At 36.3% G+C, this 57,671-nt stretch carries 49 protein-coding genes and 3 tRNA genes (1 of these 52 running past the window's edge); 29 read left to right on the top strand and 23 right to left on the bottom strand.

What is annotated here, in order from left to right:
* Nucleotides 1–861 precede the first annotated feature (861 nt).
* The 3 genes from JO950_RS08840 to JO950_RS08850 are packed head-to-tail and all read right to left on the bottom strand — an operon-like array spanning nt 862 to nt 4,887.
* The gene (locus JO950_RS08840) at nt 862–3,357 is read right to left on the bottom strand and encodes a TonB-dependent receptor (protein ID WP_202702312.1); all 2,496 of its coding nucleotides are present in this window, start codon (nt 3,355–3,357) and stop codon (nt 862–864) included.
* Nucleotides 3,347–4,303: a FecR family protein gene (locus tag JO950_RS08845; protein WP_202702313.1), complete on the bottom strand. Its 957-nt coding sequence runs from the start codon at nt 4,301–4,303 to the stop codon at nt 3,347–3,349. The genes JO950_RS08840 and JO950_RS08845 overlap by 11 nt, the downstream gene beginning before the upstream one ends.
* A gap of 2 nt (nt 4,304–4,305) precedes the next feature.
* Nucleotides 4,306–4,887, bottom strand: a complete 582-nt coding sequence (locus JO950_RS08850) for an RNA polymerase sigma-70 factor (protein ID WP_202702314.1) — start codon at nt 4,885–4,887, stop codon at nt 4,306–4,308.
* Nucleotides 4,888–5,026: 139 nt separating this feature from the next.
* On the opposite strand from JO950_RS08850, the gene JO950_RS08855 reads away from it, so the two are divergent.
* Nucleotides 5,027–5,617, top strand: coding sequence for an outer membrane beta-barrel protein (locus JO950_RS08855; RefSeq protein WP_202702315.1), 591 nt, complete (start codon nt 5,027–5,029; stop codon nt 5,615–5,617).
* Nucleotides 5,618–5,890: 273 nt separating this feature from the next.
* Here the strand turns inward: JO950_RS08855 and JO950_RS08860 are convergent, their stop codons facing one another.
* The 3 genes from JO950_RS08860 to JO950_RS08870 form a co-directional block, all read right to left on the bottom strand.
* Nucleotides 5,891–8,074, bottom strand: coding sequence for a TonB-dependent siderophore receptor (locus tag JO950_RS08860; RefSeq protein WP_202702316.1), 2,184 nt, complete (start codon nt 8,072–8,074; stop codon nt 5,891–5,893).
* A 143-nt stretch (nt 8,075–8,217) separates the two neighbouring features.
* A complete protein-coding gene (locus JO950_RS08865) occupies nt 8,218–14,532 on the bottom strand; it encodes an Ig-like domain-containing protein (protein WP_202702317.1) in 6,315 nt (2,104 codons plus the stop codon).
* A gap of 26 nt (nt 14,533–14,558) precedes the next feature.
* Entirely contained in the window at nt 14,559–15,008 is a 450-nt protein-coding gene (locus JO950_RS08870; RefSeq protein ID WP_202702318.1) for a hypothetical protein, read from the bottom strand.
* 684 nt (nt 15,009–15,692) lie between these two features.
* On the opposite strand from JO950_RS08870, the gene JO950_RS08875 reads away from it, so the two are divergent.
* Nucleotides 15,693–15,923 carry a hypothetical protein gene (locus JO950_RS08875; protein ID WP_202702319.1) on the top strand — a complete coding sequence of 77 codons (231 nt, stop codon included), beginning with the start codon at nt 15,693–15,695 and terminating at the stop codon, nt 15,921–15,923.
* A 33-nt stretch (nt 15,924–15,956) separates the two neighbouring features.
* On the opposite strand, the gene JO950_RS08880 is transcribed toward JO950_RS08875, so the two are convergent.
* On the bottom strand, nt 15,957–16,547 hold the full coding sequence (locus JO950_RS08880) for a riboflavin synthase (protein ID WP_202702320.1): 591 nt from the start codon (nt 16,545–16,547) through the stop codon (nt 15,957–15,959).
* A 57-nt stretch (nt 16,548–16,604) separates the two neighbouring features.
* Between JO950_RS08880 and pdxA the strand changes: the two genes are divergently transcribed.
* The 13 genes from pdxA to JO950_RS08945 all read left to right on the top strand — a co-directional run bounded on the left by pdxA (nt 16,605) and on the right by JO950_RS08945 (nt 25,396).
* On the top strand, nt 16,605–17,654 hold the full coding sequence (gene pdxA / locus JO950_RS08885) for a 4-hydroxythreonine-4-phosphate dehydrogenase PdxA (RefSeq protein ID WP_202702321.1): 1,050 nt from the start codon (nt 16,605–16,607) through the stop codon (nt 17,652–17,654).
* Nucleotides 17,655–17,760: 106 nt separating this feature from the next.
* Entirely contained in the window at nt 17,761–18,303 is a 543-nt protein-coding gene (locus tag JO950_RS08890; protein WP_017496279.1) for a DUF177 domain-containing protein, read from the top strand.
* A gap of 9 nt (nt 18,304–18,312) precedes the next feature.
* A complete protein-coding gene (gene rpmF / locus JO950_RS08895; protein WP_007137315.1) occupies nt 18,313–18,507 on the top strand; it encodes a 50S ribosomal protein L32 in 195 nt (64 codons plus the stop codon).
* A gap of 173 nt (nt 18,508–18,680) precedes the next feature.
* Nucleotides 18,681–19,679, top strand: coding sequence for a beta-ketoacyl-ACP synthase III (locus JO950_RS08900; protein ID WP_017496278.1), 999 nt, complete (start codon nt 18,681–18,683; stop codon nt 19,677–19,679).
* Nucleotides 19,680–19,702: 23 nt separating this feature from the next.
* Entirely contained in the window at nt 19,703–20,191 is a 489-nt protein-coding gene (gene accB, locus JO950_RS08905; protein WP_202702322.1) for an acetyl-CoA carboxylase biotin carboxyl carrier protein, read from the top strand.
* Between the two features lie 107 nt (nt 20,192–20,298).
* Complete coding sequence (accC, locus tag JO950_RS08910; protein ID WP_017496276.1) at nt 20,299–21,648, top strand: acetyl-CoA carboxylase biotin carboxylase subunit; 1,350 nt, start codon at nt 20,299–20,301, stop codon at nt 21,646–21,648.
* 297 nt (nt 21,649–21,945) lie between these two features.
* The gene (locus JO950_RS08915; RefSeq protein ID WP_089077200.1) at nt 21,946–22,242 is read left to right on the top strand and encodes a hypothetical protein; all 297 of its coding nucleotides are present in this window, start codon (nt 21,946–21,948) and stop codon (nt 22,240–22,242) included.
* 73 nt (nt 22,243–22,315) lie between these two features.
* Entirely contained in the window at nt 22,316–22,612 is a 297-nt protein-coding gene (locus JO950_RS08920; RefSeq protein ID WP_202702323.1) for a hypothetical protein, read from the top strand.
* A 28-nt stretch (nt 22,613–22,640) separates the two neighbouring features.
* Complete coding sequence (locus JO950_RS08925) at nt 22,641–22,931, top strand: hypothetical protein (protein WP_026109966.1); 291 nt, start codon at nt 22,641–22,643, stop codon at nt 22,929–22,931.
* 29 nt (nt 22,932–22,960) lie between these two features.
* Nucleotides 22,961–23,257 (top strand): PepSY-like domain-containing protein, encoded by a 297-nt coding sequence (locus tag JO950_RS08930; protein WP_202702324.1) that lies wholly within the window; start codon nt 22,961–22,963, stop codon nt 23,255–23,257.
* A 46-nt stretch (nt 23,258–23,303) separates the two neighbouring features.
* The gene (locus JO950_RS08935; protein WP_202702325.1) at nt 23,304–23,609 is read left to right on the top strand and encodes a hypothetical protein; all 306 of its coding nucleotides are present in this window, start codon (nt 23,304–23,306) and stop codon (nt 23,607–23,609) included.
* 11 nt (nt 23,610–23,620) lie between these two features.
* Nucleotides 23,621–23,917 (top strand): hypothetical protein, encoded by a 297-nt coding sequence (locus tag JO950_RS08940; protein ID WP_202702326.1) that lies wholly within the window; start codon nt 23,621–23,623, stop codon nt 23,915–23,917.
* 129 nt (nt 23,918–24,046) lie between these two features.
* Nucleotides 24,047–25,396: a sigma-54 dependent transcriptional regulator gene (locus tag JO950_RS08945; protein ID WP_202702327.1), complete on the top strand. Its 1,350-nt coding sequence runs from the start codon at nt 24,047–24,049 to the stop codon at nt 25,394–25,396.
* On the opposite strand, the gene JO950_RS08950 is transcribed toward JO950_RS08945, so the two are convergent.
* Nucleotides 25,393–27,834, bottom strand: a complete 2,442-nt coding sequence (locus tag JO950_RS08950) for an ATP-binding protein (RefSeq protein WP_202702328.1) — start codon at nt 27,832–27,834, stop codon at nt 25,393–25,395. The two genes, JO950_RS08945 and JO950_RS08950, sit on opposite strands and share 4 nt — an antisense overlap.
* A 177-nt stretch (nt 27,835–28,011) precedes the next feature.
* Nucleotides 28,012–29,913: a S9 family peptidase gene (locus tag JO950_RS08955; protein ID WP_202702329.1), complete on the bottom strand. Its 1,902-nt coding sequence runs from the start codon at nt 29,911–29,913 to the stop codon at nt 28,012–28,014.
* 278 nt (nt 29,914–30,191) lie between these two features.
* Between JO950_RS08955 and JO950_RS08960 the strand changes: the two genes are divergently transcribed.
* The 4 genes from JO950_RS08960 to JO950_RS08975 are packed head-to-tail and all read left to right on the top strand — an operon-like array spanning nt 30,192 to nt 38,008.
* Nucleotides 30,192–31,304, top strand: coding sequence for an FAD-binding oxidoreductase (locus tag JO950_RS08960; protein WP_202702351.1), 1,113 nt, complete (start codon nt 30,192–30,194; stop codon nt 31,302–31,304).
* Between the two features lie 51 nt (nt 31,305–31,355).
* Nucleotides 31,356–36,236, top strand: a complete 4,881-nt coding sequence (locus JO950_RS08965) for a T9SS-dependent choice-of-anchor J family protein (RefSeq protein ID WP_202702330.1) — start codon at nt 31,356–31,358, stop codon at nt 36,234–36,236.
* A 55-nt stretch (nt 36,237–36,291) separates the two neighbouring features.
* Nucleotides 36,292–37,062, top strand: a complete 771-nt coding sequence (gene mtgA / locus JO950_RS08970) for a monofunctional biosynthetic peptidoglycan transglycosylase (RefSeq protein ID WP_202702331.1) — start codon at nt 36,292–36,294, stop codon at nt 37,060–37,062.
* Complete coding sequence (locus JO950_RS08975; protein WP_202702332.1) at nt 37,052–38,008, top strand: lipid A deacylase LpxR family protein; 957 nt, start codon at nt 37,052–37,054, stop codon at nt 38,006–38,008. Before mtgA ends, JO950_RS08975 begins: the two co-directional genes overlap by 11 nt.
* A 155-nt stretch (nt 38,009–38,163) precedes the next feature.
* Here JO950_RS08975 and JO950_RS08980 read toward each other — a convergent pair whose 3' ends face one another.
* Nucleotides 38,164–38,544 (bottom strand): hypothetical protein, encoded by a 381-nt coding sequence (locus JO950_RS08980; protein WP_202702333.1) that lies wholly within the window; start codon nt 38,542–38,544, stop codon nt 38,164–38,166.
* Nucleotides 38,545–38,815: 271 nt separating this feature from the next.
* Here JO950_RS08980 and JO950_RS08985 point away from each other — a divergent pair, with 271 nt between their 5' ends.
* Nucleotides 38,816–38,992 (top strand): hypothetical protein, encoded by a 177-nt coding sequence (locus JO950_RS08985; RefSeq protein WP_202702334.1) that lies wholly within the window; start codon nt 38,816–38,818, stop codon nt 38,990–38,992.
* Nucleotides 38,993–39,049: 57 nt separating this feature from the next.
* Here JO950_RS08985 and JO950_RS08990 read toward each other — a convergent pair.
* From JO950_RS08990 to JO950_RS09000, 3 genes are all read right to left on the bottom strand, one after another.
* A tRNA-Ala gene (locus tag JO950_RS08990) sits at nt 39,050–39,123 on the bottom strand.
* Nucleotides 39,124–39,135: 12 nt separating this feature from the next.
* Nucleotides 39,136–39,213 (bottom strand) — tRNA-Phe (locus JO950_RS08995).
* Nucleotides 39,214–39,225: 12 nt separating this feature from the next.
* A tRNA-Phe gene (locus tag JO950_RS09000) sits at nt 39,226–39,303 on the bottom strand.
* Between the two features lie 196 nt (nt 39,304–39,499).
* Between JO950_RS09000 and JO950_RS09005 the strand changes: the two genes are divergently transcribed.
* The 4 genes from JO950_RS09005 to JO950_RS09020 all read left to right on the top strand — a co-directional run bounded on the left by JO950_RS09005 (nt 39,500) and on the right by JO950_RS09020 (nt 41,910).
* The gene (locus tag JO950_RS09005; protein ID WP_202702335.1) at nt 39,500–40,264 is read left to right on the top strand and encodes an enoyl-CoA hydratase/isomerase family protein; all 765 of its coding nucleotides are present in this window, start codon (nt 39,500–39,502) and stop codon (nt 40,262–40,264) included.
* A gap of 126 nt (nt 40,265–40,390) precedes the next feature.
* Nucleotides 40,391–40,567: a hypothetical protein gene (locus JO950_RS09010; protein WP_202702336.1), complete on the top strand. Its 177-nt coding sequence runs from the start codon at nt 40,391–40,393 to the stop codon at nt 40,565–40,567.
* 31 nt (nt 40,568–40,598) lie between these two features.
* Nucleotides 40,599–41,048, top strand: a complete 450-nt coding sequence (locus JO950_RS09015; RefSeq protein ID WP_202702337.1) for a 6-carboxytetrahydropterin synthase — start codon at nt 40,599–40,601, stop codon at nt 41,046–41,048.
* A gap of 118 nt (nt 41,049–41,166) precedes the next feature.
* Nucleotides 41,167–41,910 carry a UDP-2,3-diacylglucosamine diphosphatase gene (locus JO950_RS09020; RefSeq protein ID WP_202702338.1) on the top strand — a complete coding sequence of 248 codons (744 nt, stop codon included), beginning with the start codon at nt 41,167–41,169 and terminating at the stop codon, nt 41,908–41,910.
* A 42-nt stretch (nt 41,911–41,952) separates the two neighbouring features.
* Here the strand turns inward: JO950_RS09020 and JO950_RS09025 are convergent, their stop codons facing one another.
* The 6 genes from JO950_RS09025 to JO950_RS09050 all read right to left on the bottom strand — a co-directional run bounded on the left by JO950_RS09025 (nt 41,953) and on the right by JO950_RS09050 (nt 48,107).
* A complete protein-coding gene (locus JO950_RS09025; protein ID WP_017496256.1) occupies nt 41,953–42,309 on the bottom strand; it encodes a hypothetical protein in 357 nt (118 codons plus the stop codon).
* Between the two features lie 203 nt (nt 42,310–42,512).
* The gene (locus JO950_RS09030; RefSeq protein ID WP_202702339.1) at nt 42,513–43,796 is read right to left on the bottom strand and encodes an MFS transporter; all 1,284 of its coding nucleotides are present in this window, start codon (nt 43,794–43,796) and stop codon (nt 42,513–42,515) included.
* Nucleotides 43,783–45,486 carry a single-stranded-DNA-specific exonuclease RecJ gene (gene recJ / locus JO950_RS09035; protein WP_202702340.1) on the bottom strand — a complete coding sequence of 568 codons (1,704 nt, stop codon included), beginning with the start codon at nt 45,484–45,486 and terminating at the stop codon, nt 43,783–43,785. Before recJ ends, JO950_RS09030 begins: the two co-directional genes overlap by 14 nt.
* 136 nt (nt 45,487–45,622) lie before the next feature.
* Nucleotides 45,623–45,967: a HopJ type III effector protein gene (locus JO950_RS09040; RefSeq protein ID WP_202702341.1), complete on the bottom strand. Its 345-nt coding sequence runs from the start codon at nt 45,965–45,967 to the stop codon at nt 45,623–45,625.
* 148 nt (nt 45,968–46,115) lie between these two features.
* On the bottom strand, nt 46,116–46,835 hold the full coding sequence (rsmI, locus tag JO950_RS09045; RefSeq protein WP_202702342.1) for a 16S rRNA (cytidine(1402)-2'-O)-methyltransferase: 720 nt from the start codon (nt 46,833–46,835) through the stop codon (nt 46,116–46,118).
* A 126-nt stretch (nt 46,836–46,961) separates the two neighbouring features.
* Nucleotides 46,962–48,107, bottom strand: coding sequence for a hypothetical protein (locus JO950_RS09050; protein ID WP_202702343.1), 1,146 nt, complete (start codon nt 48,105–48,107; stop codon nt 46,962–46,964).
* Between the two features lie 236 nt (nt 48,108–48,343).
* Between JO950_RS09050 and JO950_RS09055 the strand changes: the two genes are divergently transcribed.
* Together JO950_RS09055 and JO950_RS09060 are read left to right on the top strand one after the other, a co-directional pair.
* Nucleotides 48,344–48,934 carry a thymidine kinase gene (locus tag JO950_RS09055; protein ID WP_017496250.1) on the top strand — a complete coding sequence of 197 codons (591 nt, stop codon included), beginning with the start codon at nt 48,344–48,346 and terminating at the stop codon, nt 48,932–48,934.
* 34 nt (nt 48,935–48,968) lie between these two features.
* Nucleotides 48,969–49,397 carry a hypothetical protein gene (locus JO950_RS09060; RefSeq protein ID WP_202702344.1) on the top strand — a complete coding sequence of 143 codons (429 nt, stop codon included), beginning with the start codon at nt 48,969–48,971 and terminating at the stop codon, nt 49,395–49,397.
* 148 nt (nt 49,398–49,545) lie between these two features.
* On the opposite strand, the gene rpoN is transcribed toward JO950_RS09060, so the two are convergent.
* From rpoN to JO950_RS09080, 4 genes are all read right to left on the bottom strand, one after another.
* A complete protein-coding gene (gene rpoN, locus JO950_RS09065; RefSeq protein ID WP_202702345.1) occupies nt 49,546–51,006 on the bottom strand; it encodes an RNA polymerase factor sigma-54 in 1,461 nt (486 codons plus the stop codon).
* A gap of 139 nt (nt 51,007–51,145) precedes the next feature.
* On the bottom strand, nt 51,146–52,594 hold the full coding sequence (asnS, locus tag JO950_RS09070) for an asparagine--tRNA ligase (RefSeq protein ID WP_202702346.1): 1,449 nt from the start codon (nt 52,592–52,594) through the stop codon (nt 51,146–51,148).
* 303 nt (nt 52,595–52,897) lie between these two features.
* Nucleotides 52,898–53,248 carry an STM3941 family protein gene (locus JO950_RS09075; RefSeq protein ID WP_237732323.1) on the bottom strand — a complete coding sequence of 117 codons (351 nt, stop codon included), beginning with the start codon at nt 53,246–53,248 and terminating at the stop codon, nt 52,898–52,900.
* A gap of 237 nt (nt 53,249–53,485) precedes the next feature.
* Complete coding sequence (locus JO950_RS09080; RefSeq protein WP_202702347.1) at nt 53,486–55,852, bottom strand: RND family transporter; 2,367 nt, start codon at nt 55,850–55,852, stop codon at nt 53,486–53,488.
* A 178-nt stretch (nt 55,853–56,030) separates the two neighbouring features.
* Here JO950_RS09080 and JO950_RS09085 point away from each other — a divergent pair, with 178 nt between their 5' ends.
* The 3 genes from JO950_RS09085 to JO950_RS09095 all read left to right on the top strand — a co-directional run.
* Nucleotides 56,031–56,360: a multidrug efflux SMR transporter gene (locus JO950_RS09085; protein ID WP_202702348.1), complete on the top strand. Its 330-nt coding sequence runs from the start codon at nt 56,031–56,033 to the stop codon at nt 56,358–56,360.
* Between the two features lie 211 nt (nt 56,361–56,571).
* Entirely contained in the window at nt 56,572–57,333 is a 762-nt protein-coding gene (locus tag JO950_RS09090; RefSeq protein WP_202702349.1) for a histidine kinase, read from the top strand.
* On the top strand, nt 57,296–57,671 hold the 5' portion of the coding sequence (locus tag JO950_RS09095; RefSeq protein ID WP_202702350.1) for a LytTR family DNA-binding domain-containing protein. It continues 344 nt past the right edge of the window; only the first 376 of its 720 coding nucleotides appear in the window; its start codon is at nt 57,296–57,298; its stop codon lies beyond the right edge, outside the window. The genes JO950_RS09090 and JO950_RS09095 overlap by 38 nt, the downstream gene beginning before the upstream one ends.

A 57,671-nucleotide genomic window follows, 5' to 3' on the forward strand; every position in this document is an offset into this window, starting at 1 on the left:
GACATTCCTCCCCAGGTTTTGCTCTTGATCCCTTTTCTGGCTTTCAGCCTTTTCTCCCCAGGTTTTGTTCTTGATCCGTAAAATAGGTAAAAAAAGTAAATCTTATGAAGTGCTAAGGTTTGCAATTGCCCTGGTTTTATTTTGGATTTACATTGTAACTGAAGAGAAAACAATAGGGTATCCGAACTATTTGTTTAATTCGCTTTTCTGGATAATATTGGTTGTTATTGTTGTAAGAAATTTACAGATAACCATCAATGATTTTAAAGATTTACGAGATAAGATTGATAAAGCAATTTTTACTTTTTTATATATATTCAAAATTTTAATTATTTCTTTCTTTTTAAGTGGAATCGTTTTAATTCCTTTTAATTTGTATAATAGGTATTATTCGAAAAGAAATGCAATAGAACTTATTAAATGTGAAATAACAGGATTGTCTGATTATTCGAAAAATAGTTGTTTTTATTATAGCTATAAAGGCGAAGTGTCTATTATTTATGCTCATCGAAAAATAATGTCCGATATTTATATTAATAAAAGTTATCAGGATTATTTATTCGTGGCTAAAGCTAGAAAAGGATTATTAGATACTTATTTAATAGAGAGCTGGGACATTGTTCATAAGTAATCTCCTGCCGACGGGATGTAGCGCTCATGAACATGACTTGAATGATGTTCAATAATGTCAGATAAGGAAGGAAATTGTCTCCGAATAACAATATACAAAATCCGACAGGTTTTTAGAACCTGTCGGATTTATTTATGAATAAGTAGAGAAAATGTATTGGTTCATTTCGGGGTCAACTACCAAAAAGAGATTGTTTATTTTTTTTTGCCTTTTTTTAGAAATTCCGATAATTAATTTAATTTCTCTTTACCTGTCCCAAAAGTATAAGTATATCCAGCGTAAGGAAAATATTTAAACATTCTGACCTGTTCTAAATTAAAGGTGCCATTACTTAAACTTGTTTCAATGATAAACGGTGGAGATTGTCCTATGAGATTGTTAACTCCAAAGTACAATCTGGATTGGTTGCCGGATTTCGTTTTTTTTGTTTTTGAAACGCCAACATCTACATTGTAATTTCTCGGTAAGCGATAGTTATTAGGCTTTGATATTTCATTGCTTTGGTTGGGATCTACTAAGTACGAATCTTTTTTGTCATTATAGGAAAAAGAATCTGGTGCCGAGATTAAAACGCCGGAACTATAATTGAACAAGGTGGATAGGACCCAGGATTGATTAATATTCCAAATAACAGCTCCTTTTATTTGATGGGTTATATCGTTTGGAGAATTAAAGGTCTGACCATTATTTATTGTGGGGAATCGCAATGTCGATTTGCTCAGGGTATACGATGCCTGTACATCAAACTTTTTGAACTGCTTAGAAAATTCAAGTTCCAAGCCTCTTGAATTGCCAAAACCGATTAGAGGGGATTGTGTTTTGTCTTGATCTGAAACATCATAAAGGGGTGGATACATTAAAATATTGGATACTTTTTTTTCGTAAAACTGTAATCTGATATATCCTTTGTTTAAAGTTTTTTCATAGCCGGCCTCATAGATAAAAGCCTTTTCCGGAGGTAACTGATCTGTACTCGGCATGCGTAAATCTGTGGGTAAAGCATAGGTGTTCTGGGCAATTTGATGATAAAATTGTTCCATTATGGCATAGGAGGCAAAGAGACTATTAGAAGTGTTGTATTTATAAACCAAACTGGTACGGGGCTGAAAAGAATTATAAACCTTGTTTTTAGTTAAAAAAGTGGCATAATGAAGACCCGCTTTTATTCGAACTTTATCGGACAGCGTTATATCGTTGTCCCAATAGGTTTTGAAATGTAATGACTTTATCAATTGATCACGCTCAACAGTGTTATTAGAAAAATTAGTCATATTTATTCGTAAGCCTATCGCGCTATTTAGGAAGGACGACCAGTGATAATTCAGGTTGTTTTCGATACCTATATCTGTAATGCGAAACTTTCTGGTTCCATCCTCATCTGCATTGGCAAACTGATTATTATAGTTGCTTAGCAGTAGAACCGAATTCTGAAACAGTCTGGGGTTGTACACCCTGTTCCAGCGCAAAGAAAGTGTTCTGTTGGTCCAGGTAAGTTGAGGTGCTTCGGAAGAAAAGAAATTTACACGAATAAGATCTCCACCGGTATAGGCGCCAAGGTACAACCGGTTGGACGAATTAATAAAATAGTTAATTTTAAAATAGGCGTCATACATCCGGTATTTAAAATTAATATCCTGATCAAAAATCGCTTTGGTCAAAGCATCAATCCAGCTTCTTCTTGCGCTGATCATAAAGGACATCTTGTCTTTTATGATAGGTCCTTCAATCATCGCAGAACCCGTTAGCAAACCAATATTAGCAGCCCCGTGGTAGGACTGCATGTCGCCATCTTTTGTTTTAACATCTATGACTGACGAAAGTCTTCCTTCGTAACGAGCCGGAAAGCCGCCTTTGAAAAAACTTATTTGTTTGATGGCCTGCGAATCGAAAATAGATAATAAACTCGTAAAATGATTGTAATTGTAAATAGGAACACCATCTAATAAAACCAAATTCTGATCGCTTGAGCCTCCTCTGACATTTAAAGAAGTGCCGTAGGTGCCCGGTTTTAAGGTAAGAAGTTTTAACGGATCTGATTGCCCCATTAGAAGGGGAAGAGCGTTAATGTGCTGCGTATCGATTATGCTGGAAATCTCATTTAAAGGTTTTTTGGATGACTTAACCTCAACCGGAGCAAGGGATAGTCCCATGGTAAGATTGAAGTTTTTTTTAATGGTTTTGTTTACCAATATCGTATCTGTTTGTGAAGTAAAACCGGTATAACTCGCATTTATGATATACTTGTTTTTGGGTAATGTTAGCGTATAATAGCCATAATCATTACAATTAACAGCAATGTTTGTGTTTAAAACCCGTACAGTAGCGTAGGGTAGCGCTTCTTTACTGCCGCCTGCATAAACAAACCCGCTAATAGTAAATGGGGCAGGAGCCCGCAAAACGGTGTAAATAATTATTTTATCATCTCTCTCCAGAAATTTTACTGATTCTGAAGCAAAAAGAAGATTTAGCAGTGTCCCTAATTCATAAGTTCCTTTGTCGATCTTTATCTTTTTGCCAAGATTGAGTTTATTATTGCTTAGGGATAAATTTGCGCCTTGTGTTATAATGGTGGAAATATAAGCTCCGATACTATCATTCTCTATTTGGATAGTGATCTTTTTTTTCAGCAAGCTTGTTTTTTGTGCTTGTACAGATCCGGCACAAAAGAAAAGTACAGAACAGCATGTAATGATTAACCAGTGATTTATGAAAGAATTACTTTTCACAGGATATGTTTTTCACCCAAACAGTATTGCCCTTTTGGGTATAACTAAGCCCAAACAATAAACGGAATTCTTCCAATATTTCTTTTATGGATTCGTTCTTGAAATTTGTAGTGACGGTGCAGGAATCAGAGATTTTGCCTTCCACCTGTATTTTAATATGATAACAATTTTCAATATCCTCAAAGGCTTTTTGAAGTGGAGTATTTTCGAAAGAAAGAGACTTTGTTTTCCAGGAGAGTAAGTTTTTGTCGGCTGTGTCACTTTTAATTAATCTGTTGGAGGTATAATGAGCTGCCTGTTTTTTCTCCAAAACGACTGTTTGGTTAGTAGGAGTGGCGGTAACCTTAACTTTTCCTGTAATCACTGCTACCGATTTCTCTTTTTCTGTTGTTGTTACAACAAAAGAGGTTCCTAAAACTTTTACGGCGAGTGTGCCTGTATTTACAGAAAAAGGCCTACTCTCGTCGTGTTTTACTTCAAAGAAAGCTTCCCCATTTAAGCTGACAGTACGGTTGTTCCATAGAAATCTTCTATAAGTAATACTTGAGTTGTCATTCAGCGTAACTAAAGAACCATCACTCAATTCGATATTTTTCACCTGTCGGTTAGCGGTTTGAACGGTTATCTCGGCATTCGCATACAAGAAAGCGAACGTGCTTATTAAAATAAAAACGGCTGCAACGGCTGTTGCATAGATGTATTTTTTGTGCAACTGAAATACGGTTGGTTTCGTGGAGGATAAATTTGGAGCTATACGGTTCCAGGCATTAGCGGTTTCAAATAACTGAGGAGAATCTAATGGCTGACTTTCTGCAAAAAAAATCTTAAGCGAGAGGTATTCATCAGGATTGTTTTTTATCCAATTCAGTAATACAGCTTCTTCCTCAGGTGTAGTTTCTCCTGAAAAATGCTTTGCTAATAATACATTAATATCTTGGTTGTCCATGGTTATACCTCTTTTAAATAAAACACAAATTCTTTTAAAACCCCCACTATATAATAACTAAAATACCATATTTTAAAGAAAAGAATTAAGTTGGGATGCTGTTTGACAAATTCTCGTATATGTCGGATGGCTTTGCCCATCTGATTTTCTACTGTTTTTATGGATATTTCTAATTTCTCTGCAATTTGTTTATAGCTTAATTTTTCAATACGACTCAGTTTGAAAATTTCAAGACATTTTGGTGAAATTCCATTAAATGCATCTTCTATAAGCTGGTTCGCATCTGGTAAGGGTTTCGTTTCGGGAATTTCTTCGGCAATATCGGTAGACATTTCGTCAATGTCAAGCATATAGATTTTTTTTCTCAAAATGGATATACACCGGTTCTTAACAGCTATATACAGGTAATATTTGAGGCTCTTTTCAGAAAGTAAATCCTTGCGGGTTTCCCATATTTTAATCATCAGTTCCTGTACTACATCTTCGCTTTCGTCCCTGTCCTGAAGATACTTATAAGCATGATTGCATAAGGGCTGATAAAGCTCGCTGAACAATTGTTTAAAATGCTTTAGGTCCTCATTCATATCATAAAAAAGTAGTGGTATTTTAAAATTTTACTGCAGCGTATAGGGGTATTTTAATTTTTAGCGTATTAGTAATAAGGCAGTATAAGATATTCTTGCCACAAATTTAAATTTATTAACTATAAAGTAATTAAAACAGATGAAAAAGTCGATTATTGTATGCGCAATTTTTTTAACATTCGGTACAACTGTAGTAAAAGCACAAGAAATCAGTAAGCATGAAATAAATCTAACCTATAGCGATGGTATACCGGTGTCCTTTGCAGATGGTTTTTCAAATGCATTATCTTCTGCAATTTTGGGGCAAAAATTAAATTCTGAGACGACCTCTTCCGGAAATTTTGGTTTGGGATATCGATATCAGATCACTGAACGAATAAGAGTAGGTGGTGATGTCGCTTTTCAACAGGAACAAACCAAACAAAGCGACAAAAATTACAAACCTATTGCTACGAGAACCAATCGCTATTTTATGGCAATGCCAACAATATCGTTTAGTTACATAAAAACAGAGTGGTTGGATTTTTACGGTTCCGCTGCTGCAGGTGTTATTGTGGACAACTATACCAATGCAGAAACGGGCAAAGCAGCCGTTAAAGATAATACTACTGATTTTGCTTTTCAGGTTAATCCTGCAGGCCTTCGCGTAGGTAAAAAATTTGGGGGATTTGTGGAAGCAGGATTTGGATATAGAGGAATTATTAGTGCCGGTCTCAATTATAAATTTTAAACAGTAGTTTATTAGAAAAAAGCAAATGGCATAAGCTGTTCATAGATGGCTAAGTATTAAAAGTACTTAGCCATTTACTTTTACAAAAAGATCAGTTGTCTAAAAAAACAACTACCCGTGTTTTATTTATAGGAATAGATGTCTTTTTATTCAAGGAAATAACAAATTGCTTTTTTGTGTTTTTACATCACATCGCTTTTTTTAAAATTATGCAATCCTTTTATTGCGATGAAAGGAGTTTAGATTTGTAAAAACAGAAATGGGAATTTTATATTAGAAGTGGTATTTTGCTGCTACAGATAGATTTCTACCCGATGCATTGATGCCCGATGCAAAAACGCGGTACTGTAGGTCTAAAATATTTTCAATTCCGGCATAAACCGATAAATTCTTATTGACATTAAAGGTCGTTTTGACATTAATGGTTTGCCATGCCGGCGTACCTCCTTTAGGAGCATATTTTTGGTTGTCCTCACCATTTGAAGAATAATCACTAATATCTTTCTTGCCATTAAACAATGTATAGAAATCCAGAAGCATTATTTTATTTTCATATTTCAATCCTGCTTTTCCGTAGATTGGAGCGATATGATCTAATGGAGTATTCCCCGCACGATCCATTATTTCTCCTTTGGTAAACGTTACCATACCATAAATTCTCAGTGGTTTTGTGATAACCATTTTCAGGGTGGAAGAAAAACCGCCTACATAAGCATTTCCTTTGTTTTGCATGGCAAACACCTCGCTTTGCACTCCTTCGTAAAGGACAGAACTTTGCCCATTATACAAAAAATGATCGGTAACAATGGCATCAAAAAGGCGGGTATAATAAACCGTATTGTCAAACTGAATTCTCTTTCCCTGCCCAAATGCTACAGTAAAATCGGTTGTTACTGATTTTTCAGGAGCAATATTCGGATTGGGTACAATCAAGGTTCCAGGCACTGATTCGAAAAGTTTTCCTAAATCATCCACATTTGGAACTCTGTAACCCGAAGCCAAATTGAAAACCAATTTAGTACTCTTAATATTCTTTGCAATTCCGACAGTACCGCTATAAGTGAAGTTATGCTGCTCGATCATGTCATAAGGAAGTTTGAAAAATGAATTATCGGCAATAGTGCTTTTTAAGGAAGAGTAACCTGTACGAATGCCCAAATTATAGAAAGTAGTTTCGTTTATTTTTTTATTATAAGTTGCAAAAACATCTGCTCTAAAGGTATGATTTATGCCGTTTGGGTAACGAGTGTCTGTTGGAGACACCATGCCGGTGATGCGGTTTGAACTGTTAGCAGTCGAATTGAGATTATCATAAAAAAATTCGATTCCGTAAAGAAAATCACCCTTGTTTAGTTTCTTTCTGAAATCTGCGTTAAAAGCAAATACATTTACTTTTTCGACCTGACTTTTAGTTTTGTTATCGTTAAATTTTCTGGAGATTCTGCTTTCTTCAATGTTTTGATAACTCACTCCAAGATTCATATCACTTTCGAACAAGGCCTTTTGTTTCGAAAATTTATAAGCCGAAAGAAATCTTTTTTGTGGGCCATAATTCCAAACAGCATATTTCAGCCCCGAACCTGATGGATCGGTAAGACGGTCATATCTTGGCACATCTGAAGAAGACGAATATTGTAGATTTAAGCTGTGCTGCGTATATTCATCTTGTTGAAAAAATATCTTTTGCATGGCATTGTATTGCTTATATCCGGAAAACTTCTGTATAAGCGGATTCTTGTTCTGTACCAAATAGTCTACATTGTTTGAAGTTTCAACATATTGAGGACGCTCGCCAAAAGATTCATTCTTTCCTTTAGGATTACTTCCCATTCTCAAATCGCCGTAATCATTATACGAGAAAGAGGATAGAGAGCTCCATCTTTTACCTGCAAAATTAAGATCAAAATACTGTGTTGATCCCTTATTAGCACTGTTGTATCTTACCATTGCATTTCCTGAAAACACTTTGTTATCCGTTTGGGACAGAAACATGGGGTTTTTGGTTCTCATATTGATGGCACCACCCAACGCATCGCTCCCAAAAATAGTTGATGAAGGTCCAAAAAGAACATCAATCTGTTCCAACGAGTTTTCATCAACCGTAATTATATTCTGTAAATGTCCGGCTCTGTAAATAAGGTTGTTCATTCTAATTCCATCTATCAGAAGCAGGATCTTATTGGCTTCAAAACCTCTTAATACGGGACTTCCTCCTCCTTGTTGCGATTTCTGAACAGCTACTGTACCAGTGTTGGTTAGTAAATCGGCAGTGTTTTGGTTTTTTTGAAACTCTATCTCCTTTTGCGAAATGTGTTTAATATCCTGCGTCGACTTGGAATAACGTTCTGTAATGATATGTATTTCTTTTAATTTTTTTGGCTCTGTAGTGTCGGCAATTTGTTGTGAGTAAGCTGTAATAACACCAAAGAATGCTATTAAAAAGGGGGCTTTTTTCATGTAATAATAAATTAGTTTAAAATTTTCTCTCGAATAGAAAAGTTGTTGATATTCTATTATAAAGCGTTAGGATTACACAACTCCTAAAATCTATGAATGGTAATTATTGTTTTCTGTGTAACATAAAAGGATAGTAAAAAACATTATTTCTTTTTCTTATACATAGAAGGCTTTTCTATGATAATTATTTTTTCACTATATATTCTTTCATCTAAGTGAATGCGTACAATGTATGTTCCCGAAGGTAGTCCCTGAATGTTTACCGCTTTCTCAAACATAGCATTGTCGATACTCTCACTTTTTTGTTCTCTCACGAGCCTGCCGTTTACATCCATTATGCTATAGTAAAAACTCTTTCCGGTACAATCCATAAATTTGATATTGAAATGTGTGGTGCATGGATTTGGATATAAGATGTATTTAGGTTTAACAACAGGAGGATTCTCAATTGCCAGATTTTCACAAATCCCCATCTTAGACCAAGTGGATTGATTTTGATCAGGTCGTTTGTTTTTGTTAATTGCCAAAGCCCTGTAGATAATGTTTTGATAGATTACCTGATCTCCAATTAAATAATCTGTTGAAGTATTCCATGCCATACTTCTGCAATTTTTGCTCACTATATTTAAATTTGCAAAGGTGTATTCGGTACCGTTTTTGAGAACGGCGGTTGCTGTGAAATAGTGGTCTCCCGGACTGATGTTAGTTAGAACAGCTAAATAAGGATATTTGTTTATTGTAGAAATTATTTCCCCATTGTCTTTAATGATAATGTATGATAATACAGCATCAGGATCAGTAACATTGAAAGTGAATAAAAGGTCCTTTCCATTATCTGCCGCCTGATTATTTTCAGAAGAAGAAATCATACTAATAATTGGGTTGGTTTTTACAACAATAATTACAGGAGCCGAGCTGGTCACGTTTCCGGTATTGTCTGTAGCTTTTGCTACTATCTGATAAGTTCCTGCAGGCACTTTTTCCCAATTGTATGTATAGGGACTGCTTGTTGAAGTCGATAGTAAGGTTGTTCCGTTATAGAATTCTACTTTAGAAATTGTTCCGTCAGAATCGGCTGCTGCGGCATTGATTGTAATACTTGCAGGAGCAATGAATATAGTAGTATTTACGGGAGCTGTAATGCTTACTGTCGGAGCCTGATTATTAGCAACAACTATGTTGACGACAGAAGATGTTGCTGTTGCATTTCTATTATCATATGATTTTGCTGTTATCTGATAAGTTCCCGCTGGTACCTTTTCCCAATTGTATCTATACGGACTGGTTGTTGAAGTCGATAGTAAGGTTGCTCCGTTATAGAATTCTACTTTAGAAATTGTTCCGTCAGAATCGGTTGCTACAGCATCGATTGTAATACTTGCAGGAGTAATGAATGTAGTATTGTTAAAGGGAGCAATAATATTTACTGTCGGAGCTTGATTATTATTAACGACTAGGTTTACCACGGCTGATGTTGCTGTTGCATTTGTATTGTCATATGATTTTACTGTTATGGCATAAGCTCCTGCAGGCACATTTTTCCAATTGTATGTATAGGGACTGGTTGTTGAAGTCGATAATAAAGTTGTTTCGTTATAGAATTCTACTTTAGAAATTGTACCATCAGAATCGGCTGCTACAGCGTCGATTGTAATACTTGCAGGGGCAGTAAATACAGTATTATTAGCGGGAGCAGTAATGGCTGCCGAAGGTGATTGATTGACTGGTGTATTTACTGTAATTGCAATTGCAGAAGAAATGGTAACATCGCCGTCATTATCGTAAGCTTTGGCCGTTAACGTGTACGTTCCGGCAGCTACGTTTTTCCAATTGAAAGTATACGGACTTGTATTAACTGTTCCTAATAGTGTAGTACCGTTAAAGAATTCTATTTTGTTTATGCTTCCGTCGGTATCTTTAGCTGTGGCGGATATGTCGAAAGTGGCAAGAGCAACATAAATGGCATTGTCAGCCGGAGTGGTAATGCGTACTGTAGGGGGGTGGTTCACTCTGACTGAAACTATTGAAGAGGTAGTAACAGCTCCATGATTATCGTAAGCTTTGGCAGTTAAGGAGTACGTTCCGGTAGTTAAGTTTTTGCAATTGAAAGTATACGGACTTGCATTAACGATTCCTAACAGTGTAGAGCCATTGTAGAATTCTACTTTGTCTATGCTTCCATCGGTATCGTTAGCTGTGGCTGATATATCGAAAGTGGCTGGAGCAGTATAAATAGTATTGTCGGTCGGAGTGGTAATGTTTACTGTTGGTAGTTGGTTCACTTTGACTGAAACTTCGGAAGAAGAGGTAGCAATTCCATTATTATCGTAAGCTTTGGCAGTTAAGGTGTACTTTCCTGCAGCTACAGTGTTCCACTTGAAAGTATACGGACTTGCATTAACGGTTCCTAACAGGGTATTTCCATTGTAGAATTCGACTTTGTCTATTTTCCCGTCGGTATCGTTAGCTGTGGCTGAAATATCGAAAGAGGCTGGAGCATTATAAATGGCATTGTCGGCCGGACTGGTAATGCTTACTGTTGGAGCAATATTATTGATGACAGTAAAATTCACAGGAGCAGAAGAAATAACCATTCCGCTATAGTCGTAAGCCTTTGCTATCAGATTGTAAGTTCCGCCACTTACTCCTGCCCAGTTATAATTGTACGGACTGTTAGTGGATGTACCGATTAAAGAGACCCCGATATAAAATTCCACTTTACTTACAGAACCATCTACATTGGCAGCAATATTAATGGTGGCCGGAGCAACATAAATAGCAGCATTAGCCGGAGCAGTAATGCTTATTTTTGGTGCATTGTCTAAGCTGCAAAATTCAATTTCCGCTACATCACAATAACCATTGGCCGGAGATAAATATCTCACATATCTGAAAGCAGTACCATTGGAAATCGCAACCTCATTCCATGTCAGAATTGGAGTAGAGGGAATGGTGTACAGATCCACTACTCCACTACTAAAATCAGCGACATTGCTCCCCTGGAATTTTCCTCCTCTCATTCTGTTTTCATAAGATTTCCTTGGATAGAAACGTATTGTTTTAACCACTTTTGCTGTTCCGAAATCTAATCCAGTATATCCTGAACTGGCTGAACTAGCACTAAAATTTGTATTTGTATCTCCGTCAAATGCTTTATCATATTCATAACCTGCTACCCAGGGAGAAGTCCCAAAAGAGCTGCTTGAAAAAGAAGAACAGGCGAAAGTAACGGTAGCGGTTATAGGTGAAGAGTCAGTAATCCCGCCATGATTATCATACGCCTTAGCGGTGAGCGTGTAAGTTCCTGTAGGTGCATCTGTCCAACTGTAACGGTAGGGACTGGTTGTTGAAATTCCTAACAAAGTGATGCCGTTATAAAACTCAACTTTACTGATGGTGCCATCAGAGTCAGAGGCTGTTGCATAAATGTTAATGTTCGCAGGATTTGTAAAGACCGCATAATCGTCAGGTGAAATAATGGAAACTGTTGGGTTTTGATTTCCTACTGTGACGGTAATATCAGAGGAAACGGATGTAGTATTTGTATTATCATAAGCTTTTGCATAAAGTTGATAAGTACCGGCGGGAACTCCCGTCCAGTTAAACGAATAAGGACTTGATGTAGCAGTACCCAGCAAAGTGGCACCCTGATAAAATTCGACTTTACTAATTGATCCATCTGTATCAGAGGTAGCTGCCGTGAGCGTTATATTCGCAGGACTAGCAGCATAAAGTTCATTATTGAGTGGTGCTGTAAGGTTTACTGTTGGATGCTCATTAAAAGCACAGAACTCAATCTCCGCAACATCACAATAACCATTGGCCGGAGATAAATACCTGTAATACCTGTAGGCAGTGCTGTTGGGTATACTAACGTCCTGCCAGGCATAATTTGGCTGGATTGGGATGGTGTACAGATCCACGAAACCAGCGGAAGTAGAGGTATTGGAACCCTGAAATTTTCCACCTTTCATCCTTATTGCTTGTGACGTTCTTGGATAATATCTAACATTGGTAACCACTTTTGCTGTTCCAAGATCTAATCCGGTATAACCTGAACTGGCTGATGAAGCATCAAAAACGGTATTTATATCTCCGTCAAATGCTTTATCATATGTAGAATAGGTGTAATAGGGAGCAGTGCCAAAGGGAGTTCCTGTGACTTTATTGCAAACAAAAGTTACCATAACCGTTACTAAGGCAGAGCTTTTCTTGTTTCCCAGATTATCATAAGCTACAGCAGTCAGATCATATTTTCCGGACAATACTCCATTCCACGAATAAGTATATGGGGAGGACGTGCTTGTACCTAGTAACGTAGTTTCATTATAGAATTCTACTTTACTAATGTTTCCTGAACTTACAGAAGCGGTTGCAGTGAGATTGATAGTAGCGGGACTGCTAAATGTTGTATTGTAGACTGGCGAAGTCATAGCTACCATAATGTTACTTGGGGGAGGGACCAAATCACTTTGCCACACCCCTCTTCCATAATAATAAACATTCAAAGTGCCTTTAGAAATACCGTCATTATAGATATCCATATCTCTTATATTGCAAATTATAGGAAGGCCTGAAGAGTAATTTACCCAGGAGGGTTTAGTATTGTCCTTATAATAAACGCCCATAGCATAAGAAGCATATATAGCTTCATTCGCACTTTGATGATCAGCAACCACCTTTAGCACGCTTGCTGCAGGAAATCCTTTTGTAATTGTCCATGTTGTTCCTTTATCTGCAGAGCGATAAATAGTATTTCCAAGCCCTAAGTATAGAATATCTGAATTAGGTATGGGAGCGACGGAGCCTTTAGTTGATGTAGCAGGAAGTGTTGTCTGAACAAATGCAGCATCAGTCCTCGCATTGTCTGATCTGTATAATGCAGGAGAATCTGTAAATGCATATAAACGATCTGCATTACCAGGATCTACCTGGAGGTCTTTTATGTTACCGGACGGTACGGTGTAAATAAGTGTCCAGGAAGGAGAAGCTGAAGTTAGATTAGTGCAACGATAAATTTTTCCGGCATTAGCATGGTAAGCAATATCTGCATTTTCAGGAGTGAAGACAAATTTCCCGCCCGATGGAGTTTCTGGCAGATTCAAACTTGAACCAGAACCCGAAGGATAAGGACGTCTCCCTCCGTCTGATTCAGAGTAAAAATTACCGGAATAATCAAACCACATATACGGACCATAGTCACCACCTCTGTCATTATAAAAGACACCATTATTGTAGTAAAATCCGCCATTATCCTGTGTTCCTATGTATTGTAGATTTCTATTCGCTTTGCCAATGGCACCATGATAAATTTCGGTGGCTGCTATACCGTCAGACTTTGGAGTCCATGGGCCTGTTCCGTTAGCTGTATTGCTCCAAACTCCACCATCGTTGGCATTCCAAAGCTGACCGCTAACATAAGGATCAAATAAAATGTGATGCTGGTCGGTATGAAGATCGTATGCCCAGGATGGTTGTTGCTTCACCCATGTAACGCCCGCATCTGTAGAACGCCATATCGCATGAGCACATACATAAAGCTCATTTGAATTAGCAGGATTGACTTCAATATCAAAATTATAATCTCCCTGGCCACCCGCGGATGCCGAATATCCGGCAAGATACTCTGTAGTTGAACGCATGCTCGTAAAGGTATTTCCCCCATCTGTTGATCTGTAAATTTCTACTATAGTATTAGCGCCAATATTAGCAACATAAACAATATTCGGATCGACTTGAGAAACGGATACTCTTGTTCCGCTAGCTCCGAATACAAAGGCTGGAGAAGTGATTTCGGTCCAGCTGTCTCCGGCATCAAGAGAACGATAGAGATGTTTAGGATCCGTTGCATAAATTATCTGACCATTTGTGCCTGGTTTGAAACAGATATCCTCAACTTCAATATTAGGAACAGATTTTAAGGTCCAATTGGCACCTGCGTCTGTCGATTTATAGATGCCGTTATTGGTAGCTGCAATGATCGTATTGTTATCCGTAGGAAGAAAAAGCATGTGTATAACCAATCGATTACCCATGCCGGTATTTGATACCGCCCAGGTGGCTCCTCCATTGATCGTTTTATACACGCCTAAACCATTATAGGAATAATTTGCATCACCTGTCCCCCAATACATCACCTGATCGTTGGTAGGATCTACGGCGATGGAAGCAGATTGTGCTTTAACAACCTGATCGGTTCCTATTGATTTCCAGTTAAGACCTTTGTCATTACTCTGATACAATCCTCCTGAAGCACTGACAGCATACATTTTGTTAGGATCTGTGGCGTGAAATTTAATCTGACTACAACGTCCAATACCGTGTACCTGACCAATGGTTTTCTGTGGAAAGGGTATAGGTCCAATATTTTTCCAATTAGGAGTGGGAGTTTGAGCATTGGTAAGGTTAAAGAAAAGAAAGCATACAAGTAATACTGGAATAGGTAGATTTGTTCGCATAGATTATTTTTAAGATTATCGGGGATTTATTGCTTCGTTTCTTGTCTCCTTTGCAATTCTTGTCGGGCCATTTCCTGAATTTCATCCTCAGACATTATTCTTCCGTCAGATTTAACCAAACCTTCACTTTGGATTCTCCAAAATTTAAATCTCTTAAAATCTTCAGCATACTGAAGCGATTCTTTTTTTAGTGCTTTGTTGCTTTTAAAGAGTCTGGAAATGAAGGATCTTTCTTTTAATTCTTCCAGTGCTTCTTCTTCTCCTTCCATCAATTCTAACGGATTGGGTTTCCCTTTCCAGAATTCCTCAAAAGCAACACTAGTTTCATTGAAGTTCGCATTAGGGTTCTTCATCATTTCTTTCCATTTTGGACTTTTACGAAATTCTTTCCGTTTTTCCTTTCCAATTTGTGATTGTGCAATCGACAGTTGCAGAAAGAACAACAATGGAAGCAGTATAATGGTAGTTTTCCTCATTTTATAATAGAATTAAGGTTAATTGTTTGTTTTTAAAAGAGATATGCAGGTAAAAATGTAAATGAACTTTTTTTTCTTTTTTCTTTGTGTATGAATCTTTTCAAATAAAAGAAAGCTCGCTATAAAAAGACATAAGTTCAGTTGTCGGACTTGAGTTACTTTTCTTTAAATCAGGTGTTTTTGTTTTCTGACAACAACTGATTTGTTCCCTGATTTAGAAATCAAAGAAAACTTGGTTTAAAACTTACTTTGATTAGAAGTAGACTCCATTTTTTGTTTGATATTAGGACAAAAGTATAGCTATAGTCTTGCTTTTAACAGGCTATTGTAACAACTGTAATTTGTGTGTAATGATTGGTTATTTGTGATTAATATCTGGTTTTTTTGAACGCAAGACAGTTGGGAGTGTTTTAGATGGGGTGGTTTTGCGAAATAACAATCTAATGAGCTAACAGATAGAAATATACGTAAATAGCAGTGTACGGTTAATAGTTTAAGGTTTATTCTTACGGTAAAATGGGGAGATTATTTTTGTTTTGCTTTTTTTGTTTTAAACCTTGTGTTTTTGTAAAAATCTTATACATTTGTCGCACAATTTGCTGTAAGCCCCCTTCTTTATGAGAATTGTAGTAGATAAAAATATGCTTAACAACCTACCTTGCTGTTTTTCAGCGTGTTAAAATTATGAAGACAATAAAGACCGTTTTTTTCACAGTTTGCCTGACTTTACTATCTGGGTTTAGTGCTTTGGCACAAGTGACACCACCAGCACCAGGCCCCGTAGTACCACCAGATGATCCATATGATCCGGACATAGTGCCCATAGATAATCATTTAGTGTTTTTGGCAATAGTGGCAGTTGTTCTAGGAATTGCAATTATATATCGAAATAAAATTAAAAAAGCTTCAGTGTAAACTGAAGCTTTTTTAATGAGTCGATTTTACGAATTATTTGTTTATCGCATAAAGTCTTGAGATGTATTTTCCAACAACATCAAATTCAAGGTTTATTTTAGTTCCAACTTTGAAGTTTTTGAAATTAGTATTTTCAAAAGTGTAAGGAATAATCGAAACGCTAAATTCGTTTGTTTTTGAGTTTACAACCGTCAGGCTTACTCCGTTTACCGTAATAGAACCTTTTTCAATGGTAATATTGCTGAGGTTTTTGTCGTATTCAAAAGTATAATTCCAGCTTCCGTGTGCTTCTTCGATTTTAATACAGGTTCCGGTTTGGTCTACATGCCCCTGTACGATGTGTCCGTCAAGACGGTCGCCAAGTTTCATTCCTCTTTCCAGATTTACAATATCGCCTTCCTTCCAGTCGCCAATATTGGTTTTTAAAATGGTCTCGTCGATAGCGGTTACTGTGTAAAGTGAATCTTTTATTGCTACAACCGTCAGGCAGATTCCGTTATGAGAAACACTTTGGTCTATTTTTAATTCATTAGTGATTGTGGAGTCAACTGTGATCTGAAGATTGTTTTGATCTTTTCTTATTTCGTGAATCCTTCCTAGGGTTTCTATAATTCCTGTGAACATTTTGGTTTTATTTTACTAAATTTGCACATCAAAATTAGTAATAAATAATCTGAGCTCATGAATAAAAAAGCAGAAAATATAATTGTTGGGATTTCAGTTGGAGATTTAAACGGTATTGGAAGCGAAGTTATATTAAAAACATTCGAAGATTCTCGTATGTTGGAGATGTGTACGCCAGTTATTTTTGCAAACGCCAAAATACTTTCTTTTGTTAAAAAGAGCTTTACCTCTACAGTTCAGTTTCACGGTGTAGATAAATTAGAGCAGGTTTTGCCTGGAAAAGTCAATGTTTTTAATCTTTGGAAAGAAGGGGTCGATATCAACTTCGGTAAAAATGATGAGAAAATTGGTGAATACGCAATTAAATCATTTGTTGCGGCTACCAAAGCGCTAAAAGAAGGTTTGGTAGATGTTCTGGTAACGGCGCCAATAAACAAATACAACATTCAATCGGAAGATTTTAAATTTCCGGGACATACTGATTATCTGGACAAAGAATTAGAGGGGAACGCTTTAATGATGATGGTTCAGGATAATTTGCGAGTAGGTTTGCTTACCGATCATGTACCGTTGAATGAGGTTTCTTCCCATTTGACAGAAGAGCTAATCATTAGAAAGATTGAAACGATCAGAAAATCACTGGTTCAGGATTTTAGTATTGTTAAGCCAAAAATTGCCGTTTTAGGATTGAATCCGCATAGTGGTGATGGAGGTGTGATTGGGAAAGAAGAAGATTTAATTTTGAAGCCAGCTTTGAAAAAGATCTTTGAAAAAGGGACTATGGTTTTTGGACCATTTTCGGCAGATGGTTTTTTTGGAAGTGGTCAGTATGAAAAATATGATGCTATTGTAGCTACTTATCACGATCAGGGATTGATTCCGTTTAAAACCTTGTCGTTTGGTAAAGGAGTGAATTATACGGCTGGTTTGAATAAGGTTAGAACCTCACCGGATCATGGTACGGCTTATGATATTGCCGGAAAAGACATGGCAGATTTTAACTCATTTAAGGAGGCGGTTTATCTTGCAATAGATATTTTTCGCTCGCGTAATCAGTATGAGGAGATTACTGAAAAACCACTCAAAATAAAAGAAAAACAGTTATAAACAAAAAAAGGTGAATAAGATTATTAGTTTTATAATAATTTTATATCTTTGCACCCCAATTCAGGCATCTGAGTTTTAGATACGGATTGGACAAATTGATGTTGAAATGAGCAAAACAAAAGAATTTTTAATTCCTTTCGTAGGATTAAAACTAGGAAAACACCATTTTGAGTATCAAATAAGTAACACGTTCTTTGCGAACTTTGATTACGACGAATTTCAAAGTTCGGATATCAAAGTAGGTTTAGTTTTAGATAAGAAAAGCAACATGTTAGAGTTGGAATTCAAACACAAAGGAACTGTAAATGTACCTTGTGATCTGACAAGCGAAGATTTTGATTTGCCTTTAAAAGGTAAAATGAAATTAATTGTTCGTTTTGGAGAAGAATTCAATAACGATAATGAAGAGCTTTTAATCTTACCGCATGGAGAACATGAAATTGATGTAGCACAGTACATTTATGAAATGATTGCACTGTCGGTACCTCTAAAACGAGTTCATCCAGGAGTGAAAGACGGCAGTTTGCAAACTGATGCTTTAAAAAAACTGAATGAGCTAACGGTTAAAGAAGAGAAAAAAGAGAGTAAACAAGAAGAAGATATTGACCCGCGTTGGGACAAATTAAAGAAACTATTAACGGATAAATAATATAGTAAAATGGCACATCCTAAGAGAAAAATCTCGAAAACAAGAAGAGATAAGAGAAGAACACATTATAAAGCTACTGTAGCTCAAATCGCTACATGTCCTATTACTGGAGAAGCACATTTATACCACAGAGCTTACTGGCATGAAGGTAAAATGTACTACAGAGGGCAAGTTGTTATCGATAAATCTGTAGCGGTTGCTTAATACGTTTTTGTAAATGATACTGGAACTCTCACATAGTGAGAGTTTTTTTTGTTGGTTATACTTTTCTTTTTTTAAGAAAATAACTGCAAATTAATTTCGTTTTTTTTTGTAATTTTCAAGTCTTTTAAAAATTTTTCAGATACGCTGTATTTGAAACGAAATAATTGAATATAATGAATACAATCACAGCCGCAATTACCGCTGTTGGAGCTTACGTTCCAGACTTTGTACTTTCGAACAAAGTTTTGGAAACGATGGTCGATACCAATGACGAATGGATTACTACTCGTACCGGAATTAAAGAAAGAAGGATTTTAAAAGATGCTGATAAAGGAACATCGTTTCTTGCTATAAAAGCAGCACAGGATTTAATAGCAAAAGCTAATATTGATCCGTTAGAGATTGATCTGATTATAATGGCAACAGCTACAGCAGATATGCCGGTAGCCTCTACTGGAGTTTTTGTTGCGACAGAAATTGGAGCTACCAATGCATTTGCTTACGATTTGCAGGCGGCATGTTCAAGTTTCTTATACGGAATGTCTACCGCTGCAGCTTATGTGCAGTCAGGAAGATATAAAAAAGTACTATTAATTGGTGCCGATAAAATGTCATCAATTGTAGATTATACAGACAGAGCAACTTGTATTATTTTTGGTGACGGAGCGGGAGCCGTTTTATTCGAACCCAATTATGAAGGCTTAGGCTTACAAGATGAATACTTACGAAGCGACGGTGTAGGACGCGATTTTCTTAAAATTTCTGCAGGAGGTTCTTTAACTCCAACTACAGCGGAGACCGTACAAAACAAACAACACAATATTATTCAGGACGGAAAAACCGTTTTTAAATACGCTGTAACCAATATGGCTGATGCCAGCGAATTGATTTTGCAAAGAAACAATCTTACGAATCAGGATGTGAATTGGTTAGTGCCACATCAGGCAAACAGACGTATCATCGATGCTACTGCAAACAGAATGAATCTTGAGGATTCAAAAGTACTGGTGAATATTGAAAAATATGGTAACACCACTTCAGCTACGTTACCATTAGTATTAAGCGACTTTGAACATTTGCTTAAAAAAGGAGATAATATTATTTTTGCCGCTTTTGGTGGAGGATTCACTTGGGGATCTATTTACCTAAAATGGGCATACGATAAAAAATAAATCAAAACTAAAAACGAATCATTATGGATTTAAAAGAAATTCAAAACCTAATCAAATTTGTAGCAAATTCGGGTGTTGCAGAAGTAAAGTTGGAAATGGATGATGTGAAAATCACGATCAGAACAACTTTAGAAGGAAATGTAACTGAAACTACTTATGTACAGCAATTACCTGCTCAGGCAGCATTGCCACAAGCAGTTGCTCCTCAACAAACAGCTCCGGTAGTTGTAAATGTAAGTGCTGAGGCACCTGCTGCTGTTGAAGATTCTAAATTCATTACTATTAAATCTCCAATTATTGGAACTTTTTACAGAAAACCATCTCCAGACAAACCAGTATTTACTGAAGTTGGAAGCACTATCGCAAAAGGTGATGTTCTTTGTGTAATTGAAGCAATGAAATTATTCAACGAAATCGAATCGGAAGTTTCAGGTAAAATTGTAAAAATTCTTGTTGACGATATGTCTCCTGTAGAATTTGACCAACCTTTATTCTTAGTTGATCCATCATAAATAAATTTAGATTTTAGATTTTAGATTTTAGATTGATCTGACAGAATTAATACAGACATCTCTAATTATCTAATTATCTAATTATCTAATTATCTAATTAAAATAAGATGTTTAAAAAAATATTAATTGCAAATAGAGGAGAAATTGCACTTCGTGTAATTCGTACATGTAAAGAAATGGGAATCAAAACTGTAGCAGTTTACTCTACAGCCGATGCTGAAAGTTTACATGTTAAGTTTGCTGATGAAGCGGTTTGTATTGGTCCCCCTCCAAGTAACTTATCGTATTTGAAAATGTCAAATATAATTGCTGCTGCCGAAATTACTAACGCAGATGCAATACATCCAGGTTATGGATTTCTTTCTGAGAATGCTAAATTCTCAAAAATTTGTCAGGAGCACGGAATCAAATTTATTGGTGCAGCTCCTGAGATGATTGACAGAATGGGAGATAAAGCTTCTGCAAAAGCGACAATGAAAGCGGCAGGAGTTCCATGTGTACCAGGTTCTGACGGATTATTAGAATCTTTCGAACAAACACAAAAGTTAGCTAAAGAATTTGGTTACCCGGTAATGCTTAAAGCTACTGCCGGTGGTGGTGGAAAAGGAATGCGTGCGGTATGGAAAGAAGATGAATTATTGAAAGCATGGGAAAGTGCACGTCAGGAAGCTGCCGCTGCATTTGGAAATGACGGAATGTACATGGAGAAACTTATCGAAGAGCCACGTCATATCGAAATTCAGGTTGTTGGAGATTCATACGGAAAAGCATGTCACCTTTCTGAAAGAGATTGTTCTGTACAACGTCGTCACCAGAAATTAACTGAAGAAACACCTTCACCATTCATGACTGACGAATTGCGTGCGGCAATGGGAGAAGCGGCTGTAAAAGCGGCAGAATTCATTAAGTACGAAGGAGCCGGAACAGTTGAGTTTTTGGTTGACAAACACAGAAACTTCTATTTCATGGAAATGAATACCCGTATTCAGGTGGAGCACCCGATCACTGAACAAGTAATTGATTACGATTTAATTCGTGAGCAAATTATGGTAGCGGCCGGAATTCCAATTTCAGGAAAAAACTACTTACCACAATTACACGCCATCGAATGCCGTATTAATGCTGAAGATCCTTATAACGATTTTCGTCCTTCACCAGGAAAAATTACTACGCTTCATATGCCGGGAGGGCACGGAGTACGTTTAGATACTCACGTATATTCTGGTTACAGCATCCCGCCAAACTACGATTCGATGATTGCTAAGTTAATCACAACGGCACAATCAAGAGAAGAAGCTATCAGCAAAATGCGTAGAGCTCTGGATGAATTTGTTATTGAAGGCATCAAAACTACAATACCATTCCATAGACAATTGATGGATGACCCAAGATATATTGCAGGAGATTATACTACTGCTTTTATGGATACATTTAAAATGAAACCTATAGAGGAATAGAAGTAAAGGCTGTTGATTTTTCAACAGCCTTTTTTTATGTTACCAACTGGTAAACCCGATAGGTTTTAGAACTTATCGGGTTTGTTTTTTAGTGAAGTAAACACTTTCGGTGTGTATTTTTTATACAGGTTTTGCCTGGGTTACACACTTTTTATAAATTTTAAATTTTGGCACAAATGATTTAATCCCTTTAAAAATAAGGACTTAAGTAATTGAAGGTACAACGTTTTCGTTACGGCATAATAATTTCATTATCTAAAGCGTAAACAACTATTAATAATTTAAAACGTACACACTATGAAAAATTTATTTCTATCAGCCGCAATCGTTTTGGGAGGTTTAACATCATTTGCTTCAAATGCTCCAATTGCAAACACTATCGTTAAAACGGTTTCTGTTGCAGACGAATATACAGAGATCAAATTAGAAGAGATACCTGCTCCAATTACGGAAGCTTTGAAAAAAGCCTATCCAAGCGCTGTAGTTACAAAAGCGTATAAAAACGAAAAATCCGAGTACAAATTAGACGTTACAGTAGGAGAAAAGGTAGGTAATCTTTTTGCTAATGCAGACGGAACCTGGATTAAAAAATAAGGTAAAGCCGTTCTTATGTTTATACAAATTAAGAACATTAAAATAAAATTAAGAGTGCTTAAATATACACACTATGAAAAATTTATTTCTATCAGCCGCAATCGTTTTGGGAGGTTTAACATCATTTGCTTCAACTTCTCCAATATCAAATACAATCGTAAAAACAGCAGTTATCCAGGACGAGTACACTGAAATTAAAGTGGAAGAAGTTCCTGCTGCTGTAATCGATGCTCTTAAAAAAGCGTATCCGGATGCAATACTTTCAAAAGCATACAAAAATGAAAAAACGGAGTACAAACTGAGCGTTACAGTAGGAGACAAAGTAGGCTCTCTTTATGCAAATGCAGATGGAACCTGGATCAAAAAATAATTAATAAGAACCATTAAAAAGGATCATTATGAAAAAGTTAATCTTATCGGCAGCTATCGTGTTAGGTAGTTTGTCTATGCAGGCAGGAAATGGAACAATGACAGGTTTATTGGTGAAAACTGTAAGTGTTCAGGATGAATATAAAGAAGTTGATGCAGTTCCGGCTGCGATCAAAACCGCATTAGACAATGCTTATCCGGGAGTAAAACTGGACAAAGCTTATGTAAATGCAAAGAAGGAGTATAAAATAGAGATAACCGTTAGAGGAGAAAAATCTACAGTTTATACAGACGCTTCCGGAAATATTCTTAAAAAATAACGATTAGTAACCCATAAAAACCATTTATTATGAAAAAGTTAATTTTATCAGCAGCGATTGTTCTTGGAGGTTTATCCGTTCAGGCAGCGACTTCGACAGTGAAAACTTCAGACATTCAAGCTGTAGTTGTTCAGGATGAATATAAAGAAGTTAGTGCGGATGCAGTTCCAGCAGCAGTTAAATCAACAATCGAAAAATCTTTCCCTAACACAAAACTTGAAAAAGCGTATAAGAGTGAGAAGGATGAGTATAAATTGGAAATTTCCAGCGGAGATAAAAAATACACTGTGTTTACAGACGCTTCCGGAAATATTCTTAAAAAATAATTGCCTAATTTTATCAGCTAATAGTAATTAAAAAAAGCAAGTACTTATGAAAAAGTTAATTTTATCAGCTGTCATCATTTTAGGAGGTTTAGTAACGAATGCAGAAGCGACTACATTAAAAAAATCAGTTTTGAATGTCGTTACATTTCAAGACGATTTTAAGGAAATAAAACCAGAAGCGCTTCCAGCTGAAGTTAAAGCGACTTTAGAAAAATCTTTTCCAGGTTCGAAGCTTGTAAAGGCTTATGTAAATCCGAAAAAGCAGTACAAATTAGAACTGAATTCCGGGGCTGATCAGGAGAAACATTTTGTTTTCACAAATGACAAAGGAGACATTTCCCCGAAATATTAAAAAAGAATAATATGAAAAAGTTAGCCTTATCAGTAGCAGTTGTTTTAGGAAGTTTATCCGTTTCTGCGAATACTGTTGTTTCTCAGGAGCAAATAAAAATTGCTGTTAATGTTCAGACAGAATATACAGAAGTTGCTGCAGATGCTGTACCAGCTGCTGTGAAAACGGCACTACAAACCGCTTATCCGGGTGCAAAACTTGCGAAAGCCTGGGTAAACGAAAAAAAGGAATATAAACTTGAGATATCAGTTGGGGACCAAAAGGCTACTGTTTTTTCAGATGTCAATGGCAACTGGTTGAAGATATAATTAGGTGAATTTTAGATTTATGTTTTTGGTGAAAAAGAGATTGCGATAAGCAATCTCTTTTTTTTTACATAATTTTGTGAAAAGACAATTTTATTAGTATTATTTTAGCAAAAAAGTCCTCAGAAACAAATGCCAAAGATATTACTGATAGAAGATGATATTTCGTTCTGCAAATTATTAGAGAAATTTCTAATCAAAAAAACATACGAAGTAGCTATTGCTTTCTCAGCTGCCGAAGCCAGAGTTGCAATCAAAAAAGAATCTTTCGATTTGATTTTAACAGATCTCCGTTTACCTGATTCTGATGGTATCGGTCTTATGGCCGAAATTAAAACGGCATACCCTCAAGTTCCGGTAATTTTGATGACGGGCTACTCTGATGTTAATACTGCAGTGAAAGCGATCAAAAATGGAGCAGCCGATTACATTTCGAAACCTTTCAATCCTGATGAAGTTTTACTGGTCATCACAAATGCGTTAAAAGCTTCAGAAGAGGAGACGGATGAAGTAGTGGTGAAAGAGAAGAAAACCGCAAAAAAACAAACTACTGCCGAAAACGAATTTGTAAAAGGGATTTCGATAGCGTCTAAAAAACTTCTGGATCATATTCAATTGGTAAGTCCGACAGATATGTCGGTTTTAATTATTGGAGAGAGTGGAACAGGAAAAGAAATTATTGCCAAAAGTATCCATCAGCAAAGTTTAAGGAAAAACAATAATTTTATTGCAGTCGATTGCGGAGCTATTCCGAAAGAATTGGCAGCAAGTGAATTCTTCGGACATCTAAAAGGATCTTTCACCGGTGCTATCAGCGACAAAATGGGTTATTTTGAAGCAGCTAATGGCGGAACGCTTTTTTTGGATGAAATTGGGAATCTTTCTTATGAGAATCAAATTCAACTGTTAAGAGCACTTCAGGAACGAAAAATTAAACCTGTTGGAAGTAATAAAGAAATAAACGTCGATATTCGCATTATTACCGCTACGAATGAAGATTTGCGTGAGGCAGTAAAAAACGGCGATTTTAGAGAGGATTTATACCATAGAATCAACGAGTTTTCTATATTGTCGCCTTCTTTAAAAGAGCGGGAGGAAGATTTGATGGTTTTCGCCGATTATTTTCTGGAAAAAGCGAACCAGCAGCTGAACAAAGAGGTGATTGGATTTTCACCCGAAGTAGTTGCAATTTTTCAAAATTACAACTGGCCGGGAAATTTACGTGAATTGCAAAATTGTGTCAAACGTTCGACATTGTTGTCCAAAGGTGAATTTATCGAAAGTGATGTTCTGCCGGCAGAGTTTTTTCAGATACAAAAGCCAACAAGTTCTAATGATAATTTTTCGTTATCTGAAAATGAAAGAGAAGCCATTATTCAGGCGTTATCGAGAGCGCAAAATAACAAATCGGAAGCAGCAAAATTACTTAAGATTACCAGAAAAACACTTTACAATAAATTAAAGCATTACAATATAGATTAAACGATTTCTTGTCGTAAAGCGTTAAAAAGTACATTTGTTTTAGATTTTAAGGTACTCAGTATACTGTCTACTTCAGAAATGTCAAGGTTCGTACTTTCCAAAACTTTTAAAATTTCACTAATCTCTTGTGTCTGAATTTGTTTAAACATAGGAGCCATTCGATGCGCAATTAAGTTAATTTCGACCGTGCTTTTTGCTTCGAAGGCATTTTCTAAAGCGTTCAGATTCTCAGAACTGTTTTCAATAAACGCTTTCAGGATTTCTTTTAGTTCGTCATTGTCGTCGCCTAAAAACTCTTTCAGCGTATCCAGTGAATACAATGTTGAATTTACCGTTTCTTCCTCTTTGTTAATGTCAATATTGGGCAATGTGTCGTTTTCCAAAATTAGATGAATCGTCTCCAACAGTATTTTAGGGGAATAAGGTTTTTGAATTACCGTGGTAAAACCTGCCTTGGTATAAATTGCTGCATCCAGATCAGTTCTTCCGGTTAAAGCAATTACGGGCTGGTTTTTAAAAGTGGAGTAACCGCTGTTTTTGAGTTTTTCCAAGAACATAAAACCGTCCATTTCCGGCATTTGTATGTCAGTGATAATAAAGTCGAAAGGAGTACTTCCAATGGCTTCTAAAGCTTTTTCGGCACTGTTAAAAGAAAATACCTCATGTTTTTCCTGTCTCAAAACACCACTCGTTAAGTTCAGAAGATTAATATCGTCGTCAAGAACGATAAACGTTTGTTTTGGAGCATTCAGTATAACGGATTCTTTCTCTTCAACTACTAAATTTTGACTGTTATCAAACAATAAAGGAAGTTGAATTTGAAAAGTACTTCCTTTTCCAAAAGTACTTTCGAGACTTAAGCTTCCGCCTAAAATCGAAATTATTTTTTGACAAATGGATAATCCCAAGCCGGTTCCACCATATTTTTTTTCGATTCCTTCATTCGCCTGAGCAAATTCTTCGAAAACTAATTGCTGATTCCCTTTTTCGATTCCAATTCCTGAATCTTGAATAGAAACAACAAAAAAATCATCATTTTCTGTGGTGTAAGCGCTTATTTTTATGAAGCCTTCTTCGGTAAATTTATAGGCATTTCCAATGATGTTACTTAAAATTTGTTTTAGTCTAAAGGGATCTCCAACAATTCGGGCATTCAATTTTTCATCAACGTTAATAATAAGGTCGATGTTCTTTTGTTTGTAAACGGTTTGAATACTCTTGGCTACTCCATCAATTATTTCCGGCAATAAAAATGGGACCTTCTCAATGGTGATTTTTCCAGCCTCGATTTGAGAAAAGTCCAATAAGTCCTGAACCAGCTGTGTAATGTATTCAGAAGAATTTTTAATGTTTTTGATGAAATAAGACTGCTTGGAATTTACCTCAGAATTACCCAGCAATTCTGAATATCCTACAATTGTACTTAAAGGGGTTTTTAAATCGTGACTCACCGTAGAAATGAGCTGTTCGCGGCTTTTCAGTAAGTTTTTTGTTTTAAAATTTGCAATCTCCAGCTTCTTTTTATAAACCTGCGATTTAGAGTAATCACTCACAATTAGGATCGAGAAAAATAAAGTAAGCACCAAGCCAATAATAGCCGAAGCCGTAACAATATCATTCACTTTTTTAAGCGATTTTTCTTTTAAAGAATTGTTTTTTATCGAGTTGATGATGATTTCTCTTTCGATAATTCGAAGTACTTTTCGTAGCTGTTCAGAAATCGCGATTTCATTTTTTAATAATTTGTTTTCTTCGAAGTTTAGTGATTCTTTTTTCTTTTCAGCTTTCAGTTTTACATTGCTTAAGAGTTTCTTCGAATTGGCCAAGATGGAATCCGAGGCTTGTTTGCTCAGGGTGTTTGTACTGTCGTCAGGGATATTCTGATTGAGATAATCCACATATTTTTGAAGTACATTGCGCTGATAACTCCCTAATTGATTCGGATTCTTGTTGAAATCCTGAAGTTCTAATTTACGGAGTTTAAACTCCATTTTGGTGATTTCATCAATTGCCGTATTTACCGAGACTTCATCGTCGGCTTTATTTTTTATGGTTTTTAACTGTTTGATGTTTTTTGTCTTTTCCGACAACAGGTATGTAACACTGTCCAGCAGGGTCTTTTGATATTGTGTGGTAACAATTTGTTTTAAGGTATCGATTCTGGATTTCAAAGAATCGGTTTCGATAAGGTAATTTTTGAAATCATCCTCAGAATTGGTCTGGATGGTTTTTCGGGCTAAACTTTCGGTCTTGTAAACGTTAGAAAACAGTTTGCTTACTTTTAAGATTTTAGTTTTCTCAAAAGCAATCTTACTTTCGAGTTTATTGTAAACCACATTTTCTGAATACAAAAACCAACCTACGGTAACCACTAATCCCAGTAGAGCAATATAACTGAAGAGTACTTTTATCGGCATGTAACTTTTTTTACTCTCCATGGGGTAATGTTATAGGTTTTTGGATGCTTATAATGGAAATCAGTGCAATTTATTTAAAATTTCGGTTTTTGAAATACAAAATAATGCTAATGTTTTACATAATTAAGAGGGCTCGGAAAATAAAATAGCCGCAGATTCTGAAAATCTACGGCTATTTTTTAATTTAAAATCTACGGTTTAAAGCGTCTCGTTCAACCATTTGAAGAATTCACCTTGCCAAACCTGAGCGTTTTGCGGGTGTAAAACCCAGTGATTTTCATCAGGGAAATATACAAATCTGCTTTTAAGTCCTCTTAATTGTGCCGCCTGAAAAGCTTCTTGTCCCTGTCCGATTGGTACACGGAAATCTTTTCCTCCCTGGAAAATTAAGATGGGTCTGTTCCAGTTTTGAACCATTGTTGCAGGGTTAAAAACAGTATACGATTTTTGAGCTGCTGCATTGTCTTTTTCCCAGTACGGACCTCCAAAATCCCAGTTGTTAAAGAAAACCTCTTCAGTAGTTCCTAACATACTCACGGTATTGAAAACACCGTCGTGAGCGATAAAAGTTTTGAAACGGTTTTTGTGAATACCCGCTAGGTAAAACACAGAATATCCTCCGTAGCTTGCGCCTACACATCCTAAACGGGATTTGTCGACATAGCTTTCTTTAGAAACATCGTCGATCGCCGAAAGGTAGTCATCCATAACCTGTCCGCCCCAATCTTTACTAATCTGCTCGTTCCATTCAACACCATGACCCGGCATTCCGCGACGGTTTGGTGCAACTACCACATAACCTTTTGCAGCCATTAAGGAGAAATTCCAACGGAAAGAATACGATTGTGTTAAAGCACTTTGTGGCCCACCTTGACAGAATAATAAGGTTGGGTATTTTTTAGAAGCATCAAAATTTGGAGGTAAAATTACCCAAACCAACATTTTTTTACCGTCTGTAGTAGTTACATAACGTTTTTCTGTTTTGCTAGGTGCTATTGTTTTGTAGGTTTCTGTATTTACATTTGAGATTTGTTTCCAGGTGTTTTTCTTTAAATTAAAAGAATAAATTTCCGGAGCGTGATTCATGTCATTTCGGGTGACAATAATATCATCACCGGCAAAACCTACTAAATCATTCACATCAAAATCTCCATTAGTCAATTGACGAACCTGAATAGCGATTCTGGTCAATCCCGGAAAGTTAACTGTAAAAAGCTGTTTTGTACCATCCACCGGAGCTACAAAGTATACATTTTTACCGTCTTTACTCCAGATAAAATTATCTACAGTTCCATCCCAGTTTGCCGTTAAATTTGTTTTAATGCCTTTAAATTCAACAATAAGATCGTTTTTATCCGCTTCATAACCGTCACGTTTCATTTGCAGCCAGGTTAAGTTTCCTGTTGGGGAAAATTGTGGCGCTGTATCGTAACCTAAATTACCTTCGGTTCTGTTTATTGTTTTTTGAGTTTCTAAATTATACTCGTAAATATCAGTATTAGTAGAAATTGCGTATTGTGTTCCTGCTTTTTTCTTGCACACATACAAAATGCTTTTTCCGTCAGGGGACCAGATGTAATCTTCGTCACCACCAAAAGGTTTTTGCGGAGAATCAAAATTCTCGCCTTTCAGGATATCAATTCCAGCGGCACCTTCTTTGTTTTCTTTGTAAAAAACATGATTGAATTTACCTTCATTCCAGGTATCCCAATGACGATAATCCAATCCGTCATAAATTTGAGCATCAGATTTATCCAGTTTTGGATAAAAATCTTTGCCTAAAACTTTTTCCAGTTTCACCTCTTCGTTGTACACTAAAAATTTTCCGTCAGGCGAAACGTTTTTGTCTGCTAAAACTTCTTTAGTGTCTTTAATTTCGGTTGCAGTTCCACCACCTATAGGAATGATGTAAAATTTAGAAGACGATTTGTTTTCTTCAATAGAAGGGGTCGAAACCTTAAAAACAACATTTTTTGCATCTTTCGAAAGTCCGAGCGCACTCACTCTTCCTAATTTCCATAACAACTCTGGGGACATTACATTTTGTCCGATAGCGTTTAAACTCATCATTATTAAGGTTGTAAATAATACTTTTTTCATAATAAAATTCTAATTTTTCGTGGGACTAAAAATACAACAATTAAATTCCAAATTAGCTAAATTCCAAATTCCAAAAATTGTTAAAGTTTATGGGCTAAGTTTTTTTAGCCACGAATTCACGAATTTTTATTCTTAAGGATCAGTAAAAATAATTCGTGAATTCGTGGCTAAAAAAAAATAGTACGCGTTTTGGAATTTTAAAAAATGAAAGTTCCGGTTTAAATTTATTTCCTAAATTGTGATTTGGATTTTAACTAATTGTGATTTATTATTTTATGATGGAACTAAGCTACTGGGAACTCAAAAACTGGTTTACAAATGTTGATTATACTATTGTTGGCAGCGGAATCGTAGGACTGCACGCGGCACTGCGCTTACGCGAAAGATTTCCGGTCGCAAAAATTCTGATTTTAGAAAAAGGAATGCTGCCGCAAGGAGCCAGTACTAAAAATGCCGGCTTTGCATGCTTTGGAAGTCTTTCTGAAATTATGGAAGATCTTAAAACACATTCAGAAGAGGAAGTGATACGGCTTGTAGAAAAAAGATGGAAGGGCTTGCAGCTGTTGAGAAAACGATTAGGCGATACTGCAATAGATTTTAAACCGTATGGCGGATATGAATTGTTTTTAAGAGAAGATGATTTAAATTTTGAGGAGTGTATGGCAAGGCTGCCTTTCGTCAATGAAATTTTAAAACCACTTTTCAAAGCGGATGTTTTTGCCAAAGAATTCGATCGGTTTGGTTTTGGAAGCAGTCACGATTATTTGATTTTTAATCCTTTTGAGGCACAAATTGATACCGGAAACATGATGCAGGAATTGCTGAGACAGGCTGTTGCTGAGAATATTTTAATTCTCAACCAGCAAACTCTTACTGCTTATTCTGACTTAGGAAGTGAGGTTGAACTGGTGTTGAATGATTTTAGTTTTAAATCCAAAAAAGTACTTTTCGCCACCAACGGTTTTGCAGCTCAGTTGACAAAAGGAGCAGTAAAGCCTGCCCGAGCACAGGTTTTGATTACAGAGCCCATTGCAAATTTAGCCATCAAAGGAACTTTTCATCTGGATCGCGGGTATTATTATTTTAGAAATATAAACGATAGAATTTTACTTGGCGGTGGCAGAAATCTTGATTTTGAAACCGAAACAACAACTGAATTTGGGGAGACGAAAATTGTACAAAATAAATTGGAGGATTTACTTAAAAATGTAATTTTACCGAATCAGGATTTCCGAATCGCCCATCGTTGGAGCGGTATCATGGGAATAGGAAACAGTAAAAATCCTGTTGTTACTCAATTGTCTGAAAACGTGTTTTGTGGAGTGCGTTTAGGTGGTATGGGAGTAGCAATCGGGAGTTTAATAGGAACAGAATTAGCAGATTTAATATAATTTTAAAAGAATTTAATTCAAAAATACCACAACCCAAAAAACGGATAATACATGCAAAAAACTACTCTAGTTGTTCTTTTTTCTTTTTTTACCTTTCTTTTTACACATGCCACTAATAAAACTAAACCTATTGTAGCCGATCCGGTTTTTGATGTAACCGTTTCACTTATTGGTGAAGTTTTGGTTGAATATCATGCATATGATGTTTATAATACTTACGAATGGCAGTTCGAATATGGGCCTGCAGGTTTTAAGCCTGGGGAGGGGATCACTAAGACTCTTTCCGGTATAAACTTTTATCGATTTACATTAGATCCATTAAGAAAATATGATTTTAGAGTCAGAGAGAGACGTTTGCAGGGGACAATTTTTTTATGGGGAAATTGGTCAGACACAAAAACGATACAGGCATCAAGTGATAAAGTCTTTTCTGTGGGTTATGCGACAAACTTTAATGATAAAAACACCACAAATTTAGAGTGGAGGGGCCTTATCTATAACAATAGCACCAGTATAGCCGGTGTATCTCTTACAACCTATAAGAATCATAGCGAAAATAATGCAGCAGGTTCTTCGATGATAATGGCTAGTTATAACTATGACGATAAAAGCCATATTGGTTTGATATCTCCAAGATTCAATGATTTAGCCACCGATCGAAAAATAAAATTTTGGCTAAACGGACTTTATAATTCGGATACAGAATTGTTAGTCGGGACTATGAGTGATCCCAATGACAAAAACACATTTCATCTTCTGCAAAAAATAGAACCAAAATTAGGGTTAGAATGGAGGCAGGAAACCGTTTATTTTACTAATTATAATGGCACCGATCAATATGTGGTGTTCTTTTTTAAGAGGGGATACTATGGGAGTAACAGTACCAGTTTGTATATAGATGATTTTAGTTACGAAAAAGCATCAGATTGTTTCAATCAGACTAATTTTGCCGTATCAAACGTTCAGCAAAATAGTGCTCAGATAAATTTTGATGCTCCTAATCAAAATAATTTTCAAGTGAGTCTGACTAATACAGTTAAGAAAACTACTGAAATTTTTACTATTCAGAGCAGCTCTTTTACTTTGGATAAATTGGTTGGAAATACAGATTATGAAGTAAAGGTACGCGCCAATTGTATTGATGATTTGTTCTCTAACTGGACTAAGACAATAAGTTTCAAAACACCTTGTACCGTAATTACAGATAGGTACAGTACCTCTTTTGAAGGGACAAAATATATTGATCCTTGCTGGAGTGTGATTGCAGGAAAATGTTTGGTTCAGAGTAGTTTGGAAGATACGGGCTGGGCAAGAAAGCCCGCACCTAAAACAGGTACGACAACGATTGTAATGTCGAAATTTGTAGGTGCTTTAAATGTTGATAAAGCCTATCTTGTAACACCATATATTGCAGATCTGGATTCTGATAAAAGAATAAGATTTAGTCTTTTAGCTTATAGTAGCGACGATGACTATAATAAAACTTCGCTGACCATAGGAACAATGTCTGATCCTAAAAATGCAGCTACTTTTGTTGCTTTAAAAACAATTCTGCCTTCAGAGATAAACGAGACTGAAAACGGATATAAATCTTCGTTATGGAAAGAGCATACCGTTTATTTAGATAATTACGTAAAGAGCAATAACCATAATTATATTGCTTTGAGGTACAATAATGAAAGTGATTCCTATTTTAGTATCGATGACTTTACGTATGAAAAGACACCTGTATGTCTAGAACCTCTTAATCCTAAAACCATCAATTTGGGTTATGATTCTGCCACTGTTAGTTGGGAAAATTATAAACCTGCATCACAATTTCAAATAGAATACGGACCAAAAGGATTTGCTCATGGTTCAGGAAAGATCGTTGATGCGGCAGTAATTCCGTTTAAGTTAGAATCGCTTCAGGACGATACAGATTTCGATTTTTATGTTCGTGCCAAATGTGGAAGTGAATACAGCGCGTGGTCTGACAGAGGTAATTTTAAAACCAAATGTTTAGGATTAACGGCTGGTTATACTGAAAATTTTGAAAATGCCGCTTTTGAAAAAAATGGATGCTGGACCAGAATTGTGCCTTATATTTATCAGAGGTATTATCGTAAAGATCGTTTTGTGAATATTAATACGATCAATAACGGTAGTTCTACGGTGCGTAATGGTTCCCAATCAGTATTGCTTTCAAGTCAGTTAGATCTTGTTTACCCTCCGGGAACGGGAGAAAAAACGGATAGAGTAGTGCTGGTTTCTCCGAGATTTAAAGATTTTGACAATCATAAAAAGATCAACTTTTGGATGCAGGTTCCTAAAGAGTCAGATGACCTGTCAGTGGAACTTATCATAGGAACCCTTTCAGATCCGGAAGATTATTCTACTTTCAAAGCTTATAAAACTATTGTAGTTCCGGTTGCAAATAAGGCTAAATGGCTGAACTATGATGTTGATTTTTCTAATTATTTTGGAACGGATAAATATATCGGGTTCAAACAAAAGATTAGTAATCAACGATCAACCAGGTTTTTTATAGATGATTTTGAATACATTCAGAATAACTGTCCAATTCCCGGAATATTAGGTGCAAGACAGTCAGGTCCTGATAGTGTTTTGCTGGATTGGAGAGATAATAATACTCTAAAACCATCTCAAAGTTTTGATATTGAGTATGGACCTAAAGGTTTTGTAAGTGGTTCAGGAACGATAATTAAGGTCACTGAAAATCCTTATAATTTGGCGGGATTAGCTCTTGGCACTTACGAGTATAGAGTAAGAGCATATTGCGATACCAATATTACCTCAGATTGGAGTGATAGATATACCTTTAAAACTTTTTGTTCAAAAACAGCACCTTTTGTTGAGAATTTTGATGAACATGGCAGGAATTTAGATCAAAGTACTACTTTTTGCTGGAGTTACAATATTCAGCTTTATGCGCAATTAGCAGAATTTAATTTGCCGAATATTACCAGTGCGCCTTATGCTTTTGCATTGTATACAAACAAAGACAGTGCAATATTGATTTCTCCTTATCTGGATGATTTTGATAAAAACAAAAAAGTAAAATTTTGGCTTAGAGGTTCGCAAACGGGTAGTTCGAAAGCCGGAACTTTAATTGTAGGAACAATCAAGAATGCTGCGGATCTTAGTACATTCGAACCTTATCTGACCATTACAGAGCAGGAAATTAATAGTTTGCCACTATACGGAAAAGAAGTTAATATTGACTTCTCTCAGTACCAGGGAGCAAACAAACAGATCGTTTTTAAATATATGGCCGAATCAACTAATGGAGACTACGTACGAAACACTCTTTTAATAGATGATTTTCGTTATGATCAGACTTTACCATGTTATGAACCAATAGATGTAGTTTTCTCTGATATTAATCATAATTCGACGTTAATAAGCTGGACTTCTAAAAATCAGGCAACAGAAAATGTTCAGATAGAATACGGATTAACCGGTTTTGCTAAAGGTACGGGAACTATTGTAAACACCAAAAAGAATGAGATTTTGATTTCTAAGCTGCAAATCGGAACCTCGTATGAGTTTTATTTCAAAACCACTTGCGCATCCGGTAATTCATTAGAAGCAGGACCGCGAAAAATAGAAACGACATGCGAGTCACTGGCACTACCGTGGAAAGAGAAATTTACCAATCTGAGTCGTTACGGAACAAACGTCCTTCCGGATTGTTTTAAGTTTTTAAGAGGCGAATTTATTTTAGAAAATACAGCTAAGGATGATCTTAATTATAGATTTAGTCCCGATTATAAAAGGTCGGGATTTGATGATACCGGTTATTTATATCTTACCGGTGGATTTTTGACTCAGATCATGACTCCTATGTTTTATTTAAATGCGGGGACTACTTATAAGTTTAACCTGAAAGGACGAAATAGTTACGAGTATCGTATTCAGGGTGTTGGGTTATATGTTGGAAAAGGGCAAAACGATTACAATATGTCACTTAATATTAGTCAAACAGGGAACAACGATAGACTGACCGAATACAATTATAGAGATGTATCTTATTACTTCACGCCCCTGGTATCGGGAGACTATAGCTTTTTGATGGAATTTGCCAATTCGGGTGGTTCACGATTACTTGTTGATGATTTTGAATTGAAAGAAGGATATACGTCTTCTATCGATGGAAGTGGAAAAACAGTAACATATGACTTTACAAAAATGCCGCCAGGAGAGTTGATTTTTGAGGGGGGCAATAAGAGAATTATTTTAGATTCTAGCAATAATATACTGGTGATGAAAGGAAACAGTACACCATCAGAATGGAAGAATGTCAATGGAACTTCTCAAATAAAGAAAGGAGCCGCTGTTGAGAATTCTTCGGTATGGGAAAGAAATGAAAGTAGTATCGCCAAGATAAATACAAAAGTAAATGCAGCAAATGCAAGCAGTTTATTTATGCATTTTGATCTAAAACAAACCTTTGTTTCTTCAAATACAGAATCAATGTTTAGAGTTGTCGTAAACGGGAATGTAGTGGGGGATGTAATAAAACCAGAGTCGGCCAGCGGTGATGATTATAAAAAATACACAGTTGATTTGACACCATATGTTGGGGCAGATATTAGAATATCATTACAGCATATTGGTAAATCTGATGCCGGAGATAATGCTTATCTGGATAATCTTGTGTTTGATAAAACATCGTCACTGGGTATTGACGGAACTCATTTTTCCAATTTTAAATATTATCCTAATCCAGTAGAAAATGTTTTATATATAGAAAGTAATTCGGTACTTTCGAAAGTAGAAGTTTATACTTTAAGTGGACAGTTGCTTTCTATAAATAATTACTCGGATTCTAAAGTTAGTATTGATTTTAAAAATCATGCTTCTGGGGTATATTTGTTGGTGGTAACTCAGGATGATAAAAAAGAAACGTTTAAAGTAATAAAGAAGTAATGTTCTAAGTTGTACTATTTTTAGTATTACATTTTAGATTAACAGATTTAATATAATGGCAGCACCCAAAAAACCGGCACCAAAAAAAACAACCACCAGTAAACCAAAACCGGCACCAAAGAAAGGCAATCGCTCTTTTGGCGAAAAAGTAAAGTGGTTTTTCATCAAATTATTTTTATGGTTCTTCGGAATCTCGATTGCGTCTGTTGTGTTTTTTAAATATGTGCCTGTACCTTTTACTCCTTTAATGATCATTCGGGCAATCGAAAATAAAACGGCTGGTAAAGAAGTCTATTTTGATCATGACTGGGAACCTATCGATAAGATCTCAATGAATTTGCAAAAAGCGGTTATTGCCAGTGAAGACGGAACTTTTCTAAAACATAATGGTTTCGATTTTAAAGCACTTCAAAAAGCCTATAAAAGCAACGAGCGCGGACGTCGTATTCGTGGCGGAAGTACCATCTCGCAGCAAACCGCTAAAAACGTTTTTTTATGGCAGGGGAAAAGTTATTTCCGTAAAGGTTTAGAAGCTTATTTCACCGTTTTAATTGAACTCATTTGGGGCAAAGAACGTATCATGGAAGTCTACCTGAACAGCATCGAAATGGGAGATGGAGTATACGGTGCTTATGCCGCTACCGAACATTGGTACCGTCGTGATGCTTCAAGTCTAACACCAATGCAGGCAGCCGGAATTGCAGCCATTTTGCCAAACCCAAGAAAATTTAAAGCAACAGGATCTTCCAGTTATATCAACCGAAGAAAGGAACGAATTGTTCGTGAAATGCGCTCGGTTGGGAAAATAAATTACAATGCAGAATAAAAAAAGCTTTCTCGGATTCCTGTTATTGACGACGATTTTGAGTTTTGGACAGGCGAAAACGACAGAAATAGGTTTAATTACAGATAACGATTTGTATACTTCGTCTAAAAACGATATGTACTATACCAATGGCCTGGAGCTTTTTTATCGTTTTTTGTCGAAGAACAATAACGAAAAAATCAACAAGAAAATCACTGAATTTCGTATTGGGCAGTATATCTATAATCCGAGATTTATAAACAAAGAAGCTGTTACGATTAACGATCGTCCCTTCACAGGTTATCTTTTTGCCGAAGCAGGACGAAGTTTTTTCTATAAAAGCGAATCCGTTTTAAAGACCGATTTTCAACTTGGTTTTATGGGCCCTAATGCCATGGGAAGAGAAACTCAGGAAAGTTTCCATCATCTTATTGGGTACAAAACGGTGTATGGTTGGGAAAACCAGCTGCACAACGCATTCGCCATTCAGATGCATGTAATGTATTCGAAGAAATTGTTTCCTGCAAAGCACAATGATTTTGTCGATCTTCACTTTCAGTCGGAAGCCAATGTAGGGACAATCTTCACAGGTGTTTCAACAGGTTTACTGACTAGAATTGGTTTCAAAAAACTACTCCCGGTTTATGATTCCAATTTACACGATGCCTCGGTAAGCAATACTCGGCAATACAATATCCGTGAGTTTTACTTTTACGCAATGCCAAGTGTCAATTACCAGTTTTACGACGCTACCATCGAAGGCAGTATGTTTAGCAACACCAGTCCGCTAACGTTTGACTTGGAACCCCTTCGTTTCAATGCCGAGGCAGGACTAAAATACCGACACAACAACTTCAATATGTCGTACTCGTTTATCTATCGGGGCAGAGAATTAAACGATCCGAATACAAACACCAATGCGGGGTATTTTTATGGGTCGATTCGATTTGGGTATTTGTTGAAGTAAGCTCTTGTAATTTTGGTTTTCGGTGGTGTAAATATGCCTTCAGGATTTCGTGAATCTTTGTGTGTACATTTTGTGAATCTCTGTGTAATGTCTCGATTAGAATGATGATTTTTATTCTGACAGCTATAAGAAATACGCGATAAAATTGGGGTTAACTATAATCGGATATAATTCCCGGGTAAATGTCCTTTTGATTCTATTGTATTATCTGTCTTTCTGAAAAAGTTAAATCGGATTAATGATCCTTCAAGCCCCTGACCAAAGTCTACAATATACAAATAATCAGTTTTAGCTATTTGTTGCGGGATGATTTGGTTGGAGGATATCCTAATTTGATTTTTACTGAAAGAATAGGTATTTCCGTCAGAATTGTATTTGATGTCATTTTTGGTAAAAGTAAGGATCGCTCCGGTTGTATTATCCTTCCAGCTTCCTTGTATCCAGGAAGGAGAATGGAAAATACCCTGGGTGTTTTCGTCGCTTGACGAACAAGAAGTAATAAAAATAAGGCTTAGGAGTAAAATTAAATTCTTCATTTTTTTGGCGTTTAAAAGTTGTATTCGATAAGTTTAGCAAAAACAATTCCGAACTCTCTTCTTTTGATACATTTAACTTTTATTTATGGGTACAACCTCAGTTTTTATGAAAATATTAAAACAAATCTTTCTAACTTAATGGAGTGAATTGTAAGGAGATTGTTTTTTCGCGAGCAATTTTTTCGATTCCGGATTTTTTTAAGTTAAGGTTTAACTTTTTGGTAATGTTACAAAGCTTCTAAATTTTTATTTTTAACTCAAAATTAAAGTTATGGAAATCAATTGGATAGTAATAGGAGCCGTAGTGCTTGTTGTAATCATCGTGATCGTATTTACAGTCAGAAAGAATCAAAGAGAGAAAAAGAAACTGACAGATCTCTTAAATAATGATTTTAAAAAGGCTAAAAAAGATAGAGTAGATGCCGAAGATTCTGCGAATGAACAGTAAGAAATTTTCTTTCAAAATAAAAAAACCGTATTCCAATGAAGTAATACGGTTTTTTAGTGGAGAATACCGGATTCGAACCGGTCACCCCTTGCCTGCCAGGCAAGTACTCTAGCCAAATGAGCTAATCCCCCGTGTAATTTGTTTGGTGGAGAATATCAGATTCGAACTATCACCCTCCCGATTTTTCATCGGGACGCTCTAGCCAAATGAGCTAATCCCCCGTGTGATTTGTTTGGTGGAGAATATCAGATTCGAACTATCACCCTCCCGATTTTTCATCGGGATACTCTAGCCAAATGAGCTAATCCCCCGTGTGATTTGTTTGGTGGAGAATATCAGATTCGAACTATCACCCTCCCGATTTTTCATCGGGACACTCTAGCCAAATGAGCTAATTTCCCAAATACGAGAGCAAATTAAGTCAATTAATTTTCAAAAAGCAAATTTCAAATCACTTCCGATGAAAATATTTTTCAAAACCGTAACTTTACGATCAAATTTATTTTTATGAGTGCAGAAAAACTTGAAGGTTCTTTACAGACTACTTACCATAATGCTGTTGCAACAGTTGAATTTGGGCATCCGGCCAGCAATTCTTTTCCAAGACAATTATTAGATCGTTTAACTTCCGAAATTAATACTCTAAGTCAGAATAAAGCCGTTTCGGTTATTGTTTTACAAAGTTTAGGGACTAAAGTTTTTTGTTCAGGTGCTTCTTTTGACGAGTTGCTAGCCGTGAAAAATGAACAACAGGGAGCACACTTTTTCTCTGGTTTTGCTCATTTGCTGAACGCGATGCGAAATTGTTCTAAAATTATTGTGGCTCGTGTTCAGGGAAAAGCAGTTGGTGGCGGTGTCGGAATTATTTCGGCTTGTGATTATGTTTTTGCGACTCCTGAAAGTGCCGTGAAATTGTCGGAATTGGCCATCGGAATTGGGCCGTTTGTGATAGAACCTGCTGTTTCGCGTAAGATTGGAAAAGCTGCAATGGCCGAAATGACCTTGGCAGCACATGCATGGAAATCGGCAGCATGGGCATTAGAGAATAAATTGTTCACAGAGATTCATACTGTTGAAAATTTAGATGTGGCGGTAGCAGATTTTGCTCAACAATTAAGTCTGTATAATCCTGAAGCTTTGTACGAAATGAAGAAAATTATTTGGGAAGGAACCGAACATTGGGAATCTTTACTTGTCGAGCGTGCCTCTATAACAGGAAAATTAGTTTTGTCGGACTTTAGCAGAAATGCTTTAGAGCAGTTTAAGAAATAGCGGAATCCTAAATTTTTATCTGATTCCTTTCAGAGATTTTGTATTATGATATTTGTCATTGGATGCAGCGTCAGACAGGCATAAATTTGAAATGTTTTTGAAGTGAAACATAAAAAATAAATCAAGATGAGGATTATTTCGTTGTTGCAGCAAGTTGATGTTGCAGAGAAAATTAAGGCTGCTCCGGACGGCAGTTATCAGATAGGAGTGGTGATCGGATCCTTTATTCCTTTCGTTGTTTTAGTCGGAATTGCATATTGGATGTATAACAGAGCTAAAAAAAGAGACGAGAACGGTTATTAATTTGTAAATTTGCAACCTAAAATTCAAATCGATGAGTAATATCAGAATTACAAAACAATTTAGTTTCGAAACCGGACATGCTTTGTACGGTTACGACGGTAAATGCAAGAACGTTCACGGACACAGTTATAAATTATCGGTAACGGTTATTGGTTCGCCAATTACAGACCGATCGAATGTGAAATTCGGGATGGTAATTGATTTTTCGGATCTAAAGAAAATTGTAAAGGAAGAAATCGTCGATCAGTTTGATCATGCGACGGTTTTTAATCAAACAACACCACATGTCGAATTGGCAAATGAATTGAAGAATCGTGGTCACCATGTAATTCTGGTAGATTATCAGCCCACAAGTGAAAACATGGTAGTTGATTTTGCCGACAGAATTATAGCACGGTTACCTAAGGAGATTTCCCTTTTTTCCCTTAAACTTCAGGAAACGGAATCTTCGTTTGCCGAATGGTACGCTTCAGATAATTAATTTAGTCGAAAGTCAAAAGTCGAAAGTCGAAAGTCAAAAGTCGAAAGTCAAGCGATCTGATAATTTAAAACATCTAAGAAATCCAACATCTAAGAAGTCCAACAATCTAATAATCTAAATGAAAAAAGTATATTTTGCTTCAGATCAGCACTTCGGAGCACCAACGCAAGAGTTGAGTTTGCCACGTGAAAAGAAATTTGTGGCCTGGCTGGATGAGGTGAAAGAAGATGCAGAAGCTATTTTTTTACTGGGGGATTTGTTTGATTTTTGGTTCGAATACAAAACGGTTGTACCAAAAGGATTTGTTCGTATTTTAGGGAAACTGGCTGAAATTCGTGATAGCGGAATTCCTGTTTATTTTTTCGTGGGAAATCATGATTTATGGATGGATGATTATTTTGAAACCGAATTAAATATTCCGGTTTACCATGATAACAAGGAGTTTACTTTTAATGGAAAGACCTTTTTAATTGGTCACGGTGACGGAAAAGGACCAGGTGATAAAGGGTATAAACGTATGAAAAAGGTCTTTACTAACCCGTTTTCAAAATGGCTTTTTCGTTGGCTTCATCCTGATGTAGGGGTAAGTCTGGCACAGTATTTATCCGTTAAAAACAAATTGATTTCAGGGGATGAAGATGTAAAATTCCTGGGAGAAGAAAACGAATGGCTGGTTTTATACGCCAAACGTAAACTGGAGACCAAACACTACAATTATTTTATTTTTGGCCATCGCCATTTACCGATGGTTCTTCCGGTTGGAGAAGATTCCAATTATGTGAATTTAGGCGACTGGATTGGCTATTTTACCTATGGCGTATTTGACGGTGAAAACTTTGAACTTAAAAAATTCGAGAAATAATCACTTTGTTTTTGTTATAAACGAATGATTTTGAGCGTTTTTTTAGTTTAAGCCAACTCCGTAAACATATTCATCCAGTTCGATTCGGAATAAAGAACCTTCAACTAAGTCTTTGATTGATTTTAATTCTTTGATAGAAACCGCCAAATCTATTGCAGCGCAAGGAGTTTTGAGCAGGAATTTATGACAGGAGTTTTTTAGTTCGCAAGCCTCACAACACGCATTTTCAATCATACTGTCCTCAATTAAATCACAAAAATAATTCAGTTCCTGAACCGTGAAATAAAATCCGGTTTCTTTAAAAACCAATTGTACTTTGTCGGTGATGGTTTCGTTTTCCTTTTTCCAGTAAAAGGCAATTCCAAAATTATTATGATATAATTGTTCTATTTCTCTCATTACAGATTCTTTTATTTCAACAAATATAGATATTATTTATATTTGTTCTAAATAAAAAAGTCTTAAAAAAATGTTTTTTTTAAACGTATAAGTTATATAAGCGAATTTGGTTTTCTGTTTAAGTCAAAAAACATATAATGTTTATGAGGTTTAAACCTCTTTTACTGAAATTTTGGAATTTGAAAAATTAAAAATGGAATGTTTTATTCCATATTATGATGGTCGTCCATGTCTTTTTGAAGATCCAGATTCCTAAAAGTAGGAGAGATCAGTCCAAAGCCTAAAACCGTTAGAAGTGTGACACTACCCCCAAAAATTACTGAAGTTACCGTTCCCATTAATTTGGCAGTTGCGCCACTCTCAAAGGCTCCCAGCTCGTTAGAAGATCCAACAAAAATAGAGTTTACTGCACCCACGCGTCCGCGCATATGATCCGGAGTTTTAAGCTGTAAAATCGTTTGACGGATTACGACCGAAATTCCATCGGCAAGTCCGCTTAAAAATAAAGCAAAAACAGAAAGCCAGAAATAGGTAGAAAAGCCAAATAAGATGATCGATAATCCGAAAACGAATATGGCAATCAAAAGTTTTTTTCCTGCGTTTTTATAGAGAGGTACGTAAGCCGAAACCAGCATTGTTATAAAAGAACCCACAGCCGGAGCGGCTCTTAAAATGCCAAATCCTTCTGAGCCGACTTTTAGAATGTCTTGAGCAAAAATAGGCAATAAAGCTACTGCACCGCCAAAAAGTACTGCAATCATATCCAGTGATAAAGCTCCTAATACAATTTGGTTTCTGAATACAAACGTTAAACCTTCGGTAAGACTATCTTTTATTGATTCTCCAATCTTTGGGTTTATAATAGGTTTTTTGCTGATTTGTGATAAGGCAATTAAGGAAAGTACAGAGAATCCGAAAACAAGACACATCGACCAGTGAACTCCAATCCAATTGATTGAAAAACCGGCAACGGCAGGGCCTAATACAGCACCAATTTGCCAAACTGTACTACTCCAGGTTGCGGCATTTGGATATGCTTTTTTAGGAATTATCAAGGATAAAAGAGAAAAAATAGTCGGTCCAAGGAAAGCTCGGACTAATCCGCCCAAAAAGACTAAGATATAAATAGAGTATAAAATTACATTTGAAGATAAACCGCCAACAACTCTTGGCCAGGTTACCAGAAATAATCCGAAACTGATTACCGAAAAGCCCAGAATACATTTTACCAATAATCCTTTCTTTTCTCTTTGATCGACAATGTGTCCGGCAAATAGTGCCATTGAAACAGCCGGTATGACTTCCATTAAGCCAATAATTCCAAGCGATAGCGGATTTTTAGTGATGCTGTAAACTTCCCATTCAATTACAATAAACTGCATTGCCCAGGCAAAAACCATCGCAAAACGCAATATTAAAAATATGTTGAATTCTCTGTAACGCAATGCCTGATACGGATCAGGTTTGTTTGAATTATTTTTTTCCATTTGTTCTGATGTCTTTAAGCATAAGTTGGTTGGAAACGGTTCCGTTCCATTCATTTTCAGCCAGAGAATAAGCCAGCTGAAATGGGTTTTGATTTTTTGCGAGATCTAATTTTTTTCCAAGACCAAAGCCTATTGCGGCGATTCCATCTGAATTATGTTGCTTTACAAAAAGCCTCAAATGTTCCTCTTCAGCACCTAAAGTTTTGGCATAGCCCGTGTCTTTTATATCCGAAGTCATAAAAACCGGCGTCATGTTCTGGGGGCCAAAAGGTTCGAATTGTTTTAGGATACGGATTAGTTTTGGAGTGATGTCGCTGAAATTTATTTCAGCGTCAATTTCTATTTCCGGCGTTCGCATTTCCGGAAGTATGGTTGCAGAAACTTGTGTTTCGAAAGCTTCTTTAAAGGTTTTGTAATTTTCGGCTTTCAGGGTCATTCCTGCGGCGTACATGTGCCCTCCAAATTGTTCCAGATGTTCAGAACAGGCATCAAGCGCATTATAAACGTCAAATCCTTTTACGGATCTTGCTGATGCCGCATATTTGTCTCCGCTTTTGGTAAAAACCAAAGTAGGGCGATAGTAAGTCTCGATTAATCTTGAAGCCACAATTCCGATGACACCTTTGTGCCAGTCTTCCTGAAAAACAACCGTTGAAAATCGATCTTGTTCGTTGTTTGCTGCAATTTGCTGAAAAGCTTCTTTTGTAATTTTTTTGTCCAGATCTTTTCGGTCTGCATTGTATTGCTCAATTTCTGAAGCAAACTGCTGAGCCTGCTCAAAATTAAACTCTGTGAGTAATTCTACAGCATGATTGCCATGTTTGATTCTTCCCGCTGCATTTATTCGTGGAGAAATGATAAAAACAACATCGGTTATGTCTAATGTTTTCTTTTTTACCTGATGCACCAAAGCCTTGATTCCGGGTCTTGGATCGGAGTTGATAACCTGTAGGCCATAAAAAGCCAGGATTCTGTTTTCACCCGTTATAGGTACAATATCTGCAGCAATTGCTGTGGCAACTAGATCAAGGTAGGGAACGAGATCGTGTATGGTTTCGTTTCTGTTTGTTCCTAAAGCCTGAATGAGTTTAAAACCAACACCACAGCCACACAGCTCATCATAAGGATAAGAGCAATCGTCTCTTTTAGGGTCTAAAATGGCGACAGCGTCCGGAAGAGAATCTCCGGGTCTGTGGTGATCGCAGATGATAAAATCAATGTTCTTTTCTTTTGCGTAAGCGATATGATCAATCGATTTTATGCCACAGTCGAGAGCAATGATTAATGAAAATCCGTTATCGTCGGCAAAGTCAATTCCTTTAAAAGAAATTCCGTAACCCTCATCGTAACGATCCGGAATGTAAGTCGCAATATTGGGATAATGTGATTTCAAATAGGAAGAAACCAAAGAAACAGCCGTTGTTCCATCGACATCATAATCACCAAAAACCAAAATGTTTTCCTGATTTTTAATCGCCAGTTCTATTCTTGAAACCGCTTTATCCATGTCTTTCATCAAAAATGGATCGTGAAGCTGTTCCAATTGAGGGCGAAAGAAATCCTTTGCCTGATCAAAAGTCTCTATGCCTCGCTGAATCAAAAGTGTTGCGACAAAATCTTCTACATTTAAAGCTTGTGCTAAATGCTTGATTTTTTCTTCAGAAGGTTTTGGTTTTATGGTCCAACGCATTTTAATGGTAGATTTTAGATCTTAGATTTCAGATTCTTGGAATCGTTTAATTTGGATAGCTGTTTTTTGCCACGGATTACATGATTTTAAGAATGTAGATTTCAGAAATCTAAAATCTACACTCTAAAATCTAAAATTATTTAGCTTCTAAAGCATTTCCTTCAAACTGAATTCCGTCCCAGCCTAAATTGATGAAGTTTCTAATGTTTTGATGGTTAGTTCCGTTGGGATCGCCCAAAACTTCCTCGAAATAGAAAGCTCCAAAACAGGCCAAAGTTTCGTCTTTAGTTAAGTTTTGCAGTTTTGCGAAAGAGAATAACTTGCAGGAACCGGAATTTTCTCCGGCAGCATTATGTTGTGTTCCGTTTTGGAAAGCAGTTGGAGTGAAGTTGTAGTTTTCTTCAATTACTGCAATAGTTTCCGGGAATGTTATTTCGTTTGGAGTTTGTTTTACTTTTTCTAAAAAGGCTTGTATGCTCATGATTGTGGTTTATTTTTAGCCACAGATTAGAAGATTTCAAAAGGATTTTTTATTGTTTTTTTTCTAATTTAATTCGCTGTCATATTAGTAGCAAACTTCATTATATCAATCAGTGAGAATCATTTTAATCTGTGGCTAATATTGTGTTTTATTCTTCTTCGTTTTTCGAATATTTACTTTTCTTCGTTTCTTTTTCTACTGTTTTTCCGGCAACGACCACGACAATTTCGCCGCGTGGTGCTGTTTTTTCAAAATGTGCTAAAACTTCTTTAGCTGTTCCGCGTACATTTTCTTCATGCAGTTTTGATAATTCCCTGGAGACGCAAACTTGTCTGTCTTCTCCGAAATACTGAATGAATTCGGCTAAAGTTTTGACCAGTTTATGTGGCGAAACATATAAAATCATGGTTCGGGTCTCCTCGGCTAAAGTCAGAAAACGAGTTTGACGTCCTTTTTTGTCAGGTAAAAAACCTTCGAAGACAAATTTGTCATTGGGTAATCCGCTATTGACTAAGGCCGGAACAAAAGCTGTAGCTCCGGGAAGGCACTCCACTTCAATTTTATTCTCGACACAGGCACGTGTGAGTAAAAAACCGGGATCTGAAATAGCAGGAGTTCCTGCGTCTGAAATCAGGGCGATATTTTCACCCGCCTTCAGACGTGCAATTAAATTTTCGGTTGTTTTATGCTCGTTGTGCATGTGATGACTGTGCATGTGCGTACCAATCTCAAAATGCTTCAACAGTTTGCCACTGGTTCGGGTGTCTTCAGCCAAAATCAAATCGACTTCTTTCAGAATCCGAATGGCACGAAAAGTCATGTCTTCAAGATTGCCAATTGGCGTGGGAACGATATATAGTTTAGACATAATTTTTCTGAATTCTAAATGGAGTTATTGGACACGAATTTCACTAATTGACACAAGTTTTAAGTGTCTTTAGGAATTTTACAAACAAAAGGTTCGTGCTAATTCGTGTAATTTGTGTTTTAGTTTTTATGAAAATTTCTTTTCTACAATTCCTAAGAAACGTTCGGCGTAATCATCTTTTCCATCCCAGTTGTTGTAGTCCGGTTTTACCATATCCTCAATAAATTCTTTTGCTTCACCATAAGTGTCAAAAGTCAGTAATTGATTTAAAACGCGGCTGTAATCTTCTGAACTGTTTCCAAAAAGATTTTTAGTGAATGCAATTCGGTCGTTTAAATCAATGTGAAAACCTTTTGCCAGTTTTTCATTTAGAGTGGCAGCTTTCGGTTCAGCAGGAGTTTCTAATACAGTTGTTTCAACTGTTTTTTGCTCTTTGAACTCATTGATTGACGGTGTTGGTGTTGGTGTTGGAGTAGGAGAAACCGCTTCGAAACTGTCTACTTTTACAAAATGCGCATCGGCATAGTTTACGCCTAATATCTCTTCAAAAGAAATGTGAACAGGCTCCGGTTTTGATGGGCTTTCTGCTTTTGGCTCCTCTTTTTTCGGTTTCTTTTCCTCTTGTACCTCTTCTGATTTGTCCAATTCAAAAGCGGGAATAAAATCAGGAATCGGTTTAGAGTTACTAACAGTTGTAAACGAAAGTTCTGCTGCAGTTTCCGGTTCTTTTGCCGTTTCTGAAATTGGTTCTTCAGCTTCTTCAACAATTGGTTGCTCTGCGATTTCCGCGACTGGTTCGGCAATGGTTTCAACAATTGGTTCGGCAGCTGTTTCTTCAGGAATTTCCGTTGTTATTTCTTCAAAAATCTCAGGCTCCGGATTTATATCTTCCGAGGGTTCGCCAATTGCTTCTTCAGAAGTTTCAGGATCAGGATCTGTTTCTTTTGCAGACTCAGCAGTAATTTCTTCAGCAATTATTGGCTCTAATGTTTCTTCAGCTACTATTTCTTCAACGATTATTGGAGTTTCAGTTTCAACTTCATTTGGAATTATTTCTTCTTTTTCAAAGATAGCTTCAATTTCAGAATGCATTTCGCTGTGGCCAATGGTAGGCTTCAGAGTGTCGAAATTTTCATCTACAAATTTTAAAACCGCTAGTTTTTCATATAATTTCTGCGTTTCAAGATACAATTGATTGATATCGGATTTGTTTTTAAGCTTTAAAATTCGATGAGCAATGCTGATTAAATCGGCTTCCAATTTTTTTTTCATAACTGTTGAAATTATAGTGAATAGGGTATTTTAGTATATTTTGTATTTGAATGTCTTCATTCGTCGCCGAAATCTGAAAGATATTTTTTTATTTCTGTTAATACGCGTTTGCGAATCTTCGATTTGATAAAAATTTTCTACTTTTGAAAAAGTGAAAAATTGCGATTTTTCACGTCGATTTATTACCAGTACAAAGTAATAAAAACTATTCATTTTTAAAGGTAGAAAAATACAAAATGTTTCTCGAAAATACAGTAAATCACAAAGAACAATTTGGTTGGATTGAAGTTATTTGTGGATCAATGTTTTCGGGTAAAACCGAGGAATTAATCCGCAGATTAAAGCGCGCCCAATTTGCCAAACAAAGAGTCGAAATCTTTAAACCCGCTATTGATACCCGCTATCATGACGAAATGGTGGTGTCTCACGATGCCAATGAAATTCGTTCTACTCCGGTTCCGGCGGCTGCCAATATCTCTATTTTAGCGCAAGGTTGCGATGTGATCGGTATTGATGAAGCACAATTTTTTGATGATGAGATAGTGACAGTATGTAACGATCTCGCCAATCAGGGAATTCGTGTGATAGTTGCAGGACTTGATATGGATTTTAAAGGAAATCCTTTTGGACCCATGCCGGGACTTATGGCAACCGCCGAATATGTCACCAAAGTTCATGCGGTTTGCACCCGAACAGGAAATCTTGCCAACTACAGTTTTCGTAAAACTGACAATGATAAGTTAGTGATGCTTGGTGAAACGGAAGAGTATGAGCCACTGAGCCGTGCAGCCTATTTTAATGCCATGAAAAAGATTCAGGATAAATAAAGTTTTCTTTTCTTAACAAAAAACAAACGAACAGATGCAGCAACCAACTAAAAAAAAGAATTTAACCATTTTAATAGTGTGTGCAATTGCAGCATTATTACTGGCTTTGATTGTGTATTGTTCTTTTAAAGAGCCTGTAACAGATAAGGGAATGGTTGAACTGGTTGCAAAATACAATGAAAATTGCCCTTTAACCATTCAGGAAGGGATTCGTTTGGATAATGTTACACTGCCTAAAGATAAAGTGGTTCAGTACAATTTGACTTTGTTAAATGTAGAAAAAGAAACTGCCGAAATTGAAGTAATTAAAAGAAACATAGAAGAAAGTCTGCTAAGTACGGTTAAAGCAAATCCTGGGCTTAAAGCTTTTCGGGATAATGATTTTACCCTGATCTATAATTACGATGATAAAAAAGAAAATTATCTGTTTCAGATTACGATAACGCCGAGTCAGTACAAATAATTTAACGACTTTAATAAGTTAACCCGACAGGTTTCAAAAACCTGTCGGGTTTGTTGTTTTTGAGGTATAAAAAAAACCTAACAGTATTTAAAAGCTGTTAGGTTTATTGTTTATAGGATGATTTTTTTTATTGTAGAAGAGTAGAAAATTAAATTTTCTTCCTCATTCTTGCTACCGGAATGTCTAATTGTTCGCGGTATTTTGCAATAGTTCTTCGGGCAATTGGGTATCCTTTTTCTTTCAGGATTTCGGCCAGTTGATCGTCCGGTAAAGGTTTCTTTTTATCTTCTTCTTCAATGGTATTTTGAAGGATTTTTTTAATTTCTAAAGTAGAGACATCTTCTCCCTGATCATTTTTCATGGCTTCAGAGAAAAACTCTTTGATCAGTTTTGTACCGTATGGCGTTTCAACATACTTACTGTTGGCTACACGCGAGATCGTCGAAATATCAAGACCAACCATATCCGCAATGTCTTTTAAGATCATTGGTTTTAGTTTGGTTTCGTCACCGTCCAGAAAGTACTCTTCCTGATAATGCATGATAGCATTCATCGTAACAAAAAGAGTTTCCTGACGCTGTCTGATCGCATCGATAAACCATTTGGCCGAATCCAGTTTCTGTTTGATGAACTGAACAGCATCTTTTTGTGCCGATGATTTATCACGAGAATCTTTATACGTCTGCATCATTTCCTGATAATCTTTAGAAACGTGCAGGGAAGGAGCATTTCGTCCGTTTAAGGTAAGTTCCAGTTCTCCGTCAACGATTCTAATGGCAAAATCGGGAACAACGTTCTCTGTTACTTTATTGTTTCCGGTGTAAGAACCTCCCGGCTTTGGATTCAGTCTTTCGATTTCGTGAATGGCTTTTTTAAGCTGTTCGTTTGAAACACCGTATTTCTGTAAAAGTTTGTCGTAATGTTTCTTGGTAAAAGCATCAAACTGATTCTCGATGATATCAATAGCTAAATCAATATATTCGGTTGGAGTTTTGTGTTTTAACTGTAGTAACAGACATTCCTGTAAATCACGTGCTCCTACTCCCGAAGGTTCGAGCTCATGAATGACATGAAGCATTTTTTCGACCATTTTCTCATCGGTGTAAATTCCCTGAGTAAAAGCCATATCGTCTACAATATCCGGAACACTTCTGCGGATGTAACCCATATCATCAATACTTCCAACAAGGAATTCAGCGATTTCGCGTTCTTCATCATTTAAAATAAAAGTATTCAACTGATTGATTAAATCCTGATGGAAACTAATTGGCGAAGCAAAAGGAGTTTCGCGCTCCTCGTCTTCACTGTAATTGTTCACCTGAGTTTTGTAATCAGGGGTGTCGTCGTCGCTTAAGTATTCGTCAATGTTAATGTCGTCTGCTTCGATTCTGTCTGATTCAGCATCATCGTAATCGTCGTAGTCTTCATTGGCAAATTCATCGGCTTCGTATTCGTCTTCTTTACCGGCTTCGAGGGCCGGATTTTCATTCATTTCTTCCAGTAAACGTTGCTCAAAAGCTTGCGTAGGCAATTGAATTAACTTCATCAGCTGAATTTGCTGTGGAGATAATTTTTGGGATAATTTTAGATTTAAAAATTGCTTTAGCATTTGTTTTTGTTAAAAGTTTCAAGTTTCAGGTTTCAAGTTTCTCCTAAATGAGCACAACCTGAAACCTGAAACTTGAAACAAATTTTATTATATTTTAAAAACTTAGAACCTCAGCACCTCAGTACCTTAGAGCCTTTTTTTAAAACTCTGCGTTCCCGGGAGTTCTTGGGAAAGGAATTACATCACGGATGTTTGTCATTCCGGTTACAAACAATACCAAACGCTCAAATCCAAGTCCGAAACCTGCGTGAGTTGCCGATCCGAATCTTCGGGTATCTAAATACCATGATAATTCTTCTTCGTCAATTTCTAAGGCTTTCATTTTTTCAACCAAAACGTCGTAACGCTCTTCTCTTTCTGAACCACCAACGATTTCTCCAATTCCAGGGAAAAGGATGTCCATGGCACGAACGGTTTCTTTTCCAGGTTCAGTATTGTCGTTCAGACGCATGTAAAATGCTTTAATGTTTGCCGGATAATCAAACAAGATTACCGGACATTTAAAGTGTTTCTCTACTAAATAACGCTCGTGTTCCGACTGTAAATCAGCTCCCCATTCGTTGATAAGATATTGGAATTTTTTCTTTTTATTTGGAGTAGAATCTCTCAAGATGTCAATAGCTTCGGTATAAGAAACACGTTTGAAGTTGTTCTCTAAAACAAAGTTTAGTTTTTCTAACAAAGCCATTTCGCTTCTTTCCGCCTGAGGTTTTGATTTCTCTTCGTCTAAAAGTCTTCCTTCTAAAAATTTCAAATCATCCTGACAGTGGTCTAAAGCATATTTAATTACATACTGAATAAAATCTTCCGCCAAATCCATGTTGTCATCCAGATTGTTGAAAGCAACTTCCGGCTCGATCATCCAAAATTCTGCCAGGTGACGAGAAGTATTAGAGTTTTCAGCTCTAAAAGTTGGTCCAAACGTATAAATCTGACCCAAAGCCATTGCATACGTTTCTCCTTCTAATTGTCCGGAAACCGTTAAGTTGGTTTCTTTTTCGAAGAAATCTTCTTTGTAGTTTACTTTTCCGTCTTCTGTTCTTGGGGTATTGTCAAAAGGTAAAGCTGTAACTTTAAACATTTCTCCTGCACCTTCAGCATCAGAACCAGTAATAATTGGAGTATTTACGTAAACAAAACCTTTGTCCTGAAAATATTTATGAACGGCATAAGACAATACCGAACGCACACGCATAATAGCACCAAACATATTGGTACGTACACGTAAATGTGCATTTTCGCGCAAGAAATCTAAACTAGGTTTGTTTTTTGGCTGTATTGGGAATTTCTCTGCATCCGAATCTCCTAAGATTTCCAGTTTGTTTACCTGAATTTCGTATTTCTGACCCGCACCTTTACTTTCGATCAAAGTACCAATTACAGAAATAGCAGCACCGGTAGTGATTCTTTTTAAAGTTTCATCAGGTGTATTTTCAAAATCAACAACACATTGTATATTATTAATGGTAGAACCGTCATTAAGCGCGATGAACTGATTATTTCTAAAAGCTCTCACCCATCCTTTTGCATTCACTTCCTGTAACGTCGTCGTACTGTTTAATAAGTCTCTAACTTTTGTGTGTTTCATTTTTATATATAATTGATATTAAGTAATATTCATTTTGAACAACTGCAAATATAATCGATAATAATTAATTTTTGAAGCTGATTCCCGCTCTTCGCTATATCTTTCTATTTTTAAAGGAAAAATAGAAAGGATGCCGCTTCGATCGGGGCTAGTGCTCTCGGTTTCAGGAGAGGCATTTTTTTTATTTTGAGTTTTGTCATTCCGAGGAACGAGGAATCGCACTAGTGAGTCTGTAAAGAAATTTGTCAATCTTTGTCGAGTTTCGACTGCGATTCCTCGTTCCTCGGAATGACAAACTTTGTGCTAATTTTTATATTTTTCTAAATTCTCATTAAATATTTTAACAAGCTCGGCATGATTTATTTGCATTGATCCAGCAGAAATCACAAAAGGCGAACCATAATTGTTGAAATTATATTCTATTAGTTTTCTCTTTATGGCGTTATTTTCGTTTTTTATCCAGTATTCAGGATTGTTAACTTCAATAACAACCATTTTTTGACTTTGTATTTTTAGTTCTGAAAATGCCTCAACATTATTCCATTCAATATTTTGAGTAGGAGTTTTTTTGGGATTGACATTAATTCCGTTTTCATCAATAAGAATTAGTAATCTGTTTTTTACCAGCTGTTTTATTGCAGTAAAAAGGGCCATTCCAAAAAATAAAATCGAGATAATTCCAATTGCTTTTATAAAAATTGGACTTTATATATCTAAAATTTGCTAAATTTTCAGAATCAATAAAGAACCAGATTCCTCCAGTTACAAAAAGAAGTGATAAAATTAGTAATAAGAATGATTTTTTCTTACTTGAATATATTTCGATCCTTTCCATTGATTAATTCGTGAATTTGTGGCATTTCTTATCGTGTTAATTCGTGAAATTCGTGTTTACCTCTCTAAATTCTCCAAATCCTCTTTCTTAGCTTTTTTCTTCTCAAAAGTCAATACCAAAGCCGGTAAAACCAATAGATTCGCAAACATTGCAAACGCTAATGTACAGGAAATTAATCCTCCCAATGCAATGGTTCCGCTAAAGCTGGAAAGCGTGAAAGTAGCAAATCCTAAAATCAAAACCACCGAAGTGTAAAAAGTACTGATTCCGGTTTCTCTTAAAGCACTGAAAACGGATTTTTTTACCTTTCCGTTATTCTGCAGCAAATCGTGATGGTACTTCGCCATAAACTGAATCGCATTATCAACTGAGATTCCGAATGCAATGCTAAATACGAGTATCGTCGAAGGTTTTAACGGAATGCCAAAATACCCCATCAGTCCCGAGGTGATACAAAGCGGTAAAATATTGGTGATTACCGATGCAAAAACCATTTTGAACGATCGGAACAAGTAAAGCATCAATACCGCAATTACAAGTATTGCAAAAATCAAAGACTCAATTAAATTATCAACCAAATAAGAGGTTCCTTTTTGAAACACTAATGCTTTTCCGGTTACGGTAACTTCATAACGGTCTTTCGGGAAAATCTCATCGATCTTGCTGTGAAGTTTTTTCTCCACTTTTGCCATTTCATCCGTACCAATATCTTTCATGAAAGTAGTGATTCGGGCATATTGTCCGGTTGAATCTACATAAGCTTTCATCAGATTTTCTTTGCTGTTTTTAGTAGCATTTTTAGCGTACGACAAAATAAAAGTTTGTTCCTGCGATGTTGGTAATTGATAATATTCCGGATTTCCGTTATAGAAAGCCTGTTTCGAATACTTCACCAGATTTACAATAGAAACTGGTTTCGCTAATTCAGGCATTTCTGTGATGGTGTTTTGCAATTCATCCATTTTGCGAATGGTAGAGGCTTTCATGACACCCTTTTTCTTTTTGGTATCAATCATAATCTCAAGTGGCATTACACCGTTAAATTCTTTCTCGTAGAAGATAATATCCTTAAAGAAAGAGGCGCTTTTTGGCATTTCACCAATCAAACTTCCCGAAACTTTCATTTGAGTCACTCCAATAACGCTGAAGGCTAACAATAAACCGTAAATGATATAGATTACTTTTCGTTTATTTTTTACCACATTTTCAACAAAATCCAATAAGGTTGAAATGTATGTTTTGGTGAGATGGTACAAATGTTTTTCGCCCGGAACCGACATAAAACTGTAGATGATCGGTACAATTAAAAGCGTCAGAAGGTATACCGAAATGACATTGATAGAGGTAACCAAACCAAATTCAAAAAGCAAATCGTTTCCGGTAATCATAAACGTTGCAAAACCTATTGCTGTCGTTAAATTGGTCATTAGAGTCGAAACTCCAATTTTAGAAATGATACGCTGTAAAGCCTTCGCCTGATTATTATGAAGTTTGATTTCCTGTTGGTATTTATTGATCAGGAAAATACAATTCGTAATTCCGATTACAATAATTAATGGCGGAATGATAGCCGTTAGAATCGTGATTTTATAATGAAATAATCCTAAAGTTCCGAAAGACCAGATTACTCCAACAATCAAAATACAGATGGAGATAAAGGTAGCTCTGTACGAACGGAAGAAGAAAAAGAAAATCAAAGAAACCGTTAATAATGCCGCGCCAATAAAAAGTCCGATTTCACCTTTCATATTGTCAGCATTGATCGTTCTGATGTAAGGCATGCCTGAAACACGCAAATCGATTCCTGTGGTTTTCTCGAATTTATCAATTTTCGGAACCAGATTTTCCAGAATAAATGTTTTTCTTTCAGCAGTGTTTACAAGTGCTTTGTTGATGTAAATTGCCGAACGGATACTGCCGCTTTCTTTGTTGTAAAGCAATCCTTCGTAAAAAGGCAAATTATGAAACAAGTCATATTGTATCTTTTTTAAATATTCCGGATCTGTTGCTTTGCTTTGATCGATGAACGGAGCGAGAACAAATTTTTCGTTAACGGTATCTTTCTCCAGTTTCTTTAAATCGTTCAAGGAAACTACTAAATCTACTTCTTTCGATTTTTTAAGCCCCGTCATTAATTCGTTCCAGGCAGCATAATTTTTTGGCGTGAAGAATTTTTTATCCTGAAAACCAATGACAACCAGGTTTCCTTCTTCGCCAAATTTATCCAGAAATTTTTGATAGTCTTTGTTTGCAATATGATTTTTAGGAAGCAAATTTGCTTCGGTATAAGTCATGGAAAGGTTTTTCCATTGGTAACCAAGGAAAATGGTCAGGGCAGCGACCCCAACGAGTATAGAAATTCTATTTTTAAGTATGATTCGGGCTAATTTTTCCCAAAATCCAACTTGTACGGCGTTTTTCATAAAAATTGTAAAATGGATGCAAATGTAGTGAAAAGTGCTCGAAATCATAAATATTCGGCTTGGTTTTTACGGTTTGTTAACACAATTGGAATGTTCCCGCAATCTAAAAATGGGATAATTTGTAGCATTCTACGCTAGGTTTTCTCATCTTTGTATCTCATTTAAAAAGGCGTAGAAAATGAATTGGATTTTATTAGTAATCGCAGGACTTTTTGAAGTTGCATTTGCCTCTTGTCTGGGCAAGGCCAAAGAAACAACAGGAATGGTTTCGACTTATTGGATGATTGGTTTCTTTGTTTGTCTTGCTATCAGCATGTTTTTACTGTACAAGGCTACACAGGTACTGCCTATTGGAACAGCCTACGCTGTTTGGACAGGAATTGGAGCCGTTGGAACCGTTCTGGTTGGAATCTTAATTTTTAAAGAACCCGCTACTTTCTGGCGAATATTTTTTCTTTCGACTTTAATTGCCTCGATTATTGGGTTGAAGTTTGTTTCCAGTCATTAAGATTTTCCTAGTTTCTTTAAGAATAGAAGAAATGCTTTTATATATTAGGAGTTATGCGTATTTAAATAAAGTGAAACGCCTTTTTTAGGGATGCAACACCTATGTTACTATGTGTTAAAATGAATTACACCAACGTAGATTACATTAGGTAGAAAATCTTTATCATCTTTGTAATCTGTGGCGAAAAAAACTTTTAAACTTTACATAAACAATGCAAGAAAACAATACAATCACTTTTATTTTTCTGGCGATTCTTTTATTGCTTATCGTTATCATCTGTTTTTTGATGTATCAATTGATGCAGTTCAAAAAGGCAAAGGACGATGCTGAGAAAAGTTTCTATGCACTCGAAATGAAGGTTAATGACTTGCAGTTGGAAACTCTGGAGTCTAAACTGAATCCGCATTTGTTTAAAAATATTTTAAATTCGATACAATCTCATGCGTACCAAACGTATTTTGCTTTAGATAAACTGGCCAACGTATTGGACTATATTCTGTATGAGAGCAAAAAGAAATTTGTTACTGCCCGGGAGGAAATTGACTTTGCGCTCAATTTAATCGAAATCAATAAAATTAAAATCAGTCCACTCTTTGAATTGAAAATCAAAACCAATGTCAATAAAGAAGACAAATTGTACGAACAGCCTTTATTGGCACCGTTAATTTCGATTGATTTAATTGAAAACGCATTTAAACATGCCGATCTTCAGAGTGCCGATGCCTTTATCTCGGTAGTTTTTGAGTTTAGGGACAATGCTTTTTTTATGACGGTTTCGAATAAGATATCGAATAAAAAAGTATTAAAAAAAGAACGAAGCGGTTTTGGTCATGCTACTTTAGAACACCGACTAAGAATTATTTATAAAAATAACTTCAAACTCGAAAGGTTTGTAGAGAATGACGTTTATATTGCTCATCTAAAAATAGATCTACTTGAATACAAAACTGAAATGCTTGCTGCTGGACGATGAGCTGCCGGGCTTAACGTATCTGAAAATGCTTTGTGAACAGATTCCTGAAGTGGAAATTGTAAAAACATTTAACAATCCCGAAAAACTCCTTGTCGAAATACCGAATCTCGATTTTGATTTGTTAATATCGGATATCGAAATGCCAGGGATCGACGGTTTGCATCTGGCAGAAATGCTGGACAATAAGCTGGTTATCTTTTGCACCGCTTACAAAGAGTATGCTGCCGAAGCTTTTAATATTGACGCGGTAGATTACATTACCAAACCGGTAAAACTCGAACGCTTGCAAAAAGCGATTTCGAAAGCCCTGGAGCGTTTCGATAAGCCTGATGCAGCAA

This window comes from Flavobacterium sp. UGB4466 (assembly GCF_903469665.1).
GTDB lineage: Bacteria > Bacteroidota > Bacteroidia > Flavobacteriales > Flavobacteriaceae > Flavobacterium > Flavobacterium lipolyticum.

What these genes read in the sequence shown, in the direction of transcription:
- rpmF (WP_007137315.1), top strand. Translation starts at nt 18,313, where the DNA reads ATGGCACATCCTAAGAGAAAAATCTCGAAAACAAGAAGAGATAAGAGA.
- JO950_RS08845 (WP_202702313.1), bottom strand. Translation starts at nt 4,303, where the DNA reads ATGGACAACCAAGATATTAATGTATTATTAGCAAAGCATTTTTCAGGA.
- asnS (WP_202702346.1), bottom strand. Translation starts at nt 52,594, where the DNA reads ATGAAACACACAAAAGTTAGAGACTTATTAAACAGTACGACGACGTTA.
- JO950_RS09050 (WP_202702343.1), bottom strand. Translation starts at nt 48,107, where the DNA reads ATGAAAAAAAAATTGGAAGCCGATTTAATCAGCATTGCTCATCGAATT.
- JO950_RS08960 (WP_202702351.1), top strand. Translation starts at nt 30,192, where the DNA reads ATGGAACTAAGCTACTGGGAACTCAAAAACTGGTTTACAAATGTTGAT.
- JO950_RS09020 (WP_202702338.1), top strand. Translation starts at nt 41,167, where the DNA reads ATGAAAAAAGTATATTTTGCTTCAGATCAGCACTTCGGAGCACCAACG.
- JO950_RS09025 (WP_017496256.1), bottom strand. Translation starts at nt 42,309, where the DNA reads ATGAGAGAAATAGAACAATTATATCATAATAATTTTGGAATTGCCTTT.
- JO950_RS08855 (WP_202702315.1), top strand. Translation starts at nt 5,027, where the DNA reads ATGAAAAAGTCGATTATTGTATGCGCAATTTTTTTAACATTCGGTACA.
- JO950_RS08980 (WP_202702333.1), bottom strand. Translation starts at nt 38,544, where the DNA reads ATGAAGAATTTAATTTTACTCCTAAGCCTTATTTTTATTACTTCTTGT.
- JO950_RS08920 (WP_202702323.1), top strand. Translation starts at nt 22,316, where the DNA reads ATGAAAAATTTATTTCTATCAGCCGCAATCGTTTTGGGAGGTTTAACA.
- JO950_RS08875 (WP_202702319.1), top strand. Translation starts at nt 15,693, where the DNA reads ATGAAGACAATAAAGACCGTTTTTTTCACAGTTTGCCTGACTTTACTA.
- mtgA (WP_202702331.1), top strand. Translation starts at nt 36,292, where the DNA reads ATGGCAGCACCCAAAAAACCGGCACCAAAAAAAACAACCACCAGTAAA.
- accB (WP_202702322.1), top strand. Translation starts at nt 19,703, where the DNA reads ATGGATTTAAAAGAAATTCAAAACCTAATCAAATTTGTAGCAAATTCG.
- JO950_RS09015 (WP_202702337.1), top strand. Translation starts at nt 40,599, where the DNA reads ATGAGTAATATCAGAATTACAAAACAATTTAGTTTCGAAACCGGACAT.
- JO950_RS09080 (WP_202702347.1), bottom strand. Translation starts at nt 55,852, where the DNA reads ATGAAAAACGCCGTACAAGTTGGATTTTGGGAAAAATTAGCCCGAATC.
- JO950_RS09085 (WP_202702348.1), top strand. Translation starts at nt 56,031, where the DNA reads ATGAATTGGATTTTATTAGTAATCGCAGGACTTTTTGAAGTTGCATTT.
- rpoN (WP_202702345.1), bottom strand. Translation starts at nt 51,006, where the DNA reads ATGCTAAAGCAATTTTTAAATCTAAAATTATCCCAAAAATTATCTCCA.
- JO950_RS08860 (WP_202702316.1), bottom strand. Translation starts at nt 8,074, where the DNA reads ATGAAAAAAGCCCCCTTTTTAATAGCATTCTTTGGTGTTATTACAGCT.
- JO950_RS08850 (WP_202702314.1), bottom strand. Translation starts at nt 4,887, where the DNA reads ATGAATGAGGACCTAAAGCATTTTAAACAATTGTTCAGCGAGCTTTAT.
- JO950_RS09090 (WP_202702349.1), top strand. Translation starts at nt 56,572, where the DNA reads ATGCAAGAAAACAATACAATCACTTTTATTTTTCTGGCGATTCTTTTA.
- JO950_RS09040 (WP_202702341.1), bottom strand. Translation starts at nt 45,967, where the DNA reads ATGAGCATACAAGCCTTTTTAGAAAAAGTAAAACAAACTCCAAACGAA.
- JO950_RS08955 (WP_202702329.1), bottom strand. Translation starts at nt 29,913, where the DNA reads ATGAAAAAAGTATTATTTACAACCTTAATAATGATGAGTTTAAACGCT.
- JO950_RS08950 (WP_202702328.1), bottom strand. Translation starts at nt 27,834, where the DNA reads ATGGAGAGTAAAAAAAGTTACATGCCGATAAAAGTACTCTTCAGTTAT.
- JO950_RS08870 (WP_202702318.1), bottom strand. Translation starts at nt 15,008, where the DNA reads ATGAGGAAAACTACCATTATACTGCTTCCATTGTTGTTCTTTCTGCAA.
- JO950_RS08900 (WP_017496278.1), top strand. Translation starts at nt 18,681, where the DNA reads ATGAATACAATCACAGCCGCAATTACCGCTGTTGGAGCTTACGTTCCA.
- JO950_RS09010 (WP_202702336.1), top strand. Translation starts at nt 40,391, where the DNA reads ATGAGGATTATTTCGTTGTTGCAGCAAGTTGATGTTGCAGAGAAAATT.
- JO950_RS09005 (WP_202702335.1), top strand. Translation starts at nt 39,500, where the DNA reads ATGAGTGCAGAAAAACTTGAAGGTTCTTTACAGACTACTTACCATAAT.
- JO950_RS08915 (WP_089077200.1), top strand. Translation starts at nt 21,946, where the DNA reads ATGAAAAATTTATTTCTATCAGCCGCAATCGTTTTGGGAGGTTTAACA.
- JO950_RS09060 (WP_202702344.1), top strand. Translation starts at nt 48,969, where the DNA reads ATGCAGCAACCAACTAAAAAAAAGAATTTAACCATTTTAATAGTGTGT.
- JO950_RS08925 (WP_026109966.1), top strand. Translation starts at nt 22,641, where the DNA reads ATGAAAAAGTTAATCTTATCGGCAGCTATCGTGTTAGGTAGTTTGTCT.
- JO950_RS08985 (WP_202702334.1), top strand. Translation starts at nt 38,816, where the DNA reads ATGGAAATCAATTGGATAGTAATAGGAGCCGTAGTGCTTGTTGTAATC.
- JO950_RS08890 (WP_017496279.1), top strand. Translation starts at nt 17,761, where the DNA reads ATGAGCAAAACAAAAGAATTTTTAATTCCTTTCGTAGGATTAAAACTA.
- JO950_RS09075 (WP_237732323.1), bottom strand. Translation starts at nt 53,248, where the DNA reads ATGGCCCTTTTTACTGCAATAAAACAGCTGGTAAAAAACAGATTACTA.
- JO950_RS08935 (WP_202702325.1), top strand. Translation starts at nt 23,304, where the DNA reads ATGAAAAAGTTAATTTTATCAGCTGTCATCATTTTAGGAGGTTTAGTA.
- JO950_RS09030 (WP_202702339.1), bottom strand. Translation starts at nt 43,796, where the DNA reads ATGGAAAAAAATAATTCAAACAAACCTGATCCGTATCAGGCATTGCGT.
- JO950_RS08945 (WP_202702327.1), top strand. Translation starts at nt 24,047, where the DNA reads ATGCCAAAGATATTACTGATAGAAGATGATATTTCGTTCTGCAAATTA.
- JO950_RS09055 (WP_017496250.1), top strand. Translation starts at nt 48,344, where the DNA reads ATGTTTCTCGAAAATACAGTAAATCACAAAGAACAATTTGGTTGGATT.
- rsmI (WP_202702342.1), bottom strand. Translation starts at nt 46,835, where the DNA reads ATGTCTAAACTATATATCGTTCCCACGCCAATTGGCAATCTTGAAGAC.
- JO950_RS08865 (WP_202702317.1), bottom strand. Translation starts at nt 14,532, where the DNA reads ATGCGAACAAATCTACCTATTCCAGTATTACTTGTATGCTTTCTTTTC.
- pdxA (WP_202702321.1), top strand. Translation starts at nt 16,605, where the DNA reads ATGAATAAAAAAGCAGAAAATATAATTGTTGGGATTTCAGTTGGAGAT.
- JO950_RS08965 (WP_202702330.1), top strand. Translation starts at nt 31,356, where the DNA reads ATGCAAAAAACTACTCTAGTTGTTCTTTTTTCTTTTTTTACCTTTCTT.
- recJ (WP_202702340.1), bottom strand. Translation starts at nt 45,486, where the DNA reads ATGCGTTGGACCATAAAACCAAAACCTTCTGAAGAAAAAATCAAGCAT.
- JO950_RS08930 (WP_202702324.1), top strand. Translation starts at nt 22,961, where the DNA reads ATGAAAAAGTTAATTTTATCAGCAGCGATTGTTCTTGGAGGTTTATCC.
- JO950_RS08940 (WP_202702326.1), top strand. Translation starts at nt 23,621, where the DNA reads ATGAAAAAGTTAGCCTTATCAGTAGCAGTTGTTTTAGGAAGTTTATCC.
- JO950_RS08975 (WP_202702332.1), top strand. Translation starts at nt 37,052, where the DNA reads ATGCAGAATAAAAAAAGCTTTCTCGGATTCCTGTTATTGACGACGATT.
- accC (WP_017496276.1), top strand. Translation starts at nt 20,299, where the DNA reads ATGTTTAAAAAAATATTAATTGCAAATAGAGGAGAAATTGCACTTCGT.
- JO950_RS08880 (WP_202702320.1), bottom strand. Translation starts at nt 16,547, where the DNA reads ATGTTCACAGGAATTATAGAAACCCTAGGAAGGATTCACGAAATAAGA.